Below are 57671 nucleotides of genomic sequence, written 5' to 3' on the forward strand. Positions count from 1 at the left end.
AGTTCATCCATCATTTCTTGATGTTTAGACTTAGACATCTTATAGGTCAAACTGCCATCCTCATTCTCCGTTAATTCCATTCCTTCTGCTTCTGCATTCGCAAATGTTGCTTCTTTGTCTTCTACTAGTGTGTCAGCCATTGTAGCAGGCAATGTTACCTCTACATTTAACAAACCTTTATCCACCTCAACTGCTTCCTCTGCGGATTCTGTATCCTCCGCTTCTGACTCCTGAGTCTCCACTTCCTCAGGTTCATTATTCGCACTATCCTGTTCAGACTCTTCTGGATCATTGCCGCCACACGCTGATAACACGAACAAAATAATCAAAAATAATAATAGCTTTTTCAAAAAACTACCCCTCCTTTTATGTATTAGGTATTACTTCATATCCATTGTATATTGTCTAACCGTTAAAGTAAATTAATTCCATTCATGTATCATTTTTTATTGTTTGCTGGTAAGAGACTACATCCCACGAAATAAAAAAATACTAACAGAAGGAGTAAACAAACTCTCGGACATGTACATCTTCGTTTTTCTAATGACGAATTGTAATATTAAGTGCAACACCTAGAAACATGATAAAAATAAAAACAGCCCATAACGACTTTGTGTATATATGCAAGAAAAGTAAACATTTTATAAAAGGTTTCAATGAGGTGAGTAATCGCAATCCTACGTCTTTCAGACTTAGCTTACCATATTTTCTTTTCTATTCTCTCCTGTCTGGTGCAATTCCTTTAATTAACATCTCCGTCCATTCCTCTGTATAATCTTTTATTTTTTCATATATTTGCGGGTTGGAAACACCTTCTACAATTGCCTGAAAATACAGCATTAAAAATTCATCAGAATATTTCAAGTCCACTTTCCCCTCTTTACGACCTCGATGGAATAACTCTAACATCATCATAAAATTTTGTTGGGTATATTGCTGCATAATACGAGAAAATCCGTCTTCAGTCTTTTCAGTGTAGTAATCCATCATTTTTAGATAAAATGGCTTATTGATTTGATTTAAAAATCTAATTTTATTTCGACTCAATGCAATAAGAGTTTCCTCAAATGGTTTATTTTCATTCATAATTTCTTTCGCTGTTGCTATCATTTGTGTTATAAAATGTTCGAAAACTTTTTGAATAAGCTTCTCTTTGCTACCAAAATATTTAAAAATGGTGGTTTTCGCAATATTAGCATGTTTAACAATATCCTCTATGGTGATGTTTCCAACATCAGCCTCTCTATTCATCAGCTCAAAAGTTACTTCTAAAACTTTCTTTTTCTTTTCTTCTGTTCGTTTTTCAAAACCATTCAATTTTATCACCTGCATCCTCTATTTCATTAAAATTGCTTTTCTAATAAATGTGTTTTCATTTCTATTATACATTTATTTTATATACTTTAAAACAAAAATAGTGTTTTTTTATTGATTTAACACCATAAAAGTAATATTATTATACTAATATATGTATTATGGTGTTAAACTAAGTCAATATTGAAAAAAATCAAATCAATATGAACAAAATCACTATCAATAGTATTATTTTTGTTTTCATTTTCTTCTTAAACTGGGATACACATTATTAATTTTATTAAAGAAGGAATGTGAATCTTATGACATACATTGTGAAATTGTAAGTCTTGCAAGGAATTTCAATAAGTTTCAAGCGCTAAGCAACTTGACATTCACAGCAGCTGCTTGAGAAGTTGTAGACTAAATCGGGCAAAAGGTAACTTTTGGATAAAAAAACAAAGGAGGAAAAGATATGCCTGCTTATAAGACCAATGTTCAGATCGGTCATGTGACAACTGAGGGTGACACACTATACTTCGAGGTACGTGGACAGGGGGACCCATTACTGATGATTTCACCTGGTGGTGGCGATGCCGATCATTTTATGCAAATAGCAGACATTCTCAGTGACGAATTCAAGGTCATCACGTATGACCGACGCGGAAATGCACGAAGCACCGGGAACTATCCCCAAAATTTTGAAATTAGTCAACAGAGCCGGGACGCTGCAGCTATCCTGAGAGCGGCAGGAGAAACGTCGGCCTATGTCCTTGGAAACAGCAGCGGTGCAAACATTGCACTGGACTTGGCAAAAACACAGCCGCATGCTTGCCGAGCTGTGATCCCTCACGAACCACCTGTCCCCGGTATTCTCCCGGAATCCAAAAAATGGAGCCGTTTTTTTGCAAGTGTCTACAAAACCGGATGCGGTATAGGCGGACCCAACCTCGCAGCATTGCGATTTATCATGGGAATTCAAGAGCCCGTAAAGCAGTTGAGCAAGGCACACAAACAGTCAGACGAGTATGCCAAAGATCAACGTATACAACCGGACCAACCTCGTATCAGTAATACTGATGCCGTTAACGTGTTGATCAAAAATGAACTTCTTCCTGTAACAAACTATCTACCCGACACCGACAGAATTATGAAGAACGGCGTAAACCTGTTTATCGGAATGGGGAGCTGGGCTTCTGGCAATAAGACTTGGTTGGGACGAACGGCAATGATCTTGGCAGACAGGTTAGGTTGTGAAATGGTAACATTCCCCGGTCATCATGGATCATTCATGGATATGCCCGAGAAGTGGTCTTCGGTCTTGAGGGATGTGTTGCATAGAGCACAAAAGAAGAATTCGTAGAAAGTAACGAGATAATAAAGCAAACGTTCGCTCATTTAGACTTTTCCATTGAAGAATCAACTATCGGTACGATTATGATGGTTTTGGTTGCTGCACAGCTTGGAAACTATATTCAAGAGCTTTATCACAAAAATGAGCTGGAAACTCACAAATCATGTTCCCTGTAATTTGTGAATCCAAATATTAAAATGGAAGGTGTGTAAATTGTCCAAAGTTTTAATAGCGATTTCAAGGATTGGTTTAGGTTTCATCTTTCTTATCGCAGGTTTAAATGGTTATTTTGTCATCTTTAATTTTGAACCATTTATTGCAACCAGCCCTGAGGCAATGTCATTATTCGAATTTGGTTATCTATTAATAATTGAAAAATCATTAGAAGTAATATGTGGTGTTTTACTAATAGTCAATAGGTTTGTTCCATTAGCACTTGCCATATTATCACCAATTATTGTAAACATTTTCTTACTTCATTTGTTTCTTGATCGTTCTTTACTTCTTCTAGCAATCATTCTCGTTGTCATGCAAAGTTACTTATTGTTTTGTTACAGAAAAAACTTTACAAAGTTATTGGAGAAAAAACCTTTTTAAACAACATAGTTTCTTTTTAAATATGCAGAAGATTAGTTGAATTTCCATACCAGTTTATAAATAGTGATTATTTGGGTTTTTTAATACTTCTACAACTTTTTCGATTCCTATATCAATTTGATTCTCATCGACGTTTGAAACATTTATTTTCAAAATCCGCTCACGATAAAAAGGGTCCAAATAATTTCTGGTGGGACCGGAACGCTCGCTGGGGCAACAAAATGGCTTTTTGAAAATACAGACCACATATCAGTAGTCGGCAGAAATAAACACAGGTTAGAACGGCTTCATCCAAGGTATGACAAAGGTAATTTCCGACTCATCACCACTCGCGATGTTAGCGCCAATTATAGCCAACATTTTTTTAGTAGCCCTGTAAATGATGGTACTAGTACAGTAGGTAATTTTATTTATGATATAAGCTTCAAGTAAATCATAAATAAGAAAAAGCCTTTATTTAAAGAAATTAATTCATGAGGCGTGGCTCCCCCGAAGGGTAAAAACGCAGGGCCCTGACTCACGAAAAAACGAGGGAACCGACGCTTAGAACCACAATCATCGATACATCGATGAATAGAAACCAAAAGGGCTTTCAGAGATCCGGATCCAACTGGAAATTCCTCTTGGAAGAGCTCAATACTATCATACGAGGAGGCAGAAGATGAGAATTTTAATTATTGGTGGAACAAAATTCATTGGTCCTCATGTTATTCGTTTATTATTGGAAGAAGGCCACGATTTGACGTTATTTCATAGAGGAAAAACAAGCACAAATTTATCAGAAAATATTCAGCGTATATTTGGTGATCGCAATAAATTAGATCAACATAGCAATGTTCTTCAAAAAGTAAAAGCCGATGTTGTTCTGGATATGATTCCTTATTCAGAGAAAGATGCGCAAATGGTGATGAAAGTATTTTCAGGGTTCGCAGAGCGTGTGGTTGCCATTAGCAGTGCAGATGTCTATAGAGCATACGAAATCCTTCACCGTATAAAAGCTGGTCCCGTTCAAGAAATTCCTTTAAAAGAAACTGATGAACTAAGAAGTACGTTCTATCCATACCGAGGGAAAATACAAGAAGACTTTGCCCACGATTATGAGAAAATACTGGTGGAAAAAACTGTTCTTAACGATACTAATTTTCCCGGAACTGTTTTGAGACTGCCAATGGTTTATGGTCCACATGATCCACAACGGAGAATGTTTGAATATATTCAGCGAATGAAAGACGAACGACCATATATTTTATTAGATGAACGAATGTCCGATTGGAAGACTTCCATGGGATATGTAGAGAACGTCGCCTCTGCCGTTGTTATGACTATGTTAAAAAAAGATACTGCTTCCCATGTATTAAATATTGGAGAGAAGGAGCCATTATCGATGCTTGAGCGGATTAAAGAAATTGGGAAAGTTATGAATTGGAAAGGACAAGTGATTTCGGTTCCTGAAGGGTATTTACAAAATGAAATACCTTTTGACACCCAGCAAGAACTTGTTTTGGACACGACCAAAATACGTGAGCGATTTAATTATATGGAAGCAATTTCTCATGATGAAGGGATAAGAAGGACTGTCCAATGGGAGCTGGCTAATCTACCCAATGAATCTCCATTTGATTACAATCAAGAAGACAGGATGATTCACACATTAAACCTGGAAAATGGGCGCCATTAAGCGGGGCGGCTTATTAGGGGGGGTTTAGGGACACCTATTCGAAAAAGATCCAGAGAGATTCGAAAACAGCAAACTTTTGGCCATTGGGAGCTCGATAGCGTTGTCTCCAGCCGTGGAAAGAGTAAGGGATGTTTCGCCACATTTGTAGAACGAAAAACCAGAAGAGTCGTCGCAATCAAAATGCCAAATCGCTCTGCTGACTCCATGGAATACGCGATTAAAACGTTACATAAACGATTGCCCCTGGTGCCTTTCAGACAGCCACCGTAGACAGAGACAAAGAGTTCGCTTGTTATCGGATCATTGAACAAGATACCGGCATCCAAGTGTATTTTGCGGATCCTTATTCCTCCTGCAACGTGGCAGTAATGAAAATGCGAATGGCCTTTTAAGAGAGTGCTTCCCGAAGAAAACGGATTTAGCCAACGTTTCTAATGATGAATTAGAACAAGCTCTATCTCTTATTAACAATCGACCAAGAAAATGCTTGAATTGGAAAACGACACACGAAGCGTTTCAGGTGGAACTGTTGCACTTAATTTGACAAAACGTCTAATAAACATAACAAGCTGCTGCACAACTGACTTCTTAATTGTGCAGCAGCTTGTTTATCAACTATTCCTGCCATACTCATGTAAATAAGATGTGCTCTTAGAGGGCGGTACTTAATTGGAGATTCCATCTGTTAAATGGGATTCCAAAAACCACAAATCTTTATCCAATGCTCGGGATACTTCCGTAAATAGATCGGATGTATTTGGATCCTCATCAGCAGAAATGTCAACTGCTTCCCGAATATTATTTGCTGCCGTTGCCCAGCTTTCTGTCAATGCTTCGAGCACAGCAATATCTTTTGTATTGTGAAGTTCCCAAGCAGGGAGTCTTGTTTCTGAAGGTATAAACTGAACTGGTTTCCCTGCAGTTCCGCCCAGACTACCAGCTTGTTCTGCAAGAGAATCAATTAGTTCCGGAAGATGACCGGCTAATTCATCAAAAAACTCATGATAAGCAATGAAATTCGAACCGCGTACATTCCAATGTGCCAACTTTGTTTGAATAAAAAGATCAGTTAAATCCGTTACATGCTGGTTAAGAAGTTCTATCATATGCTCTCTAGATTTTTCTGAATGTGCTTTTCTGAATGTGTTCATTTGTATTACCTCCTAAGTATATTTGATCACAAAAAAACCGACCACGTTTAGATAAACCACCTCTCGAAATAACACCGAAAAAGCGGTCAGCCAACAGCATCGAGTACCTGACGCCATATGAGGAAAAGATTTCATTAAAAGCAATGAAAGTATCTCCACTATTAATAATACCCCTCTTTAGCAAAAACAAAACATATAACAGCACCAATTGCTGAATATTTGTGCTTTCTTAAAATGGCACTCATCATTTTGCTTGGCGCCTGAAAACTAGCCTATAGAAAATAGTGATGAACGATCTCTTCGCTCATCACTATTCACGGTTTTCCTATCAATGTTTTTTAAAGCTTAATGTAGATTTAATCGGTAAATGATCAGAGGCTTCCGAATAAATCACCTCTTGGTTAGAAGCGGCTACATCTGGTGAAGTCAATATATAATCAATTCGAGCAGTAGGATTAATTACCGGGAATGTATTAGAATCGCTAATATCAGCAAATGTATCTACAAAATTTCCGTTTGCCAGCAGTTGTTGGAACTCCTCACTATCCGGCTCTGCATTTAAGTCCCCTACCAATACACTAGGATTATTTTTTGTCTCTTTAAACGCTGCTATTTCCTGCACTTGTGACATTCTTTCTTCGGCACTTAAACCAAGATGGGTATTGTAGAAATTAACGTGTACTCCCTTGATATTTATTTTTGCATATAAAAGACCTCGTTGTTCATTGCCAAAACTGTCTAACTTTTGATGTTCGGAATCGATAATGGGGTACTTACTTAGAATACCAATCCCATATTGACGATTCTGATCTTGGCCTTCCTCAGGCGGTAAATCAAGATTTGCGCCATACACATAGTGATAATTCAGCATGTCAGCTAACTCTTTTGCTTGATCCTGAAAATCGCTCCGCTCGCCATAGAAGCGATCCACTTCTTGAATACCAATGACATCAATATCAGCATCTTTGATCACATCAGCAATTCTTTCTAAATCTAAGTTTTCATCCAGACCAACCCCATGATGAATATTATAGGACATGAAGTTAACGTCTACCATCTTTTCTTGATTGTTTTTGGCAAAGACACTGCCAGCCATTGAGAATAACAGTGCCCCCACTGCTAATCCTGCCATGATTTTTTTCATTTCCAACAGCTCCTTTTATCGAATTATCACCTTACATGTGCATGATACTGAATGTGTTTGCTTCAATATATATAAGTCTGTCCTTACCCATGTATCATCCAGCTTCTCGCTTACAAATACCACACCTCCCTTGCATTTATTTGTTTTTTTATTTCATATCCTAACTGAAAGGATTGAAATGACTTCTTATCAACGATAGATTATTTCTGTTGTCCTGACACCAATATATGTATAATAATCATCTCTTTCCATCACATACCCCTTACCACCCACCTTAAACACCATTATTTGTTTCAGCTCTTGCTGCGGTATGTAAAAGGCCACTATTCCGTAAGAAATAAACAGCATACCATCCTGTGAAAAAAATTATCTCTTTTCTTGTCACGATAGGCAAATATATATTGACTTACCATATACATAGTAATACAATACATATACATAGTAATACAATATATACAGAAGGGTGATGTATATGATTGAGCGCGAAATGTTAAAAGGAGTGCTGAAAATCTTGGTTTTAAAGCTGATTGACAGTGAAGATCTGTACGGTTATGCCTTAGTAAAAAAACTCAATCAATGGACAGATGGGGAAATTGCCATCAAGGAAGGTACACTTTATCCAATCCTTCATAACTTTGAACAATCACAAGATATAAAAGGTTACTGGAAGGAAAGTGATACAGGCAGAAAAAGAAAGTATTACCAGATCACCAAGCAAGGTGAACACACATTGATCGAACTAACTAAGAAGTGGCGTAATCTTGAAACCGCCACAAATAAAGTGCTGGGAGGTTAAAGCATGGATGAACTAAGACAATATGCCAAGCAAATGGCTAGTTCCATCACCGATCCTCTGGAACGTAAAGAGACAGAAAAGGAATTATACAGTAATTTGTTAGAATCCTACGAGGAACTTTGTAAATCCCATGTTAATAAGCAAGAAGCCTTACAATTAACACTGGAAAACTTCGGGGAAATGGAAGAAGTCGAGGAAGAATTAAAACAGGCACATATTAAAAAAATCAACAAAAAATCCTTAGCAGCTATTCTTGGTTTTAGCCTGCTTGTTGTGGTGGCATTATACGTCATATTGTTACTGATTTTTAATTATAATTAAAAAGGAGGGTTCCTTATGAACCTCATACGTAAATATTGGTTATCTTTTATCATCTATCTGGCCGCTTTCTTTGCAGCACCTGCTATCATGCTGGGAAGTATAGATAACGGATTTGGCGCTGTCATCCTTAACTTAATCTTGATCAATTCCATTGCCGTATTTTTTGTCACTTGCTATATGACTTATAAATATGGATTTGATTGGATCCATCTGCTTATGATGGTTATTCTTTACTTGCTGTCTTGCTTTATTGTTTGGAATGACTCGGCGATCATATACCTTGTACTGTATGGGATTATTACTAGTGCTGCCCTGCTGTTAGGGTATCTGTTTCGCAGGAAGATACGGAGTAATGGATAAATTCGGAAATATAAGGATGTCTCATGACAACTATCTCTCATTCTATCAACTTCTTCACCACCAATAATTAATATATATACAATAAAGAGGCAACAACATTTCACTTGTTAAACGATAGTTGCTGCCTCATGTCAGTTTTGAAATGCCTTGCTTTAAATAGGTACCTCTACTTGTTCCCGCTTACGAAAGAATACCATCTTATCAAAACCAATAGCTTTTAATCGTTGACAAACTGCCTCCCAATCATCTCCTATCCGTTCAGGACTATGTGCGTCCGACCCGAATGTAATTGGTACACCATAATAATATGCCATCTCCAATATCTTATCATCTGGATACCAGCCATCAGGATCTTTTAACTTAGCAGATGTGTTTACTTCTATGGCTATCTAATACCAAGCAGTAGATTATATCTAGTTTTCTAATGTATAACTTCTACTCCATATTATTTAAATAAATCAACGCCTGGGTTACCAAAACATATGTAGCAAAAAAATATAATAAGACTACAGCAATGGTATCATGTGGTAATATTTATACGAGGTGTAGACATGAACATTCTAGGTAAACGATTAAAGGAAGCCAGAAAATCAAAAGCTTTCACACAAATGGAAGTCAGTAAAAAGTTAGGTATTTCACATGGAACCCTCTCAGGATATGAAAGGGGATATAGAGACCCTGACACAGATATCTTGAACAGACTGGCTCAGTTATATGAGGTTTCAGCAGACTGGTTATTGGGAAATGAAACAGATGAGCCTGACACTTTCAGCCCCATCACAGAGATTAATCGACTGTTAAAAGAATACGATATCAAACAATCAGGATTTTATGAGATCGATCGTTGGAAAGCAATGGGAGCAGAAGAAATAAAAGAATTGGAGAATTATTTTAAGTACATTACAGATAAGGCGAAAGAGAAAAACAAAAAGGATAATTAAGGCTATTATCCTTTTTGTTTTGGTCTGTACACTTATAATCAAATAAAAGGCCCCTTTTTATCTTGCCATCCCTAACCATACACCCTAACTTCCACAATCTCCGCACTGACACATCCATTTGTTTCGTAAATAACGATTCTGCATTTAGCAGTATCATAGGTTTTATCCAGATGATGGACTATTTTTCGTTTTCGATTATTATCGGCCTCGATAATCGTTTCCCAGTTGTTATCCTTCAACACTTGAACAGCATACTTCTTTACTAACTCTGGTACTATTTCAAATGAAGTTCGATGATGGTGCAGATTCACTAGATCCTCGTTGACATCATCATTAAATGTTAGGTGAATTTCTTTTATCCTAACCTCTCTATCCCACTCCAGCATTAGCCACTCGTCTTGTTCTTCCATAGCTTTGGATTTCCATAAATTCGGTCCGCCATATGGCCGATGAAAGCCATTGATTACTTTGTCTGGGGTATAGGCATTGGAAGCTCCTTCTACTTGAAAACAGAATGGTTTTCTGACACAATTTTTCATCGACCATTTCGTTACCTGACTTTTTTCGTGTTCAAACAGTCCTGTTGATTTAGAATCGCCGCTATCTTCAAAAGCAAGTACACCGGTCACTGGTTGATCGGAACGATATAAGCTAATATCGGGATTCTCTCTGACAATCACAAAGGCATTTTGTGCTGTCTCAGGGTTCCAAGTCATTTTTGCCTGAACCCACTGCGCTTCGCCTGGCTGCAGCTGGATGGTCTGAGTAGCTATCTGCTTATGAGGAATATAGTTTTGCGGCTTGCCAGTATCCCATAATTCCAGTTCTAAAGTAGCAGGTTTCTCCGTGGCTGCCTTTAGCCTTATCGCTTCCATTTGCGACTCAACAGGAAATAGAAAAGCAATATTCTGTTCTAGTCGATAGGCTTCTTTGGCGTCGTTTACCGCAATCGATTCGTAACAGCTGGAGGCGGTAATCTTTGCTTGTTGGGCAAAGTCTTCCTCTTGTTCATTATTTATTCCTATGATGGAGGCATCTTGTTTTAACAGTGTTTGCTGTAACTCTTTCCGATAACTGGTGTATACTTCTCTAGGGGTAATCCCTTTGTCCGCCGCATAAGCAGCACCTGTTCCAGCCGCTTCACCAATAACAGCACAGGTGGCCATTACCCTGGTGGAACCAAATGCAACATGGGAAGCACTAATATTACGTCCGGCAAACAACAGGTTATTTACATTTTTGGAGTAAAGCGATCGAAATGGAATATGATAAATACCATCTGCTTGTAAATGCTTAGATCCACTGGCCTTGGAATACATTCCTCCAGGAGGATGTAAATCAATCGACCAGCCACCAAAGGCTACTCGATCATCAAATTCCACCTGCTCCATAATATCATTCTGTGTTAAGGTATAATCACCGACAAATCGTCGGTACTCTCTTTTTCCCGGAATCGCTCCTACCCATTCCAGAGTCATATTATCCGCTTCAAACTTACCAGAATTCTTAATATAATCCCAAATACCATAAATAACCGACCATAACTCATCTCTGATTCGTGCATCATCATGAACGGTATCTAATTCGCCGCCCCATTCAATCCACCAGTAATGACAACCTGAATCCCCACTTCTAATAATCCTGCGTTCCGGAATGGAAGTGGTGGTAATATCCTTGGCAAAACTAGGTGGCACATATTTGACAGGATGCCCTTCATCTCTTGTATAAAACAGAATCGTACTTCCTAAAGTAATCTCATCACTCACTTCAGGTGCCCATGTTTCGTTATATTCTGACTGGGCTTCTCTACCGATTCGATAAGCCGCCCTGGCCAGAAATCCAATCAAACCGTCTCCTGTACAATCCAAATAAACGGGACTTTCAAAGCGGATCTGTCGCTCTGATCCCATCATCCAGCCTGTCACGGAATGAATCATCCGGCTTTCTTCTTTACCGCTCGATTCAATATCTCGTACATCTGTATTTAAAAATAGTTCAATATTTTTCTCCGCCCTTACCGTCTCCAAGACAATTAAATCCCATATATAAGGGTTGCCGTCTGGATTGCGATATTGATTCTCGACAAACATCTCCCCCATAATTCCCGTTTCTCTTGCATAGCGATTCACACCATGTTTGGTTGCACCGACTACCCATACCCTTACTTCACTGCTTGAATTTCCGCCGAGTACAGGCCGATTCTGAACTAACGCAACCGTCTTTCCTAATCTAGCGGCTGCCACTGCCGCACAAACACCGGCAAGACCGCCGCCAACTACAGTAATATCTTTTTTGACTACTTCATACTTCATATTTTTCACCTCTGCTTTTTTATCCTTTGACGGCCGAACTGGCAACACTTTGAATAATATACTTCTGCCCGATAAAGCAGGCCTTCCACCAGTGAGTACTTCTCATCCTTCACTTAAAATTAACTCCGATCCTTAAGCAAATTAAAGGAATCATCCATTAGCTAGAGATATGCCTTCCAACCTCTTCATTCTTTCCATATACCCTAATCTCCACGACTTCTGCACTAGCACTGCCATTCGTTTCATAAATAACTAGCCTGCATCGTGATGTATGATAGTCATTATCCAAATAGTGGACCCTTTTTCTCTTTCGATTATCATCTACCTCGACAATGGTCTCCCAGCCTTCCTCCATCCATAATTGAATGGCATATTTCTTTACTAATTCAGGAATAATATCGAATGGCGTACGATGATGATGCAAATTAATCAGATCCTGGTTTACATCATCATTAAATGTTAGATGGATCTCTCCTATGCTAATCTCTTTATCCCATTCCAGCTTTATCCATTCCCCACGCTCTTCCATTGCCTCGGATTTCCATAAATTTGGACCTCCGTATGGCCGATGAAAGCCATTAATAACTTTGTCTGGCGAATAGGCCTTCGTCGTTCCTTCTACTTGAAAACAAAATGGTTTTCTGGCACATTTTCGCGCCGACCATTTTGTAACTAGACTTTTTTCGTGTTCATAAAGACCTGTGGACTTTGAATCACCCATATCTTCAAAAGCAAGCACACCTGTAAAAGGCTGATCTGAACGACACAAACTAATATCAGGATTCTTTCTGACAATCACAAAGGCATTCTGGATTGTTTCAGGCTTCCAGACCAGTTCTGTCTGAATCCACTGCGCTTCACCTGGCTGCACCTGAATGGTCTGAGTGGCTATCTGCTTATGAGGAATATAGTTTTGTGGCTTGCCAGTATCCCATAATTCCACTGTCAGCACAGTTGGTCTTTCAGCATTTACCTTTAGTTGTAATCCGTCTATTTGTAACTCTACAGGGAATAAAAATGCGGCATCCTTCTCTAATCGATAACTCTCTGCCGAATCATCTACTTTAATGATTTCACATGAACTATAAGCAGTAACCTGAGCCTGCTTTGCCAAGTCATCTTCTTGTTCATTTTTTATCCCTATGATAGACGCGTCTTGTTTTAACAGTGTTTGCTGTAACTCTTTCCGATAACTAGTGTACACCTCTCGAGGGGTGATCCCTTTGTCCACCACATAAGCGGCTCCAGTTCCAGCCGCTTCACCAATAACAGCACAGGTGGCCATTACCCTGGTGGACCCGAAGGCAACATGGGAAGCACTAATATTACGTCCGGCAAACATCAGGTTATCGACATTTTTGGAGTAAAGCGATCGAAATGGAATATGATAGACACCATCGGCTTGTAAGTGTTTAGACCCACTGGCCTTGGAATACATACCCTCGGGAGGATGTAAGTCAATTGACCAGCCGCCAAAAGCCACTTGATCATCAAACTCTGCCTGCTCCACAATATCATTTTGTGTTAAGGTATAATCACCGACAAATCTTCGATATTCTCTTTTGCCGGGTATGGCCCCTACCCATTCCAGAGTCATATTATCTGCCTCAAACTTACCAGAATTCTTAATATAATCCCAAATACCGTAAATAACCGACCATAACTCATCTCTGATTCGTGCATCGTCGTGAACGGTATCTAATTCACCGCCCCATTCAATCCACCAGTAATGACAGCCGGAATCCCCGCTTCTAATGATCCTGCGTTCAGGAATAGAAGTGGTGGTAATATCCTTGGCAAAACTAGGGGGCACATATTTGACAGGATGCCCCTCATCCCTTGTATAAAACAAAATCGTACTTCCTAAGGTAATCTCATCGCTTTCTTCCGGTGCCCAAGCTTCGTTATACTCTGACCGAGCCTCTCTTCCAATTCGGTAGACTGCCCTGGCTAAGAATCCAATTAATCCATCCCCGGTACAATCCAAGTAGACAGGACTTTCAAAGCGGATCTGCCGCTCTGACCCCATCATCCAGCCTGTCACGGAATGAATCGTTCGGCTCTCTTCTTTACCGCTCGATTCAATCTCTCGTACATCTGTATTTAAAAATAGTTCAATATTTTTTTCCGCCTTCACCGTCTCCAGAACAATTAAATCCCACATATAAGGGTTGCCATCTGGATTGCGGTATTGATTCTCGACAAACATCTCTCCCATAATTCCCGTTTCTCTTGCATAACGGTTTACTCCGTTTTTCGTCGCACCGACTACCCATACCCTTACTTCACTGCTTGAATTTCCGCCAAGTACAGGCCGATTCTGAACTAACGCAACCGTCTTTCCTAATCTAGCGGCTGCCACTGCCGCACAAACACCGGCAAGCCCTCCGCCAATTACGGTAATATCTTTTTTGACTACTTCATACTTCATATTATTCACCTCTGTTTTTTCTATCCTTTAACAGCCGAACTAGCAACACTTTGAATAATATACTTCTGCCCGATAAAAAAGATAATAATCATCGGAATAATTGCCGCAGAAGCTGCTGCCATCATACCGTTGTAATCAATTGAAAATTCATGGACAAAGTTTTGCAATCCGAGCGGAACGGTAAATAACTGTTCACTGATTAAAAACACCAACGCATCTTCATAATTGTTCCAGTTCCACGAAAAATCGATAATCGCAAACGTAACAATTGCCGGTTTAGCCAATGGAAGAAAGATCTGAAAAAAGATTCGCAAATGTCCTGCTCCATCAATAAAAGCAGACTCGGAAATCTCCTTGGGAATTCCTAAGAAAAACTGCCGGAGATAGAAAACACCAAAAATCGTCACAAAAGAGGGCAAGATTAAAGCCCAATGTGTATTATAGATTCCAGCCCAATCAAACATAATGAATTTGGGAACAAACAGTACTTGTGGCGGCACCATCATCATTGATAAATACAAGAAGAAAATCAAGTCTCTGCCTTTAAAAGATATACGGGCAAAGCCATATGCCGCTAATGAGCCAATAATAATGGCACCGCCTGTGCCTAAAATAGCTACTTTTAGAGAATTAAAATAATATTGGGCAAAATGATTATCCAGCCATACTTTGATATGATGTTCAAAACTCGGATCCGCTGGAATCCATTGAATCGGAAACACAAACACCTCAGACGGAGATTTAAATGATGTGCTTAACATCCATATAAACGGCAGAATCATAAAGATAGCCAATATGGACATCACAATCGTCATCAACACCTTTAGTATCCTGCCTTTAGACAACGGATTGGCCGCCGCTTTCTGATCTAATGCTTTAGCTCGTAAGATTGACATATCTTTCTGCTCCTTTACTGATAATAGACCCATTTCCTTTGGATATACCATTGAATTAATGTCACGATAAGGATGATGATAAATAATATTACCGCAATCGCCGATGCATACCCTAGCTCATAATAGCGGAAGGCATTTTGATATACATACAGGGCAAGTACATTTGTACTGTCACCTGGCCCACCGCCAGTTAAGGCATGGATCAAACCAAAGTTCTTAAACGTATTAATAAAACCGATAATTAATAAAAAGAAAGTAATCGGGCTGACTAACGGAAAGGTAATAAACAGCTGGATATGCCAAAATTTTGCCCCATCGACCCTAGCCGCCTCTTCCAGTTCGGCAGGCACATTCTGTAATGCTGCCAAAAAAATGATCACATTAAACCCTAAAATAAACCATACAGACATTAAATTAATCGCATGCATCGCTGTATCTCCAGAGGCTAGCCAACTGGGCGGATTGGTAATCCCTATTGCCCGTAATGTCTCATTAACAGGTCCATTGCTGGGACTCAACAGCAACATCCAAACAAAGGCAATCGCAATACTGCTCGTAATGTAAGGCAGAAAGAACATCGCTCGTAACGTATTGCGCATATAAACCATCCGATTAAGTATTATCGCTACAATAAAAGCTAACCCCACAGAAATAGGTACATGTAACAGATAAATACCGGTATTCTTTATAGTAGTTAAAAAGATTGAATCATTGAACATGTTAATAAAATTGGTTGTTCCAATAAACTCCGTATTTATCCCACCAGGTCCACTCCAATTAGTAAATGCAAGTATGACAGAGAATAGTAACGGGAATGTAAAAAACGTCAATACACCTATAATACTAGGCAATATAAAAAGATAACCTATTAACCTCTGCCTCCTCATCCATCCCATAAAACGCACTCCTTCTCCACTATGTTTGTTTGGTGATCGAAACATATTCGATCACCAACTTATCAATTTTCCAAATATTGATTATGACGATCTACCAAATTTTCAATAGTTTGATCTGCATCTTGTTCACCAATAAAATACCTTTCTAATTCCTGATTAAGTAAATCAACAATTTGTAAAGGCATTACATCAGCTGTAACCCCAGACTGATTAAACATCCTTTCTAATGAAGGCATATCATACGTATCTTCGACACCTTCTACCATTTGAGTAATTGCTTCATCTACAGGCGCATCTTTGGAAGCTGGTACCCTGCCACCGCTTGCTAGAGGAAGCATTCCACCCTCTGAATACCATTTAATAAATTCCCACGCTTCTTCTGGATAATCTGTATTTGCTGCAATCGATAAGGTATCACCAAGAATAGGAGCAACTTGACTGCCTCCGTCAAATGTTGGAAATGGAGCAAAGGCAATTTCAAAGTCTCTTGGATATTCTTCTATATCATTTGTCATTCTTAAAAGTCCTTCAAAGGCACCTAACATAGCTACTTCTTCATTAAAAAACATTTGGTCTGCAGCCGCGCCAGTCGCAATTTGTTCACCTAATGGCATCATCGATTGATCTACATGCATCATCCCATACATTATTTCTAGCGCTTCTGTCATGTTCTCATGATCAAAATTTGATGTACCCTCGGCATTGACATAGCCTTCATCTATTAAAGCGCTTGTTACATATTCAGGCGTACCACCTGTATCAAACTGACTGTAACCTAATCGTGTATCGGTTGTTAATTTTTCCGCATATTCCTTAAATTCTGTCCAAGTCCATTGCTCTGGTATTGGTAAACCAGCTTCATCCAATGCTGTTTTATTAAGATAGATAAAGTTAGCACTTTGCTTAGTTGGAACACCATAATAGGTGTCGTCTATCTTCCAAAGTTGTGCCTCTTCCCCCATCTTCTCATCAATATCGTAATCATCAAATTGAGCCAGATCTAATACAAATCCTGATTCCACTCTATCTTGTAGATAATTAGGGGCATATGACATAAATAAATCTACACTATCCCCTGTCTGTAAGGCTGTATTTAATCTTAAATTTCCATCATCATCATTGACAAACCTAGTATACTCAACTTTAATATCTGGGTTCTCCTCATTCCATTGATCAACTACTTCCTGTGGTCCTGCCTCTGCAGGCACTCCTCCCCATAAATACAAAACAACCTCATCATTTGAAGCGCTTCCATTTTGTGAACCCTCTGAATTACAACCAATTAAGAAAGCAAAAACAATGAAACATGGTACAATTAACAAAAAGGATTTAATACGGTACTTATGTTTCTTCATGATAGAACCCCCTCCTAAATGTAACTTACACATTTATCTTAGCATTAACCGCTTACTTACTTAATGAACAAATCTGATGAAGAATGAATCATTTCTGTGTATTCCTCTATTAAACCTAGCATGTCCTAACAGACACCACCACTCTAGTCGTCTCCCTTATTTGGTTCATTCATGCAAGTCCTCGGATTCATACGAATGAACCAAGTGCAAACACTGAGTCAGAGTTTTCGTATTAAAAAAGTAAGCCCATTCTAAATGTGGGCTTACTGCTAACTGATAAAGGTATTACCCCCATAGTACTGTTTACGGTAGGCTTTTGGCGTAGAATTAGTTATTCGTTTAAAGATTTTAATGAAATAGTTATCATTTAAAAAACCAACTTTTTCAGCTATTTCTGAAATACTCAAGGTCGTTTCTTTTAGTTCTTTCTTCGCTTGTTCAATTCGAGTATGATGGATATACTGGATTAAGGTATCTCCAGTTTCTTTTTTAAACAAGGCACTTAAATAATTCTCATCAATCGATACCATCACTGCTAGTGAACGCACCGATAATTCTTCGGCATAATTGGCTTTAATATATTGAATAACCGTCTGAATCACAGGGTGATCCGAGTGTAAATAATGATCTGCTTGCTGTTTAGCCCAAAAGCTTAATACGTTCTGTTTAAACATATCTGCTAATTCATCCTGTCTTCGGCAGCTCAGATAAGCTCCCCTGTTATCCGATTCTCCCACTAACCTGGCAAGCATCGTATCTAAATTAATCACAAATTCTTTTGCGACTGGCATACTCAAACCATTTGAAATGCTTGCTTGACATACATGGTCTATCAATTGTTCCAAAGGTCCCTTTTCCAAAGTAACAAAGCCATGCAGTATTTCATGATCTAACTGTCTTTTTTCCGTCTGAGTAAATTTCTTTTGACACATGGAAACTTGTGCCCAATCCACATGCAGCTGATCGACCATTCTTTCCAGTGTGTCCACCATTGCTTGATTTGGAACTGACCCAGAATACCAAACCAGATATTCCTGTTCTAACCTGTGCAGATCTATATCAAGCTTGTCAACAGACCAACAGAAAAACACTGTCATACCGAGATCCTGTACTGAATAGGTCACTACCTGCTGAGAAGAGTTAGCTAATACCTTTTGTAAACAGGCATAATCATCAAATGGATCTTCTCCATGATGTATAATCAGCAAATGCAGCTGAAATCTGTCCAATAAGGAGAAAATACCATGCACCGACTTCGGTGTGTAGTAACTGCTTACTTGTTTCCATACGTGGACAAGCTGCTGTTCCAAGGTTTTATTATGCTTTAATCGCTGTTTTACCAGCTCGATATTTATTTTCTCTAAGGCATCTTTCAATGACTGTACATTCATCGAAAGCTTGAGAATATAATTGGAAGCGCCGTATTCCATCGCCTGCCTGACATGTTCAAAGTCATTCAGACAAGTAAGCATAATAAACAGACTGCCATGGCCGCGCTCTCTTGCTTCCTGTAACAGATCTACTCCATTCATCACAGGCATTAATATATCAGAAATCACCAAATCCGGTTCTTCTTCTGCCATTAATTCCAGTGCTTCTTTACCATTACCTGCTTCGCCAATAATGGTAAACCCTAAATCTTCCCATGCAATTATTTCTTTAAACATCTCTCTTACAAAGACCTCATCTTCCACCAAAATAATTTTCCACATCGGTAATCTCCCCTTTTTGATACGAGTTAGAAATCAGTAAAGGTATACACAATGTTACGGTTGTTCCTTGTGAAGAGGAATGTAACGTTAAACTGGATTCATCTTTGAACAGCAAATGTAACCTCTCTTTCAAATTCTTCAACCCTACCCCAGTTCCTTTTGTTTGATTGCTTTTTGCTGCCTCTATCCCGATACCATCATCACTTATCACAATGACCAGGTTATCTCTCTGGGCTTCATAAATGTGAATAGAAATATTTCCGTCGTTTGCCTCTGGAAAGGCATGGAACAATGTATTCTCCACAATCGGCTGCAGGCTAAATTTCAGTACCAGAGCATTCATTAAATATTCTTCCACCTGATAATGCACTTTGTATCTGCCTTTATAACGATAATTCTGTATATAAATATAGGAATTCAGTAAATCAATTTCCTCCGCCAGTTTGATTAATTCTATTTCATTATTTAAACTTTTTTCTAATATTTTACCTAATGAAACACAAATTTCTTCGATATCTTTACTATTTTCCTTTAGTGCTATCCACTTGATTGTATTCAGTGTATTATTGAGAAAATGAGGATTCACTTGAGAAAGCAGCATTTGAAACTTGATAGCTTCTTTCTGCCTTTCTTCCATTTTCAACTCTTCTGTTGAAGTTTCCAAGTCTCTCACCATCTTATTAAAATGCTGCACTAACTCCCTTAATTCTCCCGAGTATTCCTCTTCCGCCAACTCTGTGGACAAATCACCTTGTGTTACATCTTTCATTTTGGATTGCAGCTGTTTTAGCGGTGCCGTAAATTTTGTCGCAATCAACAATGTAATTAGGATAAAGAGGGTAGTAAAGATGGTAAACGGGATATAATAACTACGTTCTACTAAATGAATATGATTATACATCACGTCTAATGGCTGTAAACTCACCATATACCAATCTAAGTTATCTAAATAATTATAGCTAACGAAATAAGGAGAATGCTCTGTAAAATAGTAATCATCCTTGCTTTCCCTGGATAAGATCGTTTCAATCGTATCGTGGAGAATCTCGATATCGTCATTAGACTGCATAATGATTTCGCCATTACCTTCCATAATAAAATATTCATGATCTTCTGGCAGTCCAGATAATAAGTTATTAAACCATTCCGAGAAGTCAATGCTGATCCGGGCCACCCCATGCATCTCCCTTTGTTCATCGGTGATTTTTGCCATTAATGACAAGAAGTATTCACTTTTAGAGATATCACTATGGACATAATTCTGGTCTGTTATCTGCCATTGATAGATAACATCTTGCTCCATTAATTCTGTGTACCATGATTCTTTGATCAGATCACTGTATTTATTCGATTGTTTCGGCACAAAAGAGGTATACACATTCTCCTGATTATCTAATATCGTGTAGAAGATCGAAGGACTGGATAGAAAGAAACTATTACTAATTCCTTCCAATTTGTCATTAATGATTCGATGTCTGTCGATCAAGGAGTACTCTTCTGGATGTTTCAAAATATTGGTAATCGTGGAATCCTGACGCAATAACGTGAGTGACCTAAAGGTCGTTCCCATTAGATCCTCTAATGTCTGATTCATTTTCTTCACTTGATTATGTGATTGCTGAATCACATTTTCTTTTAGGACCTTTTCAAAGTTCAAGAAATTATATAAATTCAATAAGATAAAAGGCAGCAGGATAAACACTAAAAACGAGGCAATCAGTTTATTTTTCAATGTATTCGGAATGAATTTCCTGATGAAATGCCGCAATAACGTCACCTCTATCCAATCTGTTTACCTATCATTATATAGAAAGAACAAACTAATGAGAACGCTTACTTTTAATCATAATGGATATGTATGACTAAATCTAAGATTTGTTCTATATTCTCTAGAATAGTATGAGAAAAAGCTAATCACTATTTCCAAAACTTTCATCCTTGACTTTCCCACCTGCTAATTGTATATTAAAATCATCATTTCAAATTGTATAACATTCTTATCCAGAGAGGTGGAGGGACTGGCCCTGTGAAGCCTCGGCAACAGCTTATTGAAGCAATGTGCCAATTCCAGTAGCTAATCAGCTAATAGATAAGAGGAGTAAATGAAGTATTACGCTTATTTGGCCTCTTCTTATATAGAAGGGGCTTTTTGTATTTCGAAAGGGGACTTGTTTATGTTTACGATAGATCTTACCGGAAAAGTAGCCATTGTTACAGGAGGAGCAAATGGAATCGGCAAGGCGATTGTAGAGGCCTTGCGTTACTCTAAGGCAAAAGTCGCTGTAGTTGACCTCCATCCACATGAAGAGGAGACAGAAGAAGAGCTATTCCATATCCAAGCAGATGTTTCAAATAAACAGGATGTGGCACAGATGATGGAGAAAGTAATCAACCGGTTTGGCAAAGTTGATATTTTGGTTAATAATGCTGGGATTTCCACTATGGACTATTTTGTTGATATCAAAGAAAATGACTGGGACAAGACTATGGATATTAATGCCAAAGGGGTCCAACTATGCAGTCAAGCAGTTGCTAAAAAAATGAAGGAGCAAGGGAATGGTGGAAAGATTATACACATTGCTTCACAAGCCGGGAAAAACGGCTATCGTTTAATGGGAGCTTATGTTGCCTCCAAGCATGCTGTAGTTGGATTAACCAAGGTAATGGCGATAGAACTGGCACAAGATCAAATCAATGTCAATGCTGTCTGTCCAGGTATTATTGAGACAAGCATGAAACATAGAGAACGAATCATCGGCGGGCAGCTGCGCGGACTAGATGCAGAAGCAATCAGACAAGAAGATGCTTCACAAGTCCCGCTTGGCAGAACAGGAACGCCAGAAGATGTCGCCTATGTCGTTCTATTTCTGGCTTCCCGTTTCTCTGGTTATATGACCGGTCAAGCCATTAATGTAACCGGCGGGATGACCATGCATTAACAATAAGGAGGGGTTCATCATGGAACAGCAATCAAAAGGAAGTGCATTTGCACTCTTACCATTACTAATCTTTATTCTATTATTTATCGGTACAGGGATTATTACTAAGGATTTTGCCAGTATGCCTATTAATGTAGCAGTCCTTATCGCTTCTACCGTAGCCTTAGCCATGAATCATAAGGAAAAATTATCAAGGAAATTAGAAATATTTATCAAAGGTGCCGGTCATGAAAATATTGTGCTGATGGTGATTATCTTTGTTCTTGCTGGTGCTTTCTCATCTGTTGCACGTGGAATGGGAGCCGTAGATGCCACGGTCAACTTAGGTCTTTCCCTGCTTCCTCCTAATCTATTAATGATTGGACTATTTATTATTGGATGTTTTATTTCTTTAACAATGGGAACGTCAATGGGGACTGTTGTGGCACTGGCACCAATCGGCATCGGTATTGCCGAACAAACCGATATTCCTATGGCCTTAGCAATGGCTACTGTTATTGGTGGTGCTATGTTTGGTGATAACCTGTCGATGATTTCGGATACGACCATTGCCGCTGCTCGTACACAAAACACGGCAATGAGTGATAAATTCAAGACTAACTTTTTAATTGTATTGCCAGGTGCTTTTATCACTGCGATTATTTTGTGGATTATCACATCAGGAAACCATGTCAATACACTAGGAGACTATTCCTACAACCTAGTTAAGGTGCTGCCTTATCTTACTGTCCTGATCGTGGCCATCTTGGGAGTGAATGTGTTAATTGTTTTAATTGGCGGCACCATCTTTGCCGGAGTTATCGGCCTAATTGATGGCTCTTACACCGGAACCACCTTAATCCAAGCTGCTTCTGAAGGTGTTATAAGTATGGAGGATATTGCCATTGTTGCCCTTTTCATTGGTGGAATGATTGGTATTATTCAGCATAATGGCGGCATCGATTATCTTCTGCATTTTGTTACAAGCAGAATTCGATCGAAAAAAGGGGCAGAATTCGGCATTGCCGGTCTTGTCAGTGTGGCCGATATCAGTACGGCCAATAACACAATTTCGATTATTATGACTGGTCCATTGGCCAAAAATATTGCCGATAAATATGATGTGCAGCCTAGAAAATCGGCAAGTATTCTGGATATCTTTGCTGCATGCTGGCAAGGGCTTGTACCATATGGCGGGCAAATACTTGCAGCCACCAGTCTGGCAGCAATATCCCCACTAAGTGTTCTGCCATATTCCTTTTATCCTGTGCTGCTCGGTGTATGTGGCGCCATAGCGATATGGATAGGCTATCCTAAAGCAAAAAAAGAAGTTTCCAGCTGAAACAAATGGTGTAAGAAGGGACTTTGACAGTCTTTCTTACACCATTTTTGATTTGTCCAACTTAGAATATTTATGACCAATCGTGTTGCACATCCCCACCAACCATCACCAATTTCAAATATTTCTCCTCCTATCTCCCACCTCATCTGATAAAATCACACCAAATAAGTTATAAAATACCCCAACTCCTCCACTAATACTCCACTTAAGCTATTATCCACTATTCGTTTTATTACAAGCTTACTGATTACATACTGCAAAAACTGAAATTACTCATTTGTGTTAAATGTGTTATCCCTTGAAAGGAAGAGAGTATCAAGTTTCAGCCAGCCTGTTTTATACAATCTCTGCCACTAACACTGTCGATTATCTTCTTTAGTTATGTTGACAGCGCTAAAATAAAAGCAGTCAATGCGGCAAGACTTGAACCAGTTCGTATATGATTCCAGACCATCCACTTTGATAAAAAATACCTCCAAAATGCTACACCCTCTTCATTATTACCATCTACAGCGGCTAATGCATGATTTAAAGGAACATTGCATACAACCGTAACCAGAAAAGTACCAAGAAGATAGAGCAAACTGCCAACAACTATATAAATGGACAAAGAGTTTTGCCAATTAAACAGAGCAATAACAGTAAGCAGACAAGAAGCCAGTGCCGTTCCCACAAAAACAGACAGAAATAATCGGTTTAGCACAGTGACATTAATGGACTGCATAGCAGAAATTCCTTGTGCGGCGGGGAGACGAGCAAGTGCATGCAGCACAAATGCTGAAAAAGCAAAGAACAGGCCAGCCATTAATCCGCTTCCTAAAGCAGCAGCAACCATCAAATAGTAAGTAATTAATTCAAGCATCCCATACTCCTGTGGCAGCTGCCTTTGTGGCGTAATCACTAAAATCACTTGCTTTCCGCCCTAAGACATGCTGAACACCAGATACAACATGAGAATTACGCCCATCCAGAACATTAGTAAATAATTCTGTCATTAACAAAATCATATCTTGTGGAGCACCTTGTTGTCGTAATTCAGATATAAATTGTTCAGTCGATATACTTGTATAGTGAACCTTTCGGCCGCTAATCTTGACAATTTCCTCTATTGCTTCCGCAAAGGTAAGTGCTCGCGGCCCAGATAGTTCGTAAATCTGACCAATATGTCGGTTATCTGTCAGTACAGCAGCTGCAACATCTGCAATATCTTCTACATCTATAAACGGTTCTTTCACTCCATCAACTGGCAGTGCCAACCTTCCCTTGAGAACAGGATCCAATAAAAAACTTTCACTAAAGTTCTGGGCAAACCAGCTAGAGCGTAAAATCGTCCAATCAGCACCTAAATCTTGAAGCGCCTTCTCACTGCGCTGTGCCTCTTCTTCGCCTCGACCTGATAATAATACTAGCCGTCTCACATTATTTTCTACGGCTAGTTTGGCAAATGAACGAATGGCCTCTGCTGCTCCTGGTGAAGCTAAATCAGGATAATACGTAATATAGGTAGCCTTCACTCCTTGTAACAGTGATTTCCAATTTGTTGAATCATTCCAATCAAAAGATGGTGTTCCCTTTCGAGAGCCAATCCTTACTGATATCCCCTGTTGTGTTAATCGGTGTGCCACTCGGCTTCCCGTTTTACCTGTACCTCCTAGAATTAAAATTGGCTTTTGAGCTTGTTTATCCATTTTATGTGTCATATCATATACCTCCTTATATTTACAAAGCTTGACTTAGTCGATTCACTCCTTTCCGTCAAACCTTATTAATTTGTTTGTACATACAACTATTAGTTAGAAAATAAAGACAGGCTTACTCTTTATTTTCTAGTTGATCACTTACTTTGTCCAAACGCAAGGTTAATTCTTCCCCTTCTTTTTCCCCCAATATCTCAGAATATTTTCGGCGCAGATTCATCCAACATTCATGAATAGTCGGTTGCAGACTTTTTCCTTTTTCCGTTGTATAAATAAGTGACATGCGCCCTTCTGCTTGGCTATATATCAATCCTTTTGAAATCAGTTTTTCCACAAGACGAGTGACAGTAGAAGGCTTGAGATGAAGAATTTCGCTTAATTCCTTTTGGGAAACTCCTTCTTTATCATAGACAACCATTAATAAATAAGCGTAGGTAGGTGACAAACCACTGATTGCAAACTCGTCTTCTGCCATTTTGGTAATTATTCTGCCGAGTCGATTTGCAGTGAAATATAAGCATTCTTTCAAATAATTTTCTAGCATATCCTTTTCTCCATTTCATATCATCATTTTATTGTTTGTACATACAACTATAAGTTAGTTTTATAATATTGTCAAGAACTTGTGAAGAAAAGAACTGTTAAAATCAGCGAGTACCATGCGGAGGGCACGAAAAGATTGCTTCTAAAGAAGACTTATCCTACTTTGATAAAAAAATAGGTGAGCATAATCGCATGTTACTCGAAAAATAGAAAGCTAAATCTATTCATTTAATGATACTTCAAAATTAGTTCATCCCAAAAAATGCATGTTCTGAAAGTTCGGTAAAAAGAACCATTATTAATTAAATTAGTAACATCGTGTTACAACTCCGATATTAGCACAGCATGAAGAAAGCCAGTTAATAGAACAACCACTGGCTTTCTTCAATACATTCACCCTAGATGTTTTCCTACACCGTATTAAATAGGTATTGAAATCCTTCTATTCACAAGCTTTCTAACTAAATTTGGATCGATTCGCTTTCAAAATTTGATATAACCAGTGACAAAACTCACCTCTGATTACCGTTTCACGATCAGTTTGACTAACTCTTAACCTTAAATTAGTCAATCGGTTAACTACACTTAACCATTGCTCTGCCATATTTCGCTTTAGAACAGGATTGTATTGCCAGTACTCTGATGGGCTAAGTTCCTCCCGCGGAGAACGCGGTCCCATATCAACTCCAACCGGGAGTACATTGGCACTTGCCGGTAATACCGGAATACTACTCCCACCTTCTAATCCTCTTGCCATCATCACCCATTTCGAAGCTTCAGAAACTAATAATGGCTGATCCAGTTTGGCAGCATAACTTGTAAAAAACCCTTTCGTTCCAAAGTATTCTGCTGCTTGTCGATAGGGGTGATCCCAAGTTACATCTTGATAATGGGTTAATTTTTGATCCTTCTCGATTAGGGCATCTTGCAAGAAATCTATAGAAATGTCTCTGACACTTTTTTGCTGTGAAATACTAATACTGGCTGATATACCTGCTGCAAAGCCAATCTGGAGCCAAAAAGGTTCCATACGAATGGTTCCAAAACCTAAATGTGTCGAAGAGATTGCTACAGGTACTAATAGTCGGTCCACATTCTGCGGAATCATGGACGCATAAGGAATTTGATAAATTTCTGTCAGCCAAGTTAACCCTAAAAAACCTTCCAATGTTACATCCTGTCCTGCCTCTTCTCTTTTCCGCGTGGCATGAGAATCAATAGCATAATCCCCCACTGCAATACTATCTACGTGGATAGGTGCTCGTTCTAACCCAGGAGCAAGCCGCGCATCGTTCTCAGAAAATACGTATTCCCCTTTTATTCGCCTCGCTTCACGTACATAAATTTGGGGAGGAAAGTGGTCAAATTCAATAAATTCATCTGCTGCATATCCCCATTTTTTGGCGTCTTCTCGTATCCTATTTGGTATCGCTTGATCATTTTGTATAAACCATAATAAGCCTTTAGTATAATTACGGTGCCGGTTAATGATTTGACGTCGAACTTCACTTCCCCCTTCCGGAAACAGGTCGCTTTCCTCAGGTAAATCAGTTGAACAAAGACAGTAGTGGTGATTATTTGTATCTGTTTTATGATTCGGTATTCTTTCTAATTTCATAATATCACCCAAACCATTGATCCGTTGTTTTTTTATATCTTCTATCAAGCTTATATAATTTTCACGTACATAAGAGTCTGGTTTAGTGACTGGAACCATATTAGCTGGGTCATCTGTTAAACAAAGCCTAAAATTATAAGCTTGCACTCTGTTGTCGCCTTCTCCTGTACTGTGAGGTAAAATAGTTTTATTTGGGTGATAATCCATATAAATCTTCCCAGCATATTCCTCATTCCACTCCGTTCTCGCCTCTCTTCCTAAGGTATATGGTACTCCAGCCATGGCAGCTAAATCGCCTTCATAAGACGCATCAATAAATACCTTGGCATGGATATGAAATAGTTGTCCATTCTCCACAGATCTTATTGATATTTGTTCAAGTGCATGATCAGCAACATGAGTATCCACCAATTCATTATTACAGCATAAGGTGATATTCGATTCGTTTGTTAATAAGGTCAGCCAAATATCTTTCGCTACAGATGGCTCAAACCATAAGCCCTGATTACAATCTTCTACTTGCTGTGAATGTTCCCCATAATGCTGCACATAATACTCCTTTACCTTCGTTGCAAATTCCTTAAAAATAGACCCTGAAGCTTCTAAAGAACGTATATCTGTCCGGCCCAGTCCACTGGTCATCATGCCCCCCATATGCTTGCTGGGTTCAATAAGCAATGTCTTCTTATTCCTTCGCGCTGCGGCTATTGCTGCCCCCATTCCGCCAGGTGTAGCCGCATAAACAACCAATTCATAATTATCCAAAATATGCAAATTACTCACCCACTTATCGTTATATTTTATATATGCTGATCCATTAAATTTTCTTTCATTTCCCCTGGAGTGATACCCCAATGTTTGCGAAAAACCTTTGAAAAATAGCTTACATCCTTATAACCTAAAACACCGGCTGTGAAATATACTTTTTTCCCCTGAGCCAATAATTGTTTAGCTCGCTCCATTTTTCTTACTAGTACATATCTGGAAAAGGAAACCTCCATTTCCTTTTTAAACAGCCGGCTTAAGTAAGAAGCATTAACAAATAAGCTTTGTGACACCTGATTTAAAGTGATCTCTTGATCCATATTTTTTTCAATAATCATTAAGGCCTCATTTACTAGCTGATGTCTTTTGCAATCTCGTTTCTTATCTGTATATTTCAGCATTTTTTTCATTAATTGATACAGCCATTGTTTTAGCTCTTCTGCCGTATCGATTGTTGTCCAAGCGTTAAAATCGCTCCATTCTTCTCCAAATACCTCTGTAATAGACCATTGCTGCTTTTGTATATATTTAATAAAAAAACTTTGAACATACATCATCTTTTCTCGTATCATGTCTAATTGGTTGGAAGCTTCTAATCCTTCTGTAAAAAAGGGATCCATTAATTCCAAAGAAGCGTCTAAATTTCTTGTTTCCAAGGCTATTTCAATTTGCTTCTCCACATTATCCAGTGTGGTAAAGTTTAGTTCATTTTCGTAAGTGGTCTGCTGCGGAATAACGATATCTCCCCCATACATTAATCGTTCCTTCAAAGCCGCCTGTGCTTTCTCGTACGATTGATGAACTTTATTTATTTCATTTACTATCCCGCCAATACCTGCACTGGCAGATACACCCAGACATTCCTTTACTGTTGCTAATAACTTAGTGATTTGTTTATTGACATGGTGTAATACAGCTGCTTCTGATTGCTCCTTGTTATCTAAGAAACATATAATAATAGATTCGTTCAAATTCGAAATCACTTTACATTTCTCTGATTCCAGACACTCTTGGGCAATACATTTCAGAGAAAAAGTCAATAACGACACATCTTCTTCAGGATGGAAGGTACTGTCGTCACCGTGCAAAGGATCCATAGCAACAGTAGCAATCGTATATTTAGTATAATGGGATATGTTCAGCATGAATTCTTCGCTGCGCCTGAGAGTCTCATATTCAGAATACTTGCCAAAAATCCACTTTTGGAAAAATAATTCTTGCAGCTGTGGTAAATTCTCAGCCCATTTTTTCTTTAGCTTGGCCAGATTATTCTGTTCTTTCCACTCCAATTTAATTTCTTCTGAAGCAGATAAAACCGCCCTCCGTATTTCTTCATCTCCTGCAGGTTTTAATAAGTATTGACAAACTCCCAATTCGATAGCTGTTTGTGCAAAATAGAAGTCATCATGACCACTCAAAATAATGATTTTTGGCAATGATTTATATTCATTTCTTATCGATTTGGCTAACTGCAGACCATCCATTTCAGGCATGTGGATATCCAATATAATAATGTCTGGTTCCCATTTTGGAATAATTTCCAAAGCTTCCTTACCATTATTTGAAATCCCTACGACCGCAATATCATGCTTTTCCCAATCAATATTGAAAGCAATCCCGTTAGCTACCCTTACTTCATCTTCAATAATCATTAAATTCATTCGGCATGCTCCTTTAGAGAATCCAGCGGTATTTTCAAGGTTACTTTTGTTCCTTCCGTCTCCACACTGTTTATATCCATTCTTGCCTCATCCCCATAATAGAGCTTTAGTCTGATCAATAAATTGCTTAAGCCATATATATCCTGATGTGTCTGTTCTTCTGTAATCGTAAACGAAAGGTAGTTTTGAGCAATTTGATCCATCCTTTGACGAATACACTGTAACCGTTCTTCACCAATGCCCTTTCCTGTATCCTCTACAGTGAGATACAAATAATCGTTTTCCAAATAGGAAGATATTTTTATTTCCCCATCACCATTATATTTTTCCAAACCATGAATAATGGCATTCTCGACAAGCGGCTGTAATAATAGCTTTAAAATATGCAGTCTTTTTGTTTCTTCTTCCATGTGGAATTTGACAGAAAAACGGTCTGAATAGCGAATTTGCTGAACTCTTAGATAATGATGAAGATGTTCGATATTTTTCCCGATAGAGATAGTTTCGCTTCCTTTAATTAAACTTAAACGCATAAACTTAGAAAGGCTTAAAATCATATCACTTATTTCATCGGCATCATAATTCTTTGACATCCAGTAAATTGAATCCAGTGTATTGTATAAAAAGTGAGGATTCATTTGTGACTGCAAGAATTTCAATTCAGCCTTCGTCAACCTTAATTGCTTTTCATATATGTTTTCGATGTAATAGCGCTGATCATCTACCATATGATTAAAGCTTTTCATCAGCTGGCCAAATTCATCCTTGCGCTGAAAGTCGATTTGAGTATCTAAATCTCCTTGACGTACCTTTGTCATTCCCTCATTTAACCTATTCAATGGAGTTGAAATGCCTCGATAAATAGTCCAAGAGATTACCACAGCCAACAATAAACTAACGCCAATAATTAAATAGGTAAATTGACGTACACGAACAGACTCCTCCACAACTACCCCTTCAGGCTGTAACAGCACAAGAGACCATCCGCTATAATCCGAAGTGATACTTAGCTCTGTCCGGCCTTTCATAGATCGTTCAAGAGAGGTCAAGTTGATATCCTGTTGCGGCTGATTAGATACAATTAAATCTCCTTGCTCCGAAAATAAATACATTTTCGTACCAGATAAAGAAGTTAATTGATTCATCTGCCGATAAAGTTCTTCTCGTTTAATAGTAACAGCTAATAAATTATGGTTCGCTTTCACGTTATACACATCCATCAATCGAATAATAGAAAAGGAGGATCGGTTAAATACGGGATTCAGCACCTCATTAACATTAAACAGATTGGATTGTGGAATAAGTAACAGCTTATCCGCCCCTATAGCGGCAGCCTCCTGATACCAATCTTGCTGCTTATAATCTTCTATTCTCCTGCCTCCAAAGGTAGAAGATAACACCAAAGAAGAGGGATCATGCCATATTGTTACCTCACTTACTAAAGGATTCAATGTACGTATCGTATTAATTTGTTCTTTTATATTTTTAAATTCTATAATGGATTGGCTAGATAACTCCGCTTCAGCATTATTCAATATATTATTGAGATTTCGATCATTTGCCAGAATAGTGGCTAGCTCATCTACTTGCTGAATAACTGTATCTATTTCATCCATCACGGAAGTCATCGAACGATAGGTTCGATGACTCATTTGATCTTCTAGGATTTTCTGTGATTCAACATTAGCATATAAACTGACAAAAATAAGCGGGACCAGAATAATAATAAAATAACAGGTTAACCTCACTTGCACCGAAGTCTCTATCGCTCTCCTGATTTTTCCTAAACATGTTTTCACACGCAAGCCCCCGTATCACTTATTCTTTTAAATTTGTTATCCCGCATTGCCAGTTTATACGTCTGCTAATTCCATTCCAAGATTTGCTTGGCAGCAAGTAATTTTTTCCTTAATACAGCATAATCCACCTCTTGCACATCACAGTCTTGTTCCAAAGCAATCGATGCTGCTGTAGCTGCAGACTCTCCTAAAATCATAAACACCGGCTCCATTCTGATCGATCCATAAGCAATATGGGAAGAGGATAAACAAACTGGAACCAATAAGTTATTACATTCTTCGGCCTTTGGAACAATAGATTGATAGGAAATAGGAAAAGGCGAGGCAGGAGGTATTTCTACATTGCCTTCATTGATACACCTGCCATCCACTACAAGCCTTCGGCAGTTATGAGAATCAATCGTATAAGCTGCCAACCCAATAGAATCCTCTACTACCTTATTTCCGCGGCATTCATGTTCTGTCATCACATAATCAGACTTCATTCTGCGCCCTTCTCTAATATAGAGCTGGTGCGGCCAGCCTTTCGTCCGTTCAAATTCATCTAACGGCAAGCCCCATTTAGACACTTCTTTACGAATTGCTTGAGGTACCCTTTCATCGTTACTTAAGAAGTACAGCATCCCTAAATTATAGTTGACATGATCTTGAAAAATTTCCTCTCTTGTTAGATAATCACCTTCCGGCCAATTGTAATTAAAACCAATATGATCAGTTGAAACCGCTCCATAATTATTAAAATCTGTTTTATCATTGGGTAACTTGGAACTTAATCTCATCACATCCCATACACCAGATGTAATATACCTTAATAAGAGCAGGAAATGATCTGGATTATAGGATTCAGGCTGATAAAATGGCATTTGATTATTGGGGTTATTCGTTAAACAAATTCTAAAATTATATGCCTGTATTCGATGATCTCCTTGCCCTTGATAGCCTATGTCACTGTCTGTTACTCCGTATAATAAACCACTGTCAGGTTTACCTTCGATTACATAAGGGTCAATCCAATTGGTGAAATTATGATTAGGATGACCAAAATGGATCCCATTCAGGGTTTCTTTATAGGTTCGATTGCTTTCTCTCCCTACATGATAGGATACACCTGCTTTTGCTAATAAATCTCCTTCATATGTGGCATCAAAGAAAATACTGGCAGTAAATACATCTCCGTTTTCCATGATCATTCTTTTTATTGTCCGATCTTCCATTTCGACTTTTGCTAAATATGTTTGAAAATATACAGGAATCTCTAATTCTTCTAGCCATTCTTGATAGATTTTTTCTGCTACATGCGGTTCAAACCTCCAATGGGCTTTGTTATCCTTTAAACCATAGTGACGACCTACCGCTTCATAAAAGGTTCTGGACAGGCCTCCCACCGCTGACTTATTGCCAATATCGGTCATCCCTAACCCGCTGGTTGTCATTCCGCCTACATGATTCCCACATTCAACCATCACCACATGAAACCCCAGATGCTTTGCTTTTACCGCGGCAGCGACGCCGGCAGAAGTTCCGCCATAAATACACATATCTGCTTTCACCTGGTTAGCTTGATCATGTGCTGATCGCTTTGACTGATAGTAATGCAATTGATTATTTTCCATTATATTACACATCCTTTATTCACTAAATATAGCTGGCACCAATCAGTTCCGATTACAGGAAGACAACATTTCCATCAATTTTGTGTCTGATAATCCTTAAACCATTCATTCACTTCATCTGTGATATCCTGACCTCCATTTGCATACCAATCATTCACAAATACATCAAAATCATCGATGGAGAGATTTCCCATGATAATATTTGTAAATACTTCCACTTCTGTTTGTTCCAAGGTAGCCGCATATCTTCCCATCGAAGGAGTTGGTGTTCCCAAAAACTCACTTTTAATCGCATGTTCAGAAGCACGTTCAAGATTATCAACTAGATTAAAATGTTTCCCTAAAGAATCTAATCGCAAATTGACATAGTCCATATTGTCAGGCTCCACCACTTCAGCCAGTGTCAAACGATACAGGTGATCATTATGTTTTTCAAAATCAGTAACCATCTCATCGCCTTCCATCTGCCAAACATCATCCTCAAAACCGAATTTCAGTGTTGTGTAGCCTTCCCCTATCATAAAATCCAACATTCTGATCACAGCTTCTGGATTTTCACTAGTTACTGGTATCACACTGTATCCGCTTACAATATGAGGTCCAGCTGTTCCAGATTGATCACCTGGCCCTTCTGGGTATTCTAACGGTAACCACTCCGCGTCCGGATTATTTTGAAGATTGGTTTGAATAGGTCCTCTGGTATCATACCAATGGGCAGAAAATAAACCGACATCTTCATTAGCTATTTTTTCTTCTATATTTGACGTACTGTTTAATGCCCATTCTTTATCAATCAAACCTTCACTATACCAATTTCTTAATAGCTCAAGTACTTCTTTTGTTTCTGGCAGTGTACTAGTGTAAACCAGTTCGCCATCTCGCTCCACCCATTGACTCCTTTGAATACCAAAAGCTCCAAAGAATGGCTGTGTCCGTGCTAAATTTTCTCCAATGATTAAACCCATTGTATCATTTTTTCCATTTCCATCTGGATCCTCTTCCACAAAAGCTCTCATAACATCTTCGTATTCTTCTAATGTTTTAGGCGGATTTATTGCAAGGTTATCCAGCCAGTCTTGTCTTACATACATAATGTGATCCCCTGGATAAGTAGTAATTCGCGGAACTGCATAAATATTCCCATCAATCGTTACGTTTTCCCACGCTTCCGCTGGAATATTATCAAGTAGATTCTGGCCATGTTCTTTTAACAGATCATCTAATGGTTCCAAGGCATTTTGATTAACATAATCTACAAACCAAGAAGGATTATGACTAAATAACATATCCGGCAAATCACCTGAAGCCATGATAACATTCAATCTTTCCTCATATGCCTCAGCAGGAGGATAAATTAACTCAATATCTACATTGACATTTTCTTCGATATACTCCATATAAGGATTCTTATTACCATCCATCCCATCTGGAAAACTGCGGCCAGCATTATTTAACACAATAGAAATACTAGCTGCTTGGTCACCAGCTTGATCGCTTGATTGGATAGTATCATCAGACGAGCAAGCGATCACACTTATAAAACTTAGCAGCATAATCAAGCCTAGCACACTGTTTCTAACTGTTTTATATCGCTTCATTTGTTTACATCCCCTTCATTAAATGATTAACCTTTCACAGAACCTAACATAATGCCTTTTACAAAGTAACGCTGTAAATATGGATATACTAGCAATATCGGTACAGTACTAACAATCAGGGCTGCTGCATTTAACGACTCATTGGCAACGAGCTGCCGTTCAAAATTATCCTTTAGCGCGATATTGGATTCATCTAATAAAATCAGTTCTCGTAAATAAATCTGAAGCGGAAACAAGGAGCGGTCATTAACGAATAACACCGCATCAAAAAAGGAGTTCCACTGAAACACTGCATAAAATAAGGTGATTGTCGCTATCGCTGGCATAGACACCGGTATAACTATTCTAAATAATATCCCTAGATTGGAACAACCATCAATTAAAGCAGACTCCTCCAGCTCCTTCGGCACAGATTCAAAGAAGTTTTTTATGATAATGACACAAAAAGCACTGATAAGATTAGGAATGATGTATGCCCAAAAGGAATCTAATAATCCCACAGAACGGACTACTAAAAAGGTAGGAATCATCCCGCCTTGAAACATCATAGTAAATACAATCAGAAACAGAATCGCCCCCCGTCCTTTTATATATGCTTTCGATAAGGGATAAGCTAGTAAACACGTAAATAAAACAGAGCCAAAAGTTCCTACCACAGTTCGCAGAATACTAATCCAAAAAGCTTTTAAAAAAGCTGGATCCGTAAGAATCTCAACATAGGGATATACATTCAGCTCAATCGGCCAGAAGATAACTTCACCAGACACGATAGCTCGATGACTGCTCAATGACTGAGCAAGAATATGAATGAACGGTGCTAAACATATGATAGCAAAGATGAGTAACAGGCAATTGTTAACGATCGAAAATGTTTTCTCTCCTTTAGTTTGATTCAATGTTCTCCCTCCTACCAAATACCAGGCTGCCCCAGCTTTTTGATTATTTTATTAACAATAATCACCAAAACTAGTGCAATCGCAGATTTAAACAAACCTACGGCGGTGGTATAGCTAAACTGAGCTTGTGTAATACCCTCTCTGTATACATAGGTTTCGATGACATCACCAACATCATAAACCAAAGGGTTTAATAAGATATATATTTGTTCAAATCCTACATCAAGCACATTGCCCAGATTCAAGATAAATAGAATACAAATAGTTGGTAATAAAGTTGGGATAGTGATATGCCATAATTGTCTCCATTTATTTGCTCCATCAATTTTTGCTGCTTCATATAATTGCGGATCAATCCCTGCTAATGCCGCCAAATAAATAATAGCTCCCCAGCCGATCGTCTTCCATACATCACTGGCAACAATAACTGTTCGAAACCATTCAGAATCACCTAAGAAGTAGATGGAATCAAAACCTAGAAACTGGATAAATTCATTTACGACACCAGTTGATGGAGAAAGCACTTGAACCAAGATGCCCCCAACAATGACCCATGAGAGAAAATGAGGCAAATAAGCCAAGGTTTGAATAGACCGCTTATAAAACATACGCCTAACTTCATTCAGCATCAATGCAAAAATAATTGGACCGGGAAATCCCCATACTAGCTTATATAAGCTAATCAGCAATGTATTGGAAAACACTTCATGAAATTTGTTATCTTGAAACATACGGATAAAATGTTCCCACCCTACCCACTCACTGGCCGCAAACCCAGCGAAAGCACTATAATCCTTGAACGCAATAATCACGCCCCACATCGGAATATATTTAAAAACAATAAAAAATAATATTCCAGGCACCATGATTAAATACAAATCCCAGTACTTTCTAAAATTAGCTAGCTTCTTTTTATTGACTGTCTTACTGCTTTGCTTATAACTTGAGACCCCTCCTTGTGTCATATAATTTCACTCTCCTTCTAACATTCCATTATTCGATCGGATCCGTTCGTATAGCTATATTGTATTTGGAATCGCTTACATTTAATAGGTGAGTTTCATGACTTTTCCTTGTACATTTATAACTTTTCGAGGATGTTCCAGCATGCTGAATGAAAAAGCAGACATCACAGAATATGTTAAGAAAAATTTAATAAATGAGTTAGATTTTTATAAGATCTGAATCTTATCATATAAAACAGCAGATAGGGAGGCTCGCAATCGTCCGCATGCTCCACACTTCCCACTTGGAACATCTACGGGCGCTAGCATCCACTACATCTAGCTTTATTACCAAAACGAAAGGAGTTTTTTTGTTGTCTATCCCAAAAATAAGTCATTACTTAGGAATGCCATTCTTCACATTATTATTACTTTCCTTATTGGGGGTTCCACGGGTAATCCTGCATGATTTAAACATTATTGAAGAAGGAAGCCTAGTCAACAGCATATTTGTTTTTGTTCCCATCATTATTTGGATTGCCTATATCGTTTGGCGAGATGTGAAGAAACCCTTCTTGTCTTTATTATTAATCGGTTTTTTCTATGGAATTTTTTTAGCAATTGTCCATCAGCTGTTATGGGGAATGGCGTTTGACGAACCTATTCAGCTTGGCGGAAATTTAAGTGATCTGCCACAAACCACCGCAAACCTTATCGTCCGTATCTTTGCCTTTTTTAACAGCATAACTACAGGAATAGTAATAGGGATTATTATAGGGACAGTTGGTTCATTAGTGAATGTTATCAAGAAAAGGCTAGAGGGAAAATAAACCGATTCTATAGCCATTGGATAAATATCCATAATAACAAGGGGACTTGCCAAATAACCTTAATAAGTTGTCTGCATCCTAAATAGGAGATAGCTCTTCTTGCAAGTAATGTCTGTCACTGCTTGACCTGTGCCAAAGCACATAAATCTGCAGCTTTAAGAAATATACTTATCCAAAGAGCTATCTCCTCATAAAAGATGGGCGCATATTATTGAATACATCGATATATTCGATGTAATTGCTTATGGCTCAACGCTTTTATATTTTTAACATAGGGCTGCTTTCTCGATCTACTATTCTAATACCATCCGTTCTTCCAATAATAACTTTATTAGTCATATCAATAAACAACCCTGTTTCGACTACTCCAATCATTTGCTTAAGTTGTGTATGCAGTTGGTCTGGTGCAGAAATAGAGGGAAATTGACAATCCAAAATATAATTTTTATTGTCTGATATAAAAATGGACTTGTCTTTCTTTCTTAATTCCGGAGTACAGCCCAATCCAGCAATGTTTCTTGCTGTATTTTCCCAGCCAAAAGGAACAACTTCAATTGGGAGTGGAAATGAACCAAGCTGTGTCACTACTTTGCTCTCATCAACCACAATAATCAATTGATCGGCAGCCGCACCGATGACCTTTTCTCGATACAGAGCACCACCGCCGCCTTTTATAAGGTTAAAATGCTCATCAATTTCATCTGCCCCATCAATGGCTATATCTAATTTATTCATTTCAGAAAAAGCAACAAGAGGAATGTCAAATTTCTTTGCCCATCCTTCCGTTTTCCTAGAGGTAGGTACACCTTTTATATTCAGCCCTTGTTCTACTAATTCTCCTAACTTTCTAATTCCCCAATATACCGTACTGCCCGACCCTAATCCAACTGTCATGCCATCTTGAATAAATGCAGCCGCCTGTTCTCCAGCTGTTTTTTTCATTAGGTCTACTTTGTTTAGCATATTGAACACCTCTGTTTTTTTAGTGCCATTCCCGTTCCACTTCTTCTTTCCAAGTGATTAATCACCAAGGTTGGCAACGCTAATCGCACAGTATCTAACATATCCTGAAGGTAGAGAGATGACTGTCATGATGAATAACGACATGATCCTATTCCTGAACCGTATTGCCGCCCCTGCGGCAATACTAAATATCCTCTATATCTCGTTGTTTAGGATTCAAAAATAGATATTTCAAATATTAATGTTCCATTTTTTTAATTATCTCATTAAATAGAATTAAATCTTCCTTAAAATCTTCTGGTGTTGTTTTTGGTGTGAATCCTTTAGTGATTACATCATATAAATATTCAAATTCATGTGTATATGGATCCTTAAAAGTAGGTCGGCAAACTTTCTGTTCGTAATGATCGCCCACTGTTTCTGCCACAATTAGCTTAGTTGGCAGATGACGAATGTATGGACTATCATATTGAACTTTGATTTGTTTATTTTCGCCAAAAACCTCAATATGTGCATCGAAACGAATAATATGATCTACCCCTGTTTCAAAAGTAGCATAAAAATCATCATACTCAAAGGTTGCAGTGATAAACCGGCCATTATTCCATCTGCTTGCTGAAACTACTCGATTAGGAACACCAATTATTTCTCTAGTTGCAGATAAGTCATGACTGCTTAAACCACAGAGGAGACGATAAGCACTCGTTAAATCATTCGGTGCTTCATAACCGATTGCTTCTTTCACCATATTTTTTGCCCTTATTTGCTTATCTTCCATTGCTGCTGAAGAAATATCATTAAATCGGTATACTTTACTGCTCTGGTCAATAAATAATTTGTTTTGTCCAATTATCCCACGGATTTTAGCATAATTTATTTTAGGTAGCTGTTTAACCTCTTCCACAGCCTTTATAAATGCAGGGGCATATCGTCTCATATAACCAACCATAATGTTAACTTTATATTTATCACGTGCTGCAATGATAGCATCGGCATCGGATAATGTTAAACACATAGGTTTTTCTACTAATATATCTTTACCGTTTTTGGCGGCGGATAAAACACAATCTGTATGATATTCATCACTATTAAGTACCATAATTAAATCCAAATCAGCTTGTTCCGTTAACTGAACTGCTTCCGTATAGCGGTTATCCACCTGATACCCTCGCCCCGCGCGATATATCACCATAACAGTTAAAGCCTGTAATTCTGCCAAAGCAAAGTCTTATTCCATAATAATCTGCCTCAAAGTCATTATCATGATCATGCCCGCAGAACACGCCTTTCACTTGTTGGTTTAATAATAAAGAGGTAAACAAGCCTGTATTTACTACAGGGGAAGAGATCTCTTCATATTTATAACCAAATGCTTGGCCATTTTCCCAAGCATCATGATATTCAGGCAGCGGAATATGGAGGAATAACAGATCTTCTGCTGCTTGCTTTTTCTCTTGTCGATAAAGGGCTGATACATCATTAAACCAGTTTATCTGCTTGGGATGAACAAACTCATAAGTACCAATTCCAAGCGGATCGTCTGCACCGCTGTCTATTATATAAAGGACATGTGCTAAATCGCCATTTACTTCTCTGATTTCCACACAATAGGACTCTCGATCTTCGATAATAAAGCTGTGTTTCTTTTCAACGGCATGTGTCAGCTTACTTTCTAATCCCCTTAAGTCAGATCTAGTAATACCTTCTTCTGTATCATGGTTACCATAGGTTACTGCAATTGGTTTCTCTAAGCTGTTAAAAACTTCAAGCAGTTCATGAAAACTCTCCTCTGGAGCTTCTACACCCTCAGACCAGATTAAATCCCCTGTCACCACAATTAAATCAGGATCAGTTTCTTTTGCTGCTGTTCTGATCAGATCGAATGTTTTCTGGTCATCCGCATTTAACGGGGTGGCCCCGATGTGTAAATCGGTTAATTGTAAGATTTTAAAGCTATCTTTATTTTTCAGCATCACTATTAGCCTCCATCTATTGTAATCCATATCCAAACATATATTTATCGTAAGAAATAAAGGACGTCTCTACAATAGGTCATGTAACAATTTTTGTCTTATTAAGATGGAATAATAGTTTATGAGGAAGGTTGGAATAAGGAAAAAACGAGGAGGTGTATAGATAAATACTGGTGTCTAACGTTATATAGCAATATAAATCGCATGAGTTAACCCGAAACCGACACACTAGATTTTCTCTTGTGACAGTTTCGGATAATATCTCTTCATTATGTGTATACGTAAAAAATTTTATTACCGACTGTTGCGTCAGTCTTTGACTTACCTTCTGTCATCCATCATATACAGATCAGCCCAAACTTTCTTTTCATGGTCTCTAAAATAAACCCCTATCGTATCGTCTTCATATATTTCAAGAATAACGGAGCGTACTTCATCTCCGCGCCGGTTTTCCAACGAGGAAACATTGATCTGAGGCGTTTTTTCATGGTCAACATAGGCAATTTTTCGATATGCTTGCTCTTTGCCATGTACAACATCACCAATATGTGAATGGCCATAAAAATGGACTTTCACATTATCAGGCAATGGTAACAGCGGATCCCATAACGGAAAAGCACGATTACCACCAGCAAAGGAACCATGAGATACAGTGATCACTTTTTTTGAACTTTGTGCAATCTCCTGTCTTAATTTCAAGAAATCTTCCTTTGTAAAAGGATACTTATCTTCGTTTCCGTGAATGAGACCATGGGTAGATATCCATTCTCCAAATGGATCCCCGTGATCAGACAGAAAAACAATTTTATAATCCCCTATGTCTTCCGTAAAATAAAAGGATGTGAGCTGATCAATCGTTTTCCATCCATCTGTATTAGCAACAGCCTCATAAAAGAAAACAGGCAATCGTTCTGCTTCCCCTCGATGTGCCCACATATAATCGAAATCATGATTCCCTAACACAAATCGAACAGGAATGTCCAAAGGTTTGAGTAAATTCAATTGAATATCTATCATCTCTTGCAATTGGTCCTTGTTGCTTCCTTCCACAGCATCACCAAGGTACCATATGTAATCACATGCTAGCTGTAAATCTTTAAAGTCATCTACTGCCGTTGACAAGCAATAAGCCGCTTGTTCCGGTATCGATTGCTGCAAATCGGAAAACAGCCATATTCTATGTTTCACTTTGTCTTGCAAATGTTTGCGCACATTGCCAATCATCTCGTCACCTTCTTATTTTGGTTATGGAAAAATCCCTTATTAAAGCGTTATCACTTTACACTTGATGAAAGTATACTACGAACAAAATGTTTTTGAAACCTAAAAAAATTGAAATACTTGATGTTGATTTGATAGAATACAATCGAATTGACATCGGTAACATTAACTGGGATGATGATCAAGTAGAGCAAGTTACTAAAATGATTTTTGAAACTATTATTGAATTGTCAAACAGACTGATGGAAGCATCGACACACATAGGTAGGCAAGCCGTTCCAGTTATTTGTACCGTACGTAATCAAAACGGATCTTAGGGAAGGATGGATGGAATATGGGAAATGAATGTAAAATTATCGGATATGTGGGCGATAGTGACTTACCAAATCTGCGAGAAGAGGATGCCCTAAAGTTAACACACATTAATATTGCGTTTGGTCATGTAAAAAATGATGAAATCAGTATTGATCATTTAAAACACTTGCATCAGCTTGAAAAAATTAAAGCGTTTAATCCAAAGCTTACTATTTTACTCTCAGTTGGCGGATGGAGTGCAGGCGGATTCTCAGAAGCAGCTTCAACTGCTGCCGGCAGACAAAAGATGGCAGAAAGTGCCGTACGAATTGTAAGGGAATATAAGGAACTGGATGGCATTGATCTTGACTGGGAATATCCGTGCTATGGAGAGGCTGGTATTGAATCGTCCCCAGATGATAAGGAAAACTTTACATACCTTTTAAAGCAAATCTGGGAAGAACTGGACGCGCTCCAGCAGGAAACAGGAAAGTATGCTCTTCTAACAATTGCAACCGGTGCTGATCAATACTATATTGATGGAACGGAAATGGACAAGATAGAACAGTATTTGGATTATGTGCAGCTGATGACATATGATATGCGCGGCGGCTTCCAAGTACTTACTGGTCATCATACGAATTTATATACGCCGACAGGTGATTTATTCCGAATTAGTGTCGATCAATCTGTCCACTTATTTATGAAAGCAGGCGTACCACGTGAAAAAATTGTTGTAGGAGCTGCTTTCTATTCACGGATGTGGAAGAATGTACCGAATAAGAATAACGGTTATTTGCAGATGTCGCCAGGTTCAGGCGGATACGGCCCTGATTTTACCGAACTTGCTTCTGATTATATTCACACAAATGGCTACACACGCTTCTGGGATAATGAAGCAAAAGCACCCTACCTGTTTGATGGAAGTACCTTTATTTCTTATGATGATGAAGAATCAATCAAACATAAATGTAACTATGTGCATCATGAAGGGCTAGGCGGCATTATGTTCTGGGAATACAAGTGTGATAAAACCTATCGTCTTTTAGAGGCGATGCATAAAGCAAGGAATGTGAAAAGTAAATATTGACATTCCCTTTCATTTATGAGAGAATGTTAAGGTTAACAAACTAAAGTAACAAATAAGTGTAGCTGGTATTCTACTTCATATTTTTGAAAATACTTATTCACACTGGCGCGACTAAGGGGTCGCAAGGACGTAAGAGCAGGTAGGGCTTATGTTGCTTAAGTTAGGAAATCCCAGTGGAATATTTACCGCGGTAAAGTGAAATTCTATTAATGAAATTTCCCACCTGAATTTGTCAGGATATAAAATAAATCATAAATCTTATGTGTTACTTTATCAATCAAAGGGGTACTCTTATAGTAGGAGTACCCCTTTTCCAATACATATGAAAGAAGGTTTTAATATGAATAATCTAATAGGTACGATCCAAACACTGAAGGTACTGCGAACAATTGATACTGGTTATGTGTTAGAAAACGACATCCTCCTGCACCATAATGAAACAGACTCGGAACTTGAGGCTGAACAATCTGTGGATGTTTTTCTTTACCAGGATAAAAAAGGACAAACTATTGCAACGACACAATTACCAACTATTCAAATCGATAAGTATGGCTGGGCAGAAGTGGTTGAAGTCTTACCACACTTAGGTGTATTTGTTAATATTGGTACGTCAAAAGAAATCCTCGTATCAAAAGATGATTTACCATTGTTCGAAAGCGTATGGCCAATCATCGGTGATGAACTTTATGTTTCATTAGGCAAAGATCGCAAAGGACGCTTGCTTGCACTCCCTGCGACAGAAGGCATTATGGAAAGAATATTTGAATTAGCCCCTGATGATCTATTGAATGCAACTATCAGTGGCCGCATCTACCGTACAGACAGAGAAGGATCTGCATGTATAACAGACGAGGGCTATCGCGGGTTTATCCATCACACCGAACGAAAAGAAGAGCCGCGCTTAGGTGAACGAGTGGAAGGTCGTGTGATTGAAGTGAAACATGATGGCACATTAAATGTATCACTCAGACCATTAAAACAACACAGTATGGGTGAAGATGCCGATATGATATTGGCTCGATTAGAAGAAAGTAATGGCATTATTCCGTTTTCCGACAAAAGTGACCCTGAAGATATCCGTGGCACATTTCACATAAGTAAAGCAGCATTCAAACGTGCACTTGGTAAATTATTGAAAGAAGGGAAAGTAGAACAGCGTGATGGGAAAACTTACTTAAAATCTAAGTAACCATATTTCTCTCAACTTTTTAGACATTAGGACCTTACGATTTCGTTTAGAAATACTAATCGGCCAATCATTCACAAATTAATGATTGGCCGATTTATTTATGTTTGTATCTGAAATACCAAGTTGTTAAATAGTTGCTTTTACACATTCAACAGTAAAGAATATCAGCAGGCACTCAACCCAGTCACTTCTATAATAAAATCATCTATTTTTCACAGCTCAATAAACGGCACCTCTGTCATTCTTAAATTTGTACATCCATAAGGCAAAAGCTTAATCTTCTTTACTCCACTTACTGGCTTTCTATCTGCCGGGGTTCTTGTAACCACCCCATCTTTTTGAGGCCAATCAATCTCTACTACCTTTGCCGAGGCTTCAAGTGGTGGTTCAACTGGATTAAAAGGAATCTCTCCCACTTTATGGAATTGGAGGTCTATTCCTTTATCTATATAGGCATAATTCCAAGATGATGTAGGGGTCACTTCATAATCACAATGCGGATAAACCCGCAGAGTTTCACTTTCACCGTAATCTATTCTGTTCCACTCTTCTTCGACAGCTATCGATAACAGAAGCGGTCCCCTTCTAACTGCGACCATATTCTCTGGCCTATTTATGAATTCCGACTCATAGTGTAAAATCACATCGATTGTTTCTCCATCTTCCCATACTTTAGATATATTATGGTATTCCCCGCTCTTTGCCGGCTTTCCATTTACCGTTGCGCTGGAACAAAATGCTGGAATTCTAATATCTAGATCTAATGCACACGGTTGTTCCACTTGAACGGTGAATTGCATCGTGTTACGAAATGGATAGTCTGTTGCAAGGTGGACCTTTATCCTTTGATCGTCAACAGTTGTTTCTACTTCTGCAGGTGCAAATGCGGTACAAGCGATTCCTTTCTTCGTTTTCATAAAAGTGGATAAGGCAAACTTAGGCCAAGCCTGATTAAAATTAGCAGTGCAGCAACCAAAGTGCGGTTCTAATCCAAATATATGAGCCTCACCATTATTCGTTCGAAATGGTTGTTTTCCTTCTTCAATCCTGCTGCATTCCACCTGATTTACCATTTGATCATATTGATGGGACCACATATCAGGACTAATTGCTGCCGGCAAAGCGTTATAAGCGATATATTCAAGATGGTCTGACCACTTTACATCACCAGTTACTTGAATTAGGTTCTCTAACGAATACATAAATTCTGCTACTGCACATAGTTCGGTTCCTTGAGTAGGGCTGTCACCTGAGAGACATTCGTCTCCAGTGAAAATACCCGTGGCAGTCCCATGAAATGTTAATAATTGCTCAAGCATTTTATCTGCAAAACGTTGATCGGTCTCTTTTTTGCTTATTCTGCTAAATAAAGCTAGTGATTTCACTGCCATTGCTTGATTCACCACATGACTCATTTGACTCCAATGTCCAAAAGAGCTCGGCTTTTCATACGGCCAATGTTCATATAAAGATTGATAATCAAAGCCCTGTGCCTTTAATTTAACAGCTAGTTGAAGCAGCCAGTCTTCCTGTCTTCTTTCATATAGCCAATATATTGGTATCAACATTTCAAACCATCTGGTAGAGGCCCAATTAAAGATAGTGAATTGATCAATATGCTTGTCAAAATGGACAGTCGCTCGATGAATAACCTCTTCTATTCTTTCATCCTTACTACAATCATGGTAAACAACCAATACCTTTAATAGTAGAAATAAGGCCCACATATCATATTGGCCTCTCTCTTCCTTTGAACATGGACAAATCCAACCATCTTCTTCTTGTCCGTCTATAATGGCATCGATATACTTTTTTGCACGAGCTTTCATATCTTCGTCATCTAATAAATATGCTAGAGGGATAAAACCGTCTAACCAATAAGGGACTCGCTCCCAGCCTTCCTTATCTCCGCCAATCCATTTACTATCTTTAATATCTGGCCAAAATTTGTCTAAATTACCACTGAGTCCTTTTGCTTGAAGCTGAAGCTGTCGTAATAGCCATCCCTTGGGCTTTATCTCTTTGGTTGTTAATGGTTGAAACATTAATTCCCCAATCACTTTTGTGGTCATATGTTATCCCGCCTTTTCTTTATCATATTGACTTCTCTAGAAATAAAGTGTACAGGGTTTTACTCCCGTACACTCCATTGATTATTGATTTGCTTCCTCCAACAGTCCCTCTAATATTGGAGCTAATTCATCGGCTGCTTTATCTGCTTCTAATTCATCAAGACCAACCAAATCAAATTTCTTCATGGATTCATTCATCAATTCTTGCCAATTATTCGTAAAAGGAACTTCTCTTGAATAATCTACTGATTGGAACCATACTGCTTTTTCTTCCGAATTTAACGGATTAAACATATCATTTTCTCGTTCCTCAGCTACTGATTTCAATGTTGGTATTCCTCCTAATCCATGATCCACTAAAATATTTTCAGCTTCTTCGCTCATGAAGAATTCAATAGCCTCCCATGCCTCTTCTACATGGTCAGAACCTTTATAGATAACATACTTGTCTATAAAATTAGGTGTAACAGCTTCCCCTTTAGAGCTTCTTGGAATCGGAGCAACCCCCCATTCAAATGAATCAATTTCTGCAAAGGACGGCATCATCCATTGACCTTCTGCAATCATGCCCAACCTCCCTGTTTTAAACAATTGATCGACAGGCATCGTTTCTGTTTCTGCTGGTGTGGGGGAAATCCCCGATTGTATAAGACTTTGAAGAAATGTTAATGCTTCTTTAGATTCTTCTGTATTCACAATGGGTTCTGTCATTTCTTCATTGATTAATCCACCATTATTCGACCATAAATATTGAATAGACCGTTCTGGGTTAAAACCTACATAAGCCCCGTATTGTTTATTAGCTCCTGAACCTTTCGTTATCTTTTCTGCAGCTTCTTTATATTGATCCCAAGTCCACGCTTCTTCCCAATCTGCTGGCGGATATTCAATACCTGCTTCATCAAATAAGTTTTTATTATAATACATTGCCATGGTATAAACTCCAATTGGTGCACCATATATATTGCCATCTGTGTATTCCGTAAAAATAGAGTCATAATAGTCATCTTTGTTTAATGATTCTATAAATGGCGATAAATCTTCTAATTGTCCTTTGGAAGAATACATGGGCATATAGGCTACGCCGATTCTGCCAATATCAGGCGGATCACCTGAAGCTATTTGAGCCGTCATTTTTTGATTATACTCATCCCAGCTTCCGGGCAAACGTTCTAACTTCACCTCAATATCCGTTTGTGATTCATTAAAGGCGTCCACTATTCCTTGCCATCCAGGCATCTCGTCGGTACCTGCCACAATGGACATTCGTAATTCTACTTTATCACCCTCTCCGCTATCACCCTCTGAACCGGTATCATTGGAGCAGCCAACCATTAATAAGACCAAAGACAATACTAATGCACCCCATAATGTAATCTCTTTCATCTTAACCCTCCTCATATTTAATTTTCAATATTCATTTTTTATGTTGGTGAATACTTACAATATAGAACTAACCTTTTAATCCACTTAATGTAATTCCTTCAATGAAATATCTTTGTGCAAATAAATAAATGATTAATACAGGAATAAGTGATATAGCAGAAGCAGCCATTAACACCGTCCAATCTGTTGTGTATAGTCCTTGAAATGAAGCAATAATTAAAGGAATTGTAAACTTAGATTCATCATTCAAATAAATAAGCGGCGCCAAGAAATTATTCCAGTTTGCCATAAAAGTAAAAATCCCTAAAGCAGCTAGAGCTGGCTTACAATTTGGCAGTACTATCTTCCAATAAATCTGCCATGTATTTAACCCATCAATTCTAGCCGCATCTTCTAGTTCAGTTGGAAATGTACTCATAAATTGCCGAAGTAGAAATACGCCAAAAGCATTGGTTAGAATTGGTGGTATAATAAGCGGAAGGTGTGTATTCACCCAACCAATTTCTTTGAATAACATAAACATAGGAATGAGCGTTATTTGTCCTGGAATCATCATCGTAGCTAACAGCACGACAAACAGAAAGTTCTTCCCCACAAAATTGATTTTAGCAAAAGCATAACCTGCCATGGAACAGCTAATTAAAGTGCCTATTGTCACTAACCCCGTTATTTTTAGGCTATTCCAATAAGCTAAGGCAAAGGGTAACGCTGACCACGCTTTTCTGTAATTTTCAAACTCAAAAGGGTTTGGAATAAGCCGAGGAGGGTATTCAAATACTGCTCCTTGTCCCTTTAAAGAGGTAGAGATCATCCATATAAATGGCACCAGCATAATCAATGCGCCTGTAATTAAAACAATATAGATAAAACCTTTCATAAAATATTGTCTTACTCTCTTTCCATTTTCTTGTGTGTCAGACCTTTTGGAACGACCTAACGTCATACTAGGCATCGTAATTCACCCACTTTGAGAATTTAAATTGTAACAGTGTAAAAACCAGAATGATAATAAATAGGATAAAGGCTATCGCAGAAGCTTCTCCCATTTTAAAGAATTGAAATGCTTTGTCATAGATGTGCAATACAAAGACATTACTTGCATCTGCTGGACCTCCTTTGGTCATCATATAGGGTTCGTTGAATATTTGAAACGAACTAATCAGTAACATGACAAGTACAAAGAATATCGTAGGAGACAATAAGGGAAAGGTTATTTTCCAAAACTTTTGCCATCCGTTAGCTCCGTCTATGACAGCGGCTTCATAAAGCTGCTTGGATATGCCTTGTAAACCAGCTAAAAATAAGATCATGTTATATCCGATTCCTTGCCATATAGTCATGAAAGCAATAGACGGCAAAGCCCACTTTAAACTAGATAACCACCCCGGTCCTTCAATGCCTATCAATCCTAAGCTTGAATTAATTAAACCAAAGTCAGGATTATACATCCACGTCCACACTAAGGCTACTGCTACAGATGAGGTGACAACAGGCATAAAATACGCTGTCCGTAAAATGACTTTTCCCTTGATGTTTTGGTTAAGCATCAGAGCTATGATTAAAGAACCTATCATCGTTAAAGGTATATTAATCAACGCAAAAAACGAGGTGTTCCTCACTACTTTCCAAAAAACAGAGTCCGATAATTGCCTCGTATAATTTTCTAAACCTAACCATGTAGGTGTCGAACCAATATCCCATTCTGTAAAACTAATAGCAAAAGCAAATATAATCGGACCGATAATAAATAATGTAAGCCCTATCATTTGTGGACCTATAAAAAGATATGCCCACATATTTTCACGTGCCCTTCTGCTAAAGTTAAACATATACTAACCCCCTTTTCATTTTAAATTTGTGATCACAAGGTTAGTGTAATTTACTTTTAAAATATCGACAATGTAGCTATGGTTAGGTTTTGTTTGTTGATATTAAATACCTTCAAACAATTTAGAGGGTCTTAATCATTTATCTTGATTTCCAATTGATTGCGATATTGTTTTGGAGTCAATCCACTGTTTCGCTTAAACATTTGGCTGAAGTATCTCCCATTTACATACCCAACTTGTTCAGCAATTTCATATATTTTCAATCGCGGATTTTCTAATAACTCTTTGGCCACTTGGTATCTATAATTCACTATATACTCACTGAAGGTTTCGCCAGTTTCCTGTTTAAAGAGAACACTTAAATAACTTGGATTAATACTTAAATCAATCGCTACATTTTTTAAAGTAAGATCACAACCATAGTTCTCTGCAATCATCTTTTTTGCCCGTTCAATAATAAAATTTTTCTCTTTCCTTTCACGTTCATTCACTTTTGCAAAGCATTGCATCACTTGTTCATAAAGCCATTTCTGCGCAGCACCATGGTTTTGAAAAGATAATGAGGTTGATTCATATTTAATTAATAAGCTTTTGGTGATTTTCACTAATAAACTATTCACATAATTATTTAGTTCCTTAAACACCATATGTTCAAAATAGATCGTAAGCTTATCAAAAGTCTGCTTTACCTCTTCCTTTTCACCTAACTTTATGGCATTCACCAAGGCTAATTCTACTTCAAACGGTATGATAGAGGGATCTTTGTCAAAATCAAGAATATCATGATAATGAATAATTAATTGATCGGGCTTGGAATAATGAACGGCCTTTTTACTTTGATTATAAGATAAAGAAGCTTCTTCCATTAATGAAAGCTGTTCACCCACGCCTGCTTTCCATAAGAAATCATGGTCTTGTGCACACTTGATCCTTAAAGCATGTAAATCCTCTTTTAAATTATCCCAATCCATGAACCTCTCTTTGTCACCCACTAGTAATAATAGTATCTCATCTTGTGCATCTGGCAGAATGATGATTTCTAATTCTTTCGGAAAAAGGTTTTTTGTCAATTCCTCTAAGGTTTTAACACATAGACTTAATGATAATTGTTTATTTTGAACAATCGTTATGACGATAATAGCTGTCTCAGATCCCCACTCACCTTTATGGGAAATATCTATATTTCCAACATGTCCCCCATATAATAAATTCCGAAAGGTCTTTTCTGTAATCCATTTATTATAATTGTTCAATGAATCATGTAAATCCTGTTTCTCTTGCTTTTCTTGTTTCCGTTCTATCAAAAGATCTTCTGTCTTCTTTAAAACTTTTATGATGTCCTCAGCTTTTGTTGGTTTTAAAATATAATCGAAAGCACCATTTCTTAATGCTTGTTGTGCATATTCAAACTCAGGATATCCAGTAAGCAATATAACTAAACTTTCAGGGTACAATTCTTTTATTTTTTGTAAAAGCTGTAACCCATCTACTTTAGGCATCCGAATGTCTGAAATAATTAAATCTGGCTGATACTGCTTTATAAGCATTAAGCCTTCTTCACCGTTTTTTGCTTCACCCACTAATTCCCAATTCCCATCTAAGTTTTCAATAACCTTTTTCAATCCAGTCCGAACCATATATTCATCATCAACTAACAACAATTTAAGGTTATGCAAATGATCTCACTCCTTTTTTCTACAAACACTTCTTACGTGCTCTTTTTTGGGAAATGTAACGGTAATTTAATACTAACCCTAGTCCCTTTACCAATTTCACTTTCTATCTCGATGCCATAAGCGGAACCAAAGGTAAGTTTAATCCGTTCGTCCACATTATGCAGTCCAATGCCATTGTTTATTTGTCTTTCCTTCTGAAAAGATTCGATTTGTGCTTTTTCGATACCAATGCCATTATCCTCCACTGCGATTATGAGATTTCCTTGGTCCTCTCTGGTAGATATAATGATCCTGCCGTCTTTATTACTTTCTTCAAGTCCATGATGAACAGCATTCTCAACTATCGGCTGCAATATCAATTTAAGCACCTTAGCATGTTCAAGACTTTCTGCCATTTGAAGTTCAAAATTTATCTTATCTCCCGACCTGGCAGATTGTAAATTAATATAGTTTTGCACATTATCCATCTCTTGTTTCAGTACGACAAATGAACCTTCATTGCTAATACTGTAGCGAAGCATACTGGATAAGGAAACAATCAATCCGCCAATTTTCTCCTCTCCTTTGACATATAGCATCCAATAGAAAGTATCCAGCGTATTATAAAGAAAATGAGGATTGATCTGTGCTTGCAGGGCTTTTAATTCTGCTTGTTTCTCTTTCATTTCTCGCTCATATACTTGTTTAATCAATTCATTAACCTTGTAAATCATTCGGTTAAAACTATTACTTATCGATTGAATTTCTCTATTTTGCTTTAGATTCACACGCACCGAAAAATCGCCTTTTTCCACTGTTTTCATGGTAGTTATTAATTCCATTAAAGGATTGGTTACACTCTTCGTTATTTTAGAAGATAAAAAAATGGTCAGGATCACCCAGACAATAATGATGATCAAAAGGATTCTTTGAACTTCCCATAATCCCTCTGTGATTTCATCAGATGGGACTAAGCCTAGCACACTCCAACCTGTTTCCTCCGATTGGTCAAACGCAATAAAATAATTTGTACTTCCAATCTTCTGAATCACACTATCTGTATTTTCCCTATATCTATCTGATATATTCTCTAATATTTTTTCATCTAATTTGGTTCCTACACTTCCTCTCAATTGACTAGTAAGAACTGTTCCTGTTTGATCCAAAATGAATGTGCTTCCAGTCTGACCCATCTCTAGTTCAGCAATCAAATCAAAAATTAGATCTTCTGATATGGTAAATGATAAATAGCCAATTGGTTCGGTAGAAGGACCTAATACATTCTTTATGGCACGTTGAGCAACAACTAAGTTGGTCTGTGGTGATGATGAATTAACGTTTGCATAGCTCCAAAGGATTTTTCCTTTATACTGATCCAGCTGGTCCATCCTATCGGGCGGTATTTGCAATTCGTTCAGTTTATTTTCAGTAGTAACCAAAAGACTGCCATCGTTAAGATAAATCGAGGCAGATGTTATATTACTATTATCTATAATGAAACGTGTAAGTACTTTTCTTAAATCTTCTCTTGTGCTATAATCCGCAGCTTGAATGTTTTGTGGATTTAAACTTTCTTGTATTTTATCATTCGTTAAGATCGAGATAGAATCTTCAGCAAATTGTTTGAGTTTGGAGTCAATCTCCTGATTTGTCTGTTGCAATATTTGAGTTACATATTTTGCGGCATTCTGATTAATTATTTGGGAGCTCTTCATATACATCACTACAGACATGAATATAACTGGTATAATAGCAATACAAATAAAACTAATAAGCAGAATAGACTTTAAACTAGTATTGTTTTTTTCTAATCGTTTCGGTATCATATGCCCTCCTAATTATGCAAGATCATTTAATCAGTGCAGAGTTGGACTTCTATGAGGATAGCGATTTCATAACATCCCAAATAAACTGTTAATTCGTAATAATCACCTTCTTATTTACATATCCCAGTTGTTTTAAATTCGATAAAAAAAGACAGTTCCTCAATAACTGTGCTATAAATAGCAGATGAATTTATAATTATTCTTAATTATATAGGAGAGCTAAGAGAAAGCAAGATACTTTTGTACATTTAACATAGTACATTTAGGGGACTTTATAGTGAGGGGTTACACATATGAAAAAATTAACCTAAAAAACAACAAGCTTTACATTCATAAAGTACTTTTAAATGATAAACACTGGTTCATTATAATGGACCTTCTCCACATCAAAGATAAAAAACTGCCTCAATTTGTCCATATAATCGATAACTAATCTAACATAGTTCTAAATTAGGGAAGCGGGAACATTTGGGATTATTACATACGTATTTTGAATAGATCAGTACAAGTTTGGTACATGATGAGCTGTAATCAAGCTGAGTTGAGCCTTACGATTAGAAGGCCTCAAGCAAATAATACACTTGAGGCCTTTTGCTGTTTGATTATTTAAACAGGACATTACTATAGTTGCCCAAATTCACCCGTTTTATGAAGCACAATATAGGCTGCGCCTATAATACCTGCATCATTACCTAATTTCGCAAGCTTTACCTCACACGTATCAACAATCCGTGGCAGTGCATACTTTTTCAAATAGTCATTTACAATAGCCAGCAGGTAGTCACCAGCTTTCGAAAGTCCTCCTCCAATCAATATTCTGGAAGGATTGATTACAGAGGCAGAATGTGCAAGTGCAAGTCCTAGAAGACCTAAAGCTCTTTCTATAATTCTATGGCTAGCTTCATCACCCTTTTTCGCCATATCAAAAACATCTTTCGCTTCCATAACTTGTTTTCTTCGTTGCCATTCCGCTAACCTCGCATCAGGATGTTCCTCTATATACGCTTCCACGGCTCTAACAATACCTGTTGCTGAAGCGATAGTATCCAGACAGCCGTTTCTTCCGCAATTACATAAATAGCCCTGTGGATCTACAGTTACATGGCCTATCTCCCCAGCCGTTCCATTAAAACCATTTAAGATCTCCCCATTGGCAATAACTCCGCTGCCAACTCCCGTGCCTAACGTTACAGCGATTAAGTTTTCAGCATTTTCTCCTGCTCCCAGCCAATTTTCTCCTAATGCTGCTAAGTTCGCATCATTCTCTACAAAAATAGGCAGCCTGGTCTTTTCACGAAGTTTTTCTTTGAGCGGAAACATTCTCCATCCTAAATTAACAGCTTCATATACCAATCCTGATTGATTATCAACAAAGCCAGGAGCACCTATCCCGATACCCAACAGCTCATCCTGATTTATTTCCATGTCTGATAACTTTTCCAGAATTGAATTCCAAATATTATCTATTATATTTTCACCATTGTTACTGATATCTGAATGCACTTCCCATTTTTCTATGATATAACCCTGGTTATTTATTAGACCGATTTTTGCTGTTGTTCCGCCTATATCTATCGCGATTATTGTTTTATCCACACATCTTGCACTCCTACTTCAATAATATTTTAAAATTTGTATTAACGATAATCATTGGTTAATAAAGATGCAGCTTCTTCATCAATAATAAAAATTACATTATCGTGCTGTTGAAGAATAGAAGCTGGACAATCAGTGGATAATGGCCCTTCAATAGTCTCTTTTACTGCTTGCGCCTTTCTTGTACCTGAAGCTGTTAATAAGATTGTTTCAGACTCGATAATATCAGCTAATCCTAAAGTCAGCATCTGAGTAGGTGCCTCATCCCGCGTTAAATGGTGGTAACCCATGGTACTTTGAATAGTAGATTCATCGCTATCTGCACAAAATAGCCTTTGATCAAATGATGTACCAGGTTCATTGGCTCCTAAATGACCGTTAACACCAAGCCCCACAATTTGTAAATCCCTCGGATATTGATGCAGCAGCTGGTTATAGCGCTTAATCTCACTTTGTAAATCTTCCAGACTTCCATCTAGTAATGCTTTTAACTTTGGTTGTTCTTTAATCAAATCATAGAATTTATTGTACATATAAGTATATACAGTAAAGGACTTGTCTCGTTCTGCTATATACTCATCTAAGTTCATAATGATCGCATCTTTTATCGATAATTCTCCATTATTAATCGCTTTAACTAAGAGTTCAAATGTTCCATCATAACTAGCTCCTGTAGTCGTATTAATAACAGCGTCCTTCTTCTTATCCAGAACGCTTTTAATTACCTCATAAGATTTTTGAGACATTTCTTCATAATTTTTTGTTTGAATGATTTTCAATTTATTTCACCTCATATTTAAATTAATGTTATATTTGATTTTTGATGCTTGTAATTTAAATTCTTAATATTTAAAAAAGTAGCTCCTGGGGTCATAGCAAGGATAGACAGTTTCGCTATCTCACTTAATTCATCAAATAAATAACCTTGTTTGACAACAACAACGTCATATTCTTCTATGTGAAGCCCAGCTCTTGTAAAATGATTTAATGTAATGAACGATTCCGCTCTATTGGCTACCGCCACATCTAAATTCCCAATGGAAACTGTACAAACATCACCTACTTTGTCATCCGTAGCATTTAAATAGCCTAATAGATCACCTTTTGCTTTTAACTTTCCCTTCACCAAGACTTTTTGTGTATCCTTATCATTATTAATGCCTATACTTAACTCAACAGGTTCATTAATTTCCTTACTGTTCAGCAGTTGATAGGCCTCTTTATCATAAATAGCAGAAATTAGTACCTTCTTTTCTCCCAATTCTGAATGATGAAAAAGTTCCAATAAATTAGTGTTCATACCTGTTGCTCCAGCAGTAGTGTTATCTCCAGAATCTGATATAAACACAGGGTTTTGATCAGCCTGCAGCGCTTTAAGAACCGCCTCCTCAGGTGATAGATCCAGAGCACAGAAGGTAAACTGTTCCACTCTTTCCATAATGAAATTCTCCAGCTCAATCGCTTTCTCATCGGCATATTCTTTGTATTTGGCACTTTTGGGAATAACAAATATCGATGTGGAAGTATTTTCCGAATCACTCCAAGCATGACTCAAGAAAAATGAAGCTGACATAATTTTTTCATCGGCTTCTATCTCCTTTATTTTGTTGAAGATTGACTTTAACGGTTCTTGGCTTCCCAGTGCCTTCTCACCACAAATAATTAATGGCATTTTAATAAAAGCTGGCTGAAGGATTTCTCTTTGTTCCACTACATCTAATAAATATTTCGCCGTTAAGGCCTCTATTTCCGATTGATCTACATGAGGGACCGTTTTGTACGAACAAACAATATTTACGTACTTGTATAAATCGGCAGCATTATTTGCATGAATATCTAACGTAAGAGAGAGCGGAATATCATTACCTACAAGAGATCTTACTTCCTTTAATAATGCTAATTCTCCTGAACCTATCCCTTCAACAACCATGGATCCATGAAGGTGTAGCCAAATTCCATCAATATCAGGCTCATTCTTTATAGCAGAGAGTATCTTCTCCGAAAAATAATCAAAAGCCCGTTGGGTCACAGTTCCTGAAGATAAGGCAGTTGCATAGATACTTGGAATGATTTCTACACCGGCATTTTTAAATACTTCTGTACTTCCCAATCGCTGAAGGCAGTCCTCCCCTTCAATAATGACAAAATCCTCAACATTTGTACTAAAAGGATTAAAAGTATTGGTTTCGTGATATAGACAACCTACTAAAACTTTCAAGTTATTACCTCCTTCACACTGTAATAGATTAGATACCTGCTTTATTAAATATATACTCCATTGCCTCTTTAGACTTTTTCGCTAATTCAGCACTTGATTCTGTTGGTTCATGAATCGTTAAAATCTCTTGAGATACTATTCCTTGGTAGTTTATATGCTGTAATGCCTTTAAAAAACCTACTAAATCAATAGCTCCCTCACCAGGAAACAATCTATCATTATCCAACACTTCTTCTCTTGGAATATCTTTGGCATCATTTATATGGACATACGCAATTTGTTCTGGTTTCAGTAACTTAATATCTTTAACCGTACCCTCGATTGTATGCCAGTGAATACTATCAAGTACTATTCCGACATTCGGTTCACCTATCAGGTCAATCCATTCCAGCGTAGATTGAATATCCCATATAAATGGATACTTCCATTTATTTCGCAAATGAACAGGGCCGACAAATTCTAAAGCTAACGTAATATCATATTGTTTTAGAAGATTGGCGCAAACCCTTAAGCGATTTGTTAATTTAATCAGATAGGCTGCCGGATATTCGTCGGTAGATGGAAAAAAGAAAGTGAAAAATGTTGTACAGCCTAGTTTATTCGCTATCATTGCACTTTCGATCAAATCAGTCATAGACTGTTGAAAGTTTTTATCTGATGTTCGCCAGTTAACAGGTAAGGAAACGGAACCAAGCTTGATATTATTTACCTTCAAAAAATCCCTAGCTTCATTTTCGCCCTTTTCTTCAACAAACACCTTTAAATCTGTAAAATCTGTATCTACAGCATCAAATCCATTCGTGGAAGCTAGAATAATTAATTCTTCTAAGTTTTGAACATTATCTAGCCCTGCCTTGCCTATCCCTTTTAACAATGTAACTCCTCCCTGCTAATCTAC

50 protein-coding genes, 1 pseudogene and 1 riboswitch (2 of these 52 cut by a window edge) are annotated in these 57671 nt (G+C 37.9%); of the genes and pseudogenes, 13 read left to right on the top strand and 38 right to left on the bottom strand.

Annotated elements, in window-relative coordinates; genetic code table 11:
* Nucleotides 1–350: the 5' portion of a hypothetical protein gene (locus JOD18_RS08945; protein WP_204668611.1), read on the bottom strand. 301 nt of this gene lie to the left of the window's left edge; only the first 350 of its 651 coding nucleotides appear in the window; its start codon is at nucleotides 348–350; its stop codon lies off the left edge, out of view.
* A gap of 364 nt (nucleotides 351–714) precedes the next feature.
* Entirely contained in the window at nucleotides 715–1326 is a 612-nt protein-coding gene (locus JOD18_RS08950) for a TetR/AcrR family transcriptional regulator (protein WP_338029511.1), read from the bottom strand.
* A 442-nt stretch (nucleotides 1327–1768) separates the two neighbouring features.
* On the opposite strand from JOD18_RS08950, the gene JOD18_RS08955 reads away from it, so the two are divergent.
* The 4 genes and pseudogenes from JOD18_RS08955 to JOD18_RS24230 all read left to right on the top strand — a co-directional run.
* Nucleotides 1769–2656: an alpha/beta fold hydrolase gene (locus JOD18_RS08955; RefSeq protein ID WP_204668612.1), complete on the top strand. Its 888-nt coding sequence runs from the start codon at nucleotides 1769–1771 to the stop codon at nucleotides 2654–2656.
* A gap of 204 nt (nucleotides 2657–2860) precedes the next feature.
* Nucleotides 2861–3244 carry a hypothetical protein gene (locus tag JOD18_RS08960; RefSeq protein WP_204668613.1) on the top strand — a complete coding sequence of 128 codons (384 nt, stop codon included), beginning with the start codon at nucleotides 2861–2863 and terminating at the stop codon, nucleotides 3242–3244.
* Between the two features lie 661 nt (nucleotides 3245–3905).
* Nucleotides 3906–4922 (top strand): NAD-dependent epimerase/dehydratase family protein, encoded by a 1017-nt coding sequence (locus JOD18_RS08965; RefSeq protein WP_204668614.1) that lies wholly within the window; start codon nucleotides 3906–3908, stop codon nucleotides 4920–4922.
* Nucleotides 4923–4946: 24 nt separating this feature from the next.
* Nucleotides 4947–5466 (top strand): annotated as a pseudogene (locus tag JOD18_RS24230) (IS30 family transposase); the annotation flags it as partial.
* A 121-nt stretch (nucleotides 5467–5587) separates the two neighbouring features.
* On the opposite strand, the gene dps reads toward JOD18_RS24230, so the two are convergent.
* The 3 genes from dps to JOD18_RS08980 form a co-directional block, all read right to left on the bottom strand.
* Nucleotides 5588–6073: a DNA starvation/stationary phase protection protein Dps gene (gene dps, locus JOD18_RS08970; RefSeq protein WP_204668615.1), complete on the bottom strand. Its 486-nt coding sequence runs from the start codon at nucleotides 6071–6073 to the stop codon at nucleotides 5588–5590.
* Nucleotides 6074–6401: 328 nt separating this feature from the next.
* The gene (locus JOD18_RS08975; RefSeq protein ID WP_204668616.1) at nucleotides 6402–7217 is read right to left on the bottom strand and encodes an endonuclease/exonuclease/phosphatase family protein; all 816 of its coding nucleotides are present in this window, start codon (nucleotides 7215–7217) and stop codon (nucleotides 6402–6404) included.
* A gap of 189 nt (nucleotides 7218–7406) precedes the next feature.
* A complete protein-coding gene (locus JOD18_RS08980) occupies nucleotides 7407–7565 on the bottom strand; it encodes a hypothetical protein (RefSeq protein WP_204668617.1) in 159 nt (52 codons plus the stop codon).
* A gap of 124 nt (nucleotides 7566–7689) precedes the next feature.
* Here JOD18_RS08980 and JOD18_RS08985 point away from each other — a divergent pair, with 124 nt between their 5' ends.
* The 3 genes from JOD18_RS08985 to JOD18_RS08995 are packed head-to-tail and all read left to right on the top strand — an operon-like array spanning nucleotide 7690 to nucleotide 8694.
* Nucleotides 7690–8013 carry a PadR family transcriptional regulator gene (locus JOD18_RS08985; protein ID WP_204668618.1) on the top strand — a complete coding sequence of 108 codons (324 nt, stop codon included), beginning with the start codon at nucleotides 7690–7692 and terminating at the stop codon, nucleotides 8011–8013.
* A 3-nt stretch (nucleotides 8014–8016) separates the two neighbouring features.
* The gene (locus JOD18_RS08990) at nucleotides 8017–8334 is read left to right on the top strand and encodes a hypothetical protein (protein ID WP_204668619.1); all 318 of its coding nucleotides are present in this window, start codon (nucleotides 8017–8019) and stop codon (nucleotides 8332–8334) included.
* A gap of 15 nt (nucleotides 8335–8349) precedes the next feature.
* Entirely contained in the window at nucleotides 8350–8694 is a 345-nt protein-coding gene (locus tag JOD18_RS08995; RefSeq protein ID WP_204668620.1) for a hypothetical protein, read from the top strand.
* A gap of 152 nt (nucleotides 8695–8846) precedes the next feature.
* Here the strand turns inward: JOD18_RS08995 and JOD18_RS09000 are convergent, their stop codons facing one another.
* A complete protein-coding gene (locus JOD18_RS09000) occupies nucleotides 8847–9008 on the bottom strand; it encodes a PHP-associated domain-containing protein (protein WP_239588015.1) in 162 nt (53 codons plus the stop codon).
* Nucleotides 9009–9245: 237 nt separating this feature from the next.
* Between JOD18_RS09000 and JOD18_RS09005 the strand changes: the two genes are divergently transcribed.
* Entirely contained in the window at nucleotides 9246–9635 is a 390-nt protein-coding gene (locus JOD18_RS09005) for a helix-turn-helix domain-containing protein (protein ID WP_204668621.1), read from the top strand.
* Nucleotides 9636–9706: 71 nt separating this feature from the next.
* Here JOD18_RS09005 and JOD18_RS09010 read toward each other — a convergent pair whose 3' ends face one another.
* The 7 genes from JOD18_RS09010 to JOD18_RS09040 all read right to left on the bottom strand — a co-directional run bounded on the left by JOD18_RS09010 (nucleotide 9707) and on the right by JOD18_RS09040 (nucleotide 21005).
* On the bottom strand, nucleotides 9707–11947 hold the full coding sequence (locus tag JOD18_RS09010) for an FAD-dependent oxidoreductase (RefSeq protein ID WP_204668622.1): 2241 nt from the start codon (nucleotides 11945–11947) through the stop codon (nucleotides 9707–9709).
* Nucleotides 11948–12104: 157 nt separating this feature from the next.
* Nucleotides 12105–14378, bottom strand: a complete 2274-nt coding sequence (locus JOD18_RS09015; protein ID WP_204668623.1) for an FAD-dependent oxidoreductase — start codon at nucleotides 14376–14378, stop codon at nucleotides 12105–12107.
* Between the two features lie 20 nt (nucleotides 14379–14398).
* On the bottom strand, nucleotides 14399–15274 hold the full coding sequence (locus JOD18_RS09020; RefSeq protein ID WP_204668624.1) for an ABC transporter permease subunit: 876 nt from the start codon (nucleotides 15272–15274) through the stop codon (nucleotides 14399–14401).
* Between the two features lie 14 nt (nucleotides 15275–15288).
* Nucleotides 15289–16170, bottom strand: a complete 882-nt coding sequence (locus JOD18_RS09025; protein WP_204668625.1) for a carbohydrate ABC transporter permease — start codon at nucleotides 16168–16170, stop codon at nucleotides 15289–15291.
* 62 nt (nucleotides 16171–16232) lie between these two features.
* Nucleotides 16233–17525, bottom strand: coding sequence for an ABC transporter substrate-binding protein (locus JOD18_RS09030; protein WP_204668626.1), 1293 nt, complete (start codon nucleotides 17523–17525; stop codon nucleotides 16233–16235).
* Between the two features lie 269 nt (nucleotides 17526–17794).
* Entirely contained in the window at nucleotides 17795–19237 is a 1443-nt protein-coding gene (locus tag JOD18_RS09035; RefSeq protein ID WP_204668627.1) for a response regulator transcription factor, read from the bottom strand.
* Nucleotides 19209–21005, bottom strand: coding sequence for a sensor histidine kinase (locus JOD18_RS09040; RefSeq protein WP_204668628.1), 1797 nt, complete (start codon nucleotides 21003–21005; stop codon nucleotides 19209–19211). Before JOD18_RS09040 ends, JOD18_RS09035 begins: the two co-directional genes overlap by 29 nt.
* A gap of 226 nt (nucleotides 21006–21231) precedes the next feature.
* Nucleotides 21232–21333, top strand: a riboswitch (SAM riboswitch).
* Nucleotides 21334–21339: 6 nt separating this feature from the next.
* On the opposite strand from JOD18_RS09040, the gene JOD18_RS09045 reads away from it, so the two are divergent.
* Together JOD18_RS09045 and JOD18_RS09050 are read left to right on the top strand one after the other, a co-directional pair.
* Nucleotides 21340–22176 (top strand): SDR family NAD(P)-dependent oxidoreductase, encoded by an 837-nt coding sequence (locus JOD18_RS09045; RefSeq protein ID WP_239588016.1) that lies wholly within the window; start codon nucleotides 21340–21342, stop codon nucleotides 22174–22176.
* Between the two features lie 19 nt (nucleotides 22177–22195).
* Nucleotides 22196–23497: a Na+/H+ antiporter NhaC family protein gene (locus JOD18_RS09050; protein WP_204668629.1), complete on the top strand. Its 1302-nt coding sequence runs from the start codon at nucleotides 22196–22198 to the stop codon at nucleotides 23495–23497.
* A 379-nt stretch (nucleotides 23498–23876) separates the two neighbouring features.
* Here JOD18_RS09050 and JOD18_RS09055 read toward each other — a convergent pair whose 3' ends face one another.
* The 10 genes from JOD18_RS09055 to JOD18_RS09100 form a co-directional block, all read right to left on the bottom strand.
* Nucleotides 23877–24359, bottom strand: coding sequence for an anthrone oxygenase family protein (locus tag JOD18_RS09055; RefSeq protein ID WP_204668630.1), 483 nt, complete (start codon nucleotides 24357–24359; stop codon nucleotides 23877–23879).
* Nucleotides 24352–25197: an NmrA family NAD(P)-binding protein gene (locus JOD18_RS09060; RefSeq protein WP_239588017.1), complete on the bottom strand. Its 846-nt coding sequence runs from the start codon at nucleotides 25195–25197 to the stop codon at nucleotides 24352–24354. Before JOD18_RS09060 ends, JOD18_RS09055 begins: the two co-directional genes overlap by 8 nt.
* Before the next feature lie 112 nt (nucleotides 25198–25309).
* Nucleotides 25310–25738, bottom strand: coding sequence for a MarR family winged helix-turn-helix transcriptional regulator (locus tag JOD18_RS09065; RefSeq protein WP_204668631.1), 429 nt, complete (start codon nucleotides 25736–25738; stop codon nucleotides 25310–25312).
* A gap of 456 nt (nucleotides 25739–26194) precedes the next feature.
* Nucleotides 26195–28129, bottom strand: coding sequence for an FAD-dependent oxidoreductase (locus JOD18_RS09070; RefSeq protein WP_204668632.1), 1935 nt, complete (start codon nucleotides 28127–28129; stop codon nucleotides 26195–26197).
* Between the two features lie 26 nt (nucleotides 28130–28155).
* Nucleotides 28156–29781, bottom strand: a complete 1626-nt coding sequence (locus JOD18_RS09075; RefSeq protein ID WP_204668633.1) for a response regulator — start codon at nucleotides 29779–29781, stop codon at nucleotides 28156–28158.
* Nucleotides 29778–31580 carry a histidine kinase gene (locus tag JOD18_RS24775; protein ID WP_204668634.1) on the bottom strand — a complete coding sequence of 601 codons (1803 nt, stop codon included), beginning with the start codon at nucleotides 31578–31580 and terminating at the stop codon, nucleotides 29778–29780. Before JOD18_RS24775 ends, JOD18_RS09075 begins: the two co-directional genes overlap by 4 nt.
* Nucleotides 31581–31645: 65 nt before the next feature.
* Nucleotides 31646–33193 carry an FAD-dependent oxidoreductase gene (locus JOD18_RS09085; RefSeq protein WP_204668635.1) on the bottom strand — a complete coding sequence of 516 codons (1548 nt, stop codon included), beginning with the start codon at nucleotides 33191–33193 and terminating at the stop codon, nucleotides 31646–31648.
* 74 nt (nucleotides 33194–33267) lie between these two features.
* Nucleotides 33268–34791: an extracellular solute-binding protein gene (locus JOD18_RS09090; protein ID WP_204668636.1), complete on the bottom strand. Its 1524-nt coding sequence runs from the start codon at nucleotides 34789–34791 to the stop codon at nucleotides 33268–33270.
* A 26-nt stretch (nucleotides 34792–34817) separates the two neighbouring features.
* Nucleotides 34818–35687 carry a carbohydrate ABC transporter permease gene (locus JOD18_RS09095; protein WP_204668637.1) on the bottom strand — a complete coding sequence of 290 codons (870 nt, stop codon included), beginning with the start codon at nucleotides 35685–35687 and terminating at the stop codon, nucleotides 34818–34820.
* Between the two features lie 11 nt (nucleotides 35688–35698).
* On the bottom strand, nucleotides 35699–36652 hold the full coding sequence (locus JOD18_RS09100; RefSeq protein ID WP_204668638.1) for an ABC transporter permease: 954 nt from the start codon (nucleotides 36650–36652) through the stop codon (nucleotides 35699–35701).
* 353 nt (nucleotides 36653–37005) lie between these two features.
* Between JOD18_RS09100 and JOD18_RS09105 the strand changes: the two genes are divergently transcribed.
* A complete protein-coding gene (locus JOD18_RS09105; protein WP_239588018.1) occupies nucleotides 37006–37461 on the top strand; it encodes a hypothetical protein in 456 nt (151 codons plus the stop codon).
* A gap of 258 nt (nucleotides 37462–37719) precedes the next feature.
* Here JOD18_RS09105 and rpiA read toward each other — a convergent pair whose 3' ends face one another.
* The 4 genes from rpiA to JOD18_RS09125 form a co-directional block, all read right to left on the bottom strand.
* Entirely contained in the window at nucleotides 37720–38424 is a 705-nt protein-coding gene (gene rpiA / locus JOD18_RS09110) for a ribose-5-phosphate isomerase RpiA (protein WP_204668639.1), read from the bottom strand.
* Between the two features lie 238 nt (nucleotides 38425–38662).
* Nucleotides 38663–39583: a Gfo/Idh/MocA family protein gene (locus JOD18_RS09115; protein ID WP_338029512.1), complete on the bottom strand. Its 921-nt coding sequence runs from the start codon at nucleotides 39581–39583 to the stop codon at nucleotides 38663–38665.
* Nucleotides 39576–40397: a metallophosphoesterase family protein gene (locus tag JOD18_RS09120; RefSeq protein ID WP_204668641.1), complete on the bottom strand. Its 822-nt coding sequence runs from the start codon at nucleotides 40395–40397 to the stop codon at nucleotides 39576–39578. The genes JOD18_RS09115 and JOD18_RS09120 overlap by 8 nt, the downstream gene beginning before the upstream one ends.
* A gap of 321 nt (nucleotides 40398–40718) precedes the next feature.
* Nucleotides 40719–41621, bottom strand: a complete 903-nt coding sequence (locus JOD18_RS09125; RefSeq protein WP_204668642.1) for a metallophosphoesterase — start codon at nucleotides 41619–41621, stop codon at nucleotides 40719–40721.
* Between the two features lie 331 nt (nucleotides 41622–41952).
* On the opposite strand from JOD18_RS09125, the gene JOD18_RS09130 reads away from it, so the two are divergent.
* A complete protein-coding gene (locus tag JOD18_RS09130; protein WP_204668643.1) occupies nucleotides 41953–43002 on the top strand; it encodes a glycoside hydrolase family 18 protein in 1050 nt (349 codons plus the stop codon).
* Between the two features lie 340 nt (nucleotides 43003–43342).
* Nucleotides 43343–44191 (top strand): CvfB family protein, encoded by an 849-nt coding sequence (locus tag JOD18_RS09135; protein WP_204668644.1) that lies wholly within the window; start codon nucleotides 43343–43345, stop codon nucleotides 44189–44191.
* Nucleotides 44192–44403: 212 nt separating this feature from the next.
* Here the strand turns inward: JOD18_RS09135 and JOD18_RS09140 are convergent, their stop codons facing one another.
* From JOD18_RS09140 to JOD18_RS09190, 11 genes are all read right to left on the bottom strand, one after another.
* Nucleotides 44404–46263, bottom strand: coding sequence for a beta-L-arabinofuranosidase domain-containing protein (locus JOD18_RS09140; RefSeq protein WP_204668645.1), 1860 nt, complete (start codon nucleotides 46261–46263; stop codon nucleotides 44404–44406).
* Nucleotides 46264–46344: 81 nt separating this feature from the next.
* Nucleotides 46345–47649, bottom strand: a complete 1305-nt coding sequence (locus JOD18_RS09145; protein ID WP_204668646.1) for an ABC transporter substrate-binding protein — start codon at nucleotides 47647–47649, stop codon at nucleotides 46345–46347.
* A gap of 67 nt (nucleotides 47650–47716) precedes the next feature.
* Nucleotides 47717–48601: a carbohydrate ABC transporter permease gene (locus JOD18_RS09150; RefSeq protein WP_239588019.1), complete on the bottom strand. Its 885-nt coding sequence runs from the start codon at nucleotides 48599–48601 to the stop codon at nucleotides 47717–47719.
* A complete protein-coding gene (locus JOD18_RS09155) occupies nucleotides 48594–49478 on the bottom strand; it encodes a carbohydrate ABC transporter permease (RefSeq protein WP_204668647.1) in 885 nt (294 codons plus the stop codon). The genes JOD18_RS09150 and JOD18_RS09155 overlap by 8 nt, the downstream gene beginning before the upstream one ends.
* A 131-nt stretch (nucleotides 49479–49609) precedes the next feature.
* A complete protein-coding gene (locus JOD18_RS09160; RefSeq protein ID WP_204668648.1) occupies nucleotides 49610–51154 on the bottom strand; it encodes a response regulator transcription factor in 1545 nt (514 codons plus the stop codon).
* Nucleotides 51155–51186: 32 nt separating this feature from the next.
* Nucleotides 51187–52959 (bottom strand): cache domain-containing sensor histidine kinase, encoded by a 1773-nt coding sequence (locus tag JOD18_RS09165; protein WP_204668649.1) that lies wholly within the window; start codon nucleotides 52957–52959, stop codon nucleotides 51187–51189.
* 621 nt (nucleotides 52960–53580) lie between these two features.
* Nucleotides 53581–54555 carry an ROK family glucokinase gene (locus tag JOD18_RS09170; RefSeq protein ID WP_204668650.1) on the bottom strand — a complete coding sequence of 325 codons (975 nt, stop codon included), beginning with the start codon at nucleotides 54553–54555 and terminating at the stop codon, nucleotides 53581–53583.
* 41 nt (nucleotides 54556–54596) lie between these two features.
* The gene (locus JOD18_RS09175; protein ID WP_204668651.1) at nucleotides 54597–55334 is read right to left on the bottom strand and encodes a glucosamine-6-phosphate deaminase; all 738 of its coding nucleotides are present in this window, start codon (nucleotides 55332–55334) and stop codon (nucleotides 54597–54599) included.
* A gap of 17 nt (nucleotides 55335–55351) precedes the next feature.
* A complete protein-coding gene (locus JOD18_RS09180) occupies nucleotides 55352–56773 on the bottom strand; it encodes a M81 family metallopeptidase (RefSeq protein ID WP_204668652.1) in 1422 nt (473 codons plus the stop codon).
* 28 nt (nucleotides 56774–56801) lie between these two features.
* Nucleotides 56802–57647: a sugar phosphate isomerase/epimerase family protein gene (locus tag JOD18_RS09185; RefSeq protein ID WP_204668653.1), complete on the bottom strand. Its 846-nt coding sequence runs from the start codon at nucleotides 57645–57647 to the stop codon at nucleotides 56802–56804.
* 20 nt (nucleotides 57648–57667) lie between these two features.
* Nucleotides 57668–57671: the final stretch of a Gfo/Idh/MocA family protein gene (locus JOD18_RS09190; RefSeq protein WP_239588020.1), read on the bottom strand. Its footprint extends 1040 nt past the window's final position; the window shows 4 of its 1044 coding nt (coding positions 1041–1044); its start codon lies off the right edge, out of view; the stop codon is at nucleotides 57668–57670.

Source organism: Gracilibacillus alcaliphilus (assembly GCF_016909015.1).
In the GTDB taxonomy this organism is placed as follows: Bacteria; Bacillota; Bacilli; order Bacillales; family Amphibacillaceae; genus Gracilibacillus; species Gracilibacillus alcaliphilus.

Excerpts from the sequence above, each read along its gene's own strand:
- JOD18_RS09120 (WP_204668641.1), bottom strand. The coding sequence starts at position 40,397 with ATGCTGAAAAATAAAGATAGCTTTAAAATCTTACAATTAACCGATTTA.
- JOD18_RS09085 (WP_204668635.1), bottom strand. The coding sequence starts at position 33,193 with ATGGAAAATAATCAATTGCATTACTATCAGTCAAAGCGATCAGCACAT.
- rpiA (WP_204668639.1), bottom strand. The coding sequence starts at position 38,424 with ATGCTAAACAAAGTAGACCTAATGAAAAAAACAGCTGGAGAACAGGCG.
- JOD18_RS09025 (WP_204668625.1), bottom strand. The coding sequence starts at position 16,170 with ATGGGATGGATGAGGAGGCAGAGGTTAATAGGTTATCTTTTTATATTG.
- JOD18_RS09165 (WP_204668649.1), bottom strand. The coding sequence starts at position 52,959 with ATGATACCGAAACGATTAGAAAAAAACAATACTAGTTTAAAGTCTATT.
- JOD18_RS09050 (WP_204668629.1), top strand. The coding sequence starts at position 22,196 with ATGGAACAGCAATCAAAAGGAAGTGCATTTGCACTCTTACCATTACTA.
- JOD18_RS09000 (WP_239588015.1), bottom strand. The coding sequence starts at position 9,008 with ATGGCATATTATTATGGTGTACCAATTACATTCGGGTCGGACGCACAT.
- JOD18_RS09090 (WP_204668636.1), bottom strand. The coding sequence starts at position 34,791 with ATGAAGCGATATAAAACAGTTAGAAACAGTGTGCTAGGCTTGATTATG.
- JOD18_RS08955 (WP_204668612.1), top strand. The coding sequence starts at position 1,769 with ATGCCTGCTTATAAGACCAATGTTCAGATCGGTCATGTGACAACTGAG.
- JOD18_RS09100 (WP_204668638.1), bottom strand. The coding sequence starts at position 36,652 with ATGACACAAGGAGGGGTCTCAAGTTATAAGCAAAGCAGTAAGACAGTC.
- JOD18_RS09035 (WP_204668627.1), bottom strand. The coding sequence starts at position 19,237 with ATGTGGAAAATTATTTTGGTGGAAGATGAGGTCTTTGTAAGAGAGATG.
- JOD18_RS08965 (WP_204668614.1), top strand. The coding sequence starts at position 3,906 with ATGAGAATTTTAATTATTGGTGGAACAAAATTCATTGGTCCTCATGTT.
- JOD18_RS09140 (WP_204668645.1), bottom strand. The coding sequence starts at position 46,263 with ATGACCACAAAAGTGATTGGGGAATTAATGTTTCAACCATTAACAACC.
- JOD18_RS08980 (WP_204668617.1), bottom strand. The coding sequence starts at position 7,565 with ATGCTGTTTATTTCTTACGGAATAGTGGCCTTTTACATACCGCAGCAA.
- JOD18_RS09075 (WP_204668633.1), bottom strand. The coding sequence starts at position 29,781 with ATGAATTTAATGATTATTGAAGATGAAGTAAGGGTAGCTAACGGGATT.
- JOD18_RS09145 (WP_204668646.1), bottom strand. The coding sequence starts at position 47,649 with ATGAAAGAGATTACATTATGGGGTGCATTAGTATTGTCTTTGGTCTTA.
- JOD18_RS09005 (WP_204668621.1), top strand. The coding sequence starts at position 9,246 with ATGAACATTCTAGGTAAACGATTAAAGGAAGCCAGAAAATCAAAAGCT.
- JOD18_RS09135 (WP_204668644.1), top strand. The coding sequence starts at position 43,343 with ATGAATAATCTAATAGGTACGATCCAAACACTGAAGGTACTGCGAACA.
- JOD18_RS08995 (WP_204668620.1), top strand. The coding sequence starts at position 8,350 with ATGAACCTCATACGTAAATATTGGTTATCTTTTATCATCTATCTGGCC.
- JOD18_RS08990 (WP_204668619.1), top strand. The coding sequence starts at position 8,017 with ATGGATGAACTAAGACAATATGCCAAGCAAATGGCTAGTTCCATCACC.
- JOD18_RS09125 (WP_204668642.1), bottom strand. The coding sequence starts at position 41,621 with ATGATTGGCAATGTGCGCAAACATTTGCAAGACAAAGTGAAACATAGA.
- JOD18_RS09065 (WP_204668631.1), bottom strand. The coding sequence starts at position 25,738 with ATGCTAGAAAATTATTTGAAAGAATGCTTATATTTCACTGCAAATCGA.
- JOD18_RS09155 (WP_204668647.1), bottom strand. The coding sequence starts at position 49,478 with ATGTTTAACTTTAGCAGAAGGGCACGTGAAAATATGTGGGCATATCTT.
- JOD18_RS09030 (WP_204668626.1), bottom strand. The coding sequence starts at position 17,525 with ATGAAGAAACATAAGTACCGTATTAAATCCTTTTTGTTAATTGTACCA.
- JOD18_RS09015 (WP_204668623.1), bottom strand. The coding sequence starts at position 14,378 with ATGAAGTATGAAGTAGTCAAAAAAGATATTACCGTAATTGGCGGAGGG.
- JOD18_RS09060 (WP_239588017.1), bottom strand. The coding sequence starts at position 25,197 with ATGACACATAAAATGGATAAACAAGCTCAAAAGCCAATTTTAATTCTA.
- JOD18_RS09010 (WP_204668622.1), bottom strand. The coding sequence starts at position 11,947 with ATGAAGTATGAAGTAGTCAAAAAAGATATTACTGTAGTTGGCGGCGGT.
- JOD18_RS09055 (WP_204668630.1), bottom strand. The coding sequence starts at position 24,359 with ATGCTTGAATTAATTACTTACTATTTGATGGTTGCTGCTGCTTTAGGA.
- JOD18_RS08975 (WP_204668616.1), bottom strand. The coding sequence starts at position 7,217 with ATGAAAAAAATCATGGCAGGATTAGCAGTGGGGGCACTGTTATTCTCA.
- JOD18_RS09020 (WP_204668624.1), bottom strand. The coding sequence starts at position 15,274 with ATGTCAATCTTACGAGCTAAAGCATTAGATCAGAAAGCGGCGGCCAAT.
- JOD18_RS09045 (WP_239588016.1), top strand. The coding sequence starts at position 21,340 with ATGAAGTATTACGCTTATTTGGCCTCTTCTTATATAGAAGGGGCTTTT.
- JOD18_RS08985 (WP_204668618.1), top strand. The coding sequence starts at position 7,690 with ATGATTGAGCGCGAAATGTTAAAAGGAGTGCTGAAAATCTTGGTTTTA.
- JOD18_RS09150 (WP_239588019.1), bottom strand. The coding sequence starts at position 48,601 with ATGCCTAGTATGACGTTAGGTCGTTCCAAAAGGTCTGACACACAAGAA.
- dps (WP_204668615.1), bottom strand. The coding sequence starts at position 6,073 with ATGAACACATTCAGAAAAGCACATTCAGAAAAATCTAGAGAGCATATG.
- JOD18_RS09130 (WP_204668643.1), top strand. The coding sequence starts at position 41,953 with ATGGGAAATGAATGTAAAATTATCGGATATGTGGGCGATAGTGACTTA.